52 protein-coding genes and 1 other annotated feature are annotated in these 57671 nt (G+C 40.4%); of the genes, 39 read left to right on the forward strand and 13 right to left on the reverse strand.

The features are described 5' to 3' along the window. Positions 1-621 precede the first annotated feature (621 nt). The 3 genes from M3183_RS13735 (at position 622) to M3183_RS13745 (ending at position 3068) form a co-directional block, all read left to right on the forward strand. Entirely contained in the window at positions 622-909 is a 288-nt protein-coding gene (locus tag M3183_RS13735; protein WP_251470614.1) for a hypothetical protein, read from the forward strand. Between the two features lie 194 nt (positions 910-1103). Beyond that, positions 1104-2453: a TrkH family potassium uptake protein gene (locus M3183_RS13740; protein WP_251470721.1), complete on the forward strand. Its 1350-nt coding sequence runs from the start codon at positions 1104-1106 to the stop codon at positions 2451-2453. Between the two features lie 51 nt (positions 2454-2504). Continuing rightward, entirely contained in the window at positions 2505-3068 is a 564-nt protein-coding gene (locus tag M3183_RS13745; protein WP_251470615.1) for a GNAT family N-acetyltransferase, read from the forward strand. 37 nt (positions 3069-3105) lie between these two features. On the opposite strand, the gene M3183_RS13750 is transcribed toward M3183_RS13745, so the two are convergent. Beyond that, positions 3106-4068 (reverse strand): D-2-hydroxyacid dehydrogenase, encoded by a 963-nt coding sequence (locus M3183_RS13750; protein ID WP_251470617.1) that lies wholly within the window; start codon positions 4066-4068, stop codon positions 3106-3108. A 207-nt stretch (positions 4069-4275) separates the two neighbouring features. Here M3183_RS13750 and M3183_RS13755 point away from each other — a divergent pair, with 207 nt between their 5' ends. The 8 genes from M3183_RS13755 to M3183_RS13790 all read left to right on the forward strand — a co-directional run bounded on the left by M3183_RS13755 (position 4276) and on the right by M3183_RS13790 (position 16017). Continuing rightward, positions 4276-5430 (forward strand): MFS transporter, encoded by a 1155-nt coding sequence (locus M3183_RS13755; protein WP_285879817.1) that lies wholly within the window; start codon positions 4276-4278, stop codon positions 5428-5430. Between the two features lie 153 nt (positions 5431-5583). After that, positions 5584-6729: an acyl-CoA dehydrogenase family protein gene (locus M3183_RS13760; protein WP_251470621.1), complete on the forward strand. Its 1146-nt coding sequence runs from the start codon at positions 5584-5586 to the stop codon at positions 6727-6729. Between the two features lie 100 nt (positions 6730-6829). Then, the gene (locus M3183_RS13765; RefSeq protein WP_251470622.1) at positions 6830-8398 is read left to right on the forward strand and encodes a fatty acid--CoA ligase; all 1569 of its coding nucleotides are present in this window, start codon (positions 6830-6832) and stop codon (positions 8396-8398) included. Between the two features lie 135 nt (positions 8399-8533). Continuing rightward, complete coding sequence (locus tag M3183_RS13770) at positions 8534-8734, forward strand: hypothetical protein (protein ID WP_251470623.1); 201 nt, start codon at positions 8534-8536, stop codon at positions 8732-8734. A 1162-nt stretch (positions 8735-9896) separates the two neighbouring features. Continuing rightward, the gene (gene recQ, locus M3183_RS13775) at positions 9897-12011 is read left to right on the forward strand and encodes a DNA helicase RecQ (RefSeq protein ID WP_251470624.1); all 2115 of its coding nucleotides are present in this window, start codon (positions 9897-9899) and stop codon (positions 12009-12011) included. Between the two features lie 186 nt (positions 12012-12197). After that, positions 12198-13613, forward strand: a complete 1416-nt coding sequence (locus tag M3183_RS13780) for a glycoside hydrolase family 18 protein (protein ID WP_251470625.1) — start codon at positions 12198-12200, stop codon at positions 13611-13613. Between the two features lie 261 nt (positions 13614-13874). Beyond that, a complete protein-coding gene (yfkAB, locus tag M3183_RS13785; RefSeq protein WP_251470626.1) occupies positions 13875-14996 on the forward strand; it encodes a radical SAM/CxCxxxxC motif protein YfkAB in 1122 nt (373 codons plus the stop codon). A 103-nt stretch (positions 14997-15099) separates the two neighbouring features. After that, positions 15100-16017, forward strand: a complete 918-nt coding sequence (locus M3183_RS13790) for a ketopantoate reductase family protein (protein ID WP_251470627.1) — start codon at positions 15100-15102, stop codon at positions 16015-16017. A 284-nt stretch (positions 16018-16301) separates the two neighbouring features. On the opposite strand, the gene M3183_RS13795 is transcribed toward M3183_RS13790, so the two are convergent. Next, the gene (locus tag M3183_RS13795) at positions 16302-17480 is read right to left on the reverse strand and encodes an MFS transporter (RefSeq protein ID WP_251470723.1); all 1179 of its coding nucleotides are present in this window, start codon (positions 17478-17480) and stop codon (positions 16302-16304) included. A 243-nt stretch (positions 17481-17723) separates the two neighbouring features. Between M3183_RS13795 and M3183_RS13800 the strand changes: the two genes are divergently transcribed. From M3183_RS13800 to M3183_RS13825, 6 genes are all read left to right on the forward strand, one after another. Continuing rightward, positions 17724-18485, forward strand: coding sequence for a threonine/serine exporter family protein (locus M3183_RS13800; protein ID WP_251470628.1), 762 nt, complete (start codon positions 17724-17726; stop codon positions 18483-18485). Between the two features lie 16 nt (positions 18486-18501). After that, positions 18502-18951: a threonine/serine exporter family protein gene (locus tag M3183_RS13805; protein ID WP_251470629.1), complete on the forward strand. Its 450-nt coding sequence runs from the start codon at positions 18502-18504 to the stop codon at positions 18949-18951. Positions 18952-19063: 112 nt separating this feature from the next. Continuing rightward, a complete protein-coding gene (locus M3183_RS13810) occupies positions 19064-19810 on the forward strand; it encodes a C39 family peptidase (protein WP_251470630.1) in 747 nt (248 codons plus the stop codon). A 624-nt stretch (positions 19811-20434) separates the two neighbouring features. Then, positions 20435-21673 carry an ATP-binding protein gene (locus M3183_RS13815; protein ID WP_251470631.1) on the forward strand — a complete coding sequence of 413 codons (1239 nt, stop codon included), beginning with the start codon at positions 20435-20437 and terminating at the stop codon, positions 21671-21673. Between the two features lie 125 nt (positions 21674-21798). Then, positions 21799-22971, forward strand: a complete 1173-nt coding sequence (locus tag M3183_RS13820) for an HD-GYP domain-containing protein (RefSeq protein ID WP_251470632.1) — start codon at positions 21799-21801, stop codon at positions 22969-22971. Between the two features lie 178 nt (positions 22972-23149). Continuing rightward, the gene (locus tag M3183_RS13825) at positions 23150-24328 is read left to right on the forward strand and encodes a zinc metalloprotease (protein ID WP_251470633.1); all 1179 of its coding nucleotides are present in this window, start codon (positions 23150-23152) and stop codon (positions 24326-24328) included. A gap of 41 nt (positions 24329-24369) precedes the next feature. Here M3183_RS13825 and M3183_RS13830 read toward each other — a convergent pair whose 3' ends face one another. Then, complete coding sequence (locus tag M3183_RS13830) at positions 24370-26019, reverse strand: glutamine--tRNA ligase/YqeY domain fusion protein (RefSeq protein ID WP_251470634.1); 1650 nt, start codon at positions 26017-26019, stop codon at positions 24370-24372. A gap of 175 nt (positions 26020-26194) precedes the next feature. Here M3183_RS13830 and M3183_RS13835 point away from each other — a divergent pair, with 175 nt between their 5' ends. Next, entirely contained in the window at positions 26195-27181 is a 987-nt protein-coding gene (locus M3183_RS13835) for a Gfo/Idh/MocA family protein (protein ID WP_251470635.1), read from the forward strand. Between the two features lie 115 nt (positions 27182-27296). Further along, positions 27297-27515, forward strand: coding sequence for a hypothetical protein (locus tag M3183_RS13840; protein ID WP_251470636.1), 219 nt, complete (start codon positions 27297-27299; stop codon positions 27513-27515). 62 nt (positions 27516-27577) lie between these two features. Here M3183_RS13840 and brnQ read toward each other — a convergent pair whose 3' ends face one another. Continuing rightward, a complete protein-coding gene (gene brnQ, locus M3183_RS13845) occupies positions 27578-28921 on the reverse strand; it encodes a branched-chain amino acid transport system II carrier protein (protein WP_251470637.1) in 1344 nt (447 codons plus the stop codon). Positions 28922-28978: 57 nt separating this feature from the next. Then, positions 28979-29402, reverse strand: a binding site (T-box leader). Between the two features lie 147 nt (positions 29403-29549). Between brnQ and kynB the strand changes: the two genes are divergently transcribed. Together kynB and M3183_RS13855 are read left to right on the forward strand one after the other, a co-directional pair. Then, positions 29550-30170 carry an arylformamidase gene (gene kynB / locus M3183_RS13850; protein ID WP_251470638.1) on the forward strand — a complete coding sequence of 207 codons (621 nt, stop codon included), beginning with the start codon at positions 29550-29552 and terminating at the stop codon, positions 30168-30170. Between the two features lie 86 nt (positions 30171-30256). Continuing rightward, positions 30257-30514: an amino acid decarboxylase gene (locus tag M3183_RS13855; RefSeq protein WP_251470639.1), complete on the forward strand. Its 258-nt coding sequence runs from the start codon at positions 30257-30259 to the stop codon at positions 30512-30514. Positions 30515-30532: 18 nt separating this feature from the next. Here M3183_RS13855 and M3183_RS13860 read toward each other — a convergent pair whose 3' ends face one another. Continuing rightward, positions 30533-31234, reverse strand: a complete 702-nt coding sequence (locus M3183_RS13860) for a Crp/Fnr family transcriptional regulator (protein WP_251470641.1) — start codon at positions 31232-31234, stop codon at positions 30533-30535. 149 nt (positions 31235-31383) lie between these two features. On the opposite strand from M3183_RS13860, the gene M3183_RS13865 reads away from it, so the two are divergent. The 5 genes from M3183_RS13865 to M3183_RS27135 all read left to right on the forward strand — a co-directional run bounded on the left by M3183_RS13865 (position 31384) and on the right by M3183_RS27135 (position 35519). Further along, a complete protein-coding gene (locus M3183_RS13865) occupies positions 31384-31854 on the forward strand; it encodes a flavodoxin (protein WP_251470725.1) in 471 nt (156 codons plus the stop codon). Continuing rightward, positions 31851-32060 (forward strand): heavy-metal-associated domain-containing protein, encoded by a 210-nt coding sequence (locus M3183_RS13870; protein WP_251470642.1) that lies wholly within the window; start codon positions 31851-31853, stop codon positions 32058-32060. Before M3183_RS13865 ends, M3183_RS13870 begins: the two co-directional genes overlap by 4 nt. A 251-nt stretch (positions 32061-32311) precedes the next feature. Beyond that, positions 32312-33436 (forward strand): DEAD/DEAH box helicase, encoded by a 1125-nt coding sequence (locus M3183_RS13875; protein WP_251470644.1) that lies wholly within the window; start codon positions 32312-32314, stop codon positions 33434-33436. 440 nt (positions 33437-33876) lie between these two features. Beyond that, positions 33877-35328, forward strand: coding sequence for an amidase family protein (locus tag M3183_RS13880; RefSeq protein ID WP_251470645.1), 1452 nt, complete (start codon positions 33877-33879; stop codon positions 35326-35328). A 56-nt stretch (positions 35329-35384) separates the two neighbouring features. Further along, positions 35385-35519, forward strand: coding sequence for a hypothetical protein (locus M3183_RS27135; RefSeq protein ID WP_269085705.1), 135 nt, complete (start codon positions 35385-35387; stop codon positions 35517-35519). Between the two features lie 152 nt (positions 35520-35671). Here M3183_RS27135 and M3183_RS13885 read toward each other — a convergent pair whose 3' ends face one another. The 3 genes from M3183_RS13885 to M3183_RS13895 all read right to left on the reverse strand — a co-directional run bounded on the left by M3183_RS13885 (position 35672) and on the right by M3183_RS13895 (position 37953). Beyond that, on the reverse strand, positions 35672-37201 hold the full coding sequence (locus tag M3183_RS13885; protein WP_251470646.1) for an FAD-dependent oxidoreductase: 1530 nt from the start codon (positions 37199-37201) through the stop codon (positions 35672-35674). A 121-nt stretch (positions 37202-37322) separates the two neighbouring features. Continuing rightward, the gene (locus tag M3183_RS13890; RefSeq protein ID WP_251470647.1) at positions 37323-37472 is read right to left on the reverse strand and encodes an NDUFA4 family protein; all 150 of its coding nucleotides are present in this window, start codon (positions 37470-37472) and stop codon (positions 37323-37325) included. 103 nt (positions 37473-37575) lie between these two features. Then, positions 37576-37953, reverse strand: a complete 378-nt coding sequence (locus M3183_RS13895) for a DUF1360 domain-containing protein (RefSeq protein WP_251470648.1) — start codon at positions 37951-37953, stop codon at positions 37576-37578. Positions 37954-38066: 113 nt separating this feature from the next. Between M3183_RS13895 and safA the strand changes: the two genes are divergently transcribed. From safA to M3183_RS13950, 11 genes are all read left to right on the forward strand, one after another. Then, positions 38067-38681 (forward strand): SafA/ExsA family spore coat assembly protein, encoded by a 615-nt coding sequence (gene safA, locus M3183_RS13900; RefSeq protein ID WP_251470649.1) that lies wholly within the window; start codon positions 38067-38069, stop codon positions 38679-38681. 141 nt (positions 38682-38822) lie between these two features. Then, entirely contained in the window at positions 38823-39170 is a 348-nt protein-coding gene (locus tag M3183_RS13905; protein ID WP_251470651.1) for a lmo0954 family membrane protein, read from the forward strand. A 13-nt stretch (positions 39171-39183) separates the two neighbouring features. Further along, positions 39184-39423: a hypothetical protein gene (locus M3183_RS13910; RefSeq protein ID WP_251470653.1), complete on the forward strand. Its 240-nt coding sequence runs from the start codon at positions 39184-39186 to the stop codon at positions 39421-39423. Then, positions 39380-40018 carry a PspA/IM30 family protein gene (locus M3183_RS13915; protein WP_251470654.1) on the forward strand — a complete coding sequence of 213 codons (639 nt, stop codon included), beginning with the start codon at positions 39380-39382 and terminating at the stop codon, positions 40016-40018. Before M3183_RS13910 ends, M3183_RS13915 begins: the two co-directional genes overlap by 44 nt. Positions 40019-40102: 84 nt before the next feature. Then, the gene (gene liaF / locus M3183_RS13920) at positions 40103-40837 is read left to right on the forward strand and encodes a cell wall-active antibiotics response protein LiaF (RefSeq protein ID WP_251470655.1); all 735 of its coding nucleotides are present in this window, start codon (positions 40103-40105) and stop codon (positions 40835-40837) included. After that, on the forward strand, positions 40834-41889 hold the full coding sequence (locus M3183_RS13925) for a sensor histidine kinase (RefSeq protein ID WP_251470656.1): 1056 nt from the start codon (positions 40834-40836) through the stop codon (positions 41887-41889). The genes liaF and M3183_RS13925 overlap by 4 nt, the downstream gene beginning before the upstream one ends. Then, entirely contained in the window at positions 41882-42514 is a 633-nt protein-coding gene (locus M3183_RS13930) for a response regulator transcription factor (RefSeq protein WP_251470657.1), read from the forward strand. Before M3183_RS13925 ends, M3183_RS13930 begins: the two co-directional genes overlap by 8 nt. Positions 42515-42650: 136 nt before the next feature. Then, positions 42651-43556 carry an iron uptake system protein EfeO gene (efeO, locus tag M3183_RS13935; RefSeq protein WP_251470658.1) on the forward strand — a complete coding sequence of 302 codons (906 nt, stop codon included), beginning with the start codon at positions 42651-42653 and terminating at the stop codon, positions 43554-43556. After that, positions 43557-44846: an iron uptake transporter deferrochelatase/peroxidase subunit gene (gene efeB / locus M3183_RS13940; RefSeq protein WP_251470659.1), complete on the forward strand. Its 1290-nt coding sequence runs from the start codon at positions 43557-43559 to the stop codon at positions 44844-44846. A gap of 286 nt (positions 44847-45132) precedes the next feature. Continuing rightward, positions 45133-46887, forward strand: coding sequence for an FTR1 family protein (locus M3183_RS13945; RefSeq protein WP_251470660.1), 1755 nt, complete (start codon positions 45133-45135; stop codon positions 46885-46887). 132 nt (positions 46888-47019) lie between these two features. After that, positions 47020-48345, forward strand: a complete 1326-nt coding sequence (locus M3183_RS13950; RefSeq protein ID WP_251470662.1) for a polysaccharide biosynthesis protein — start codon at positions 47020-47022, stop codon at positions 48343-48345. Positions 48346-48520: 175 nt separating this feature from the next. Here M3183_RS13950 and M3183_RS13955 read toward each other — a convergent pair whose 3' ends face one another. From M3183_RS13955 to M3183_RS13970, 4 genes are all read right to left on the reverse strand, one after another. Then, entirely contained in the window at positions 48521-49129 is a 609-nt protein-coding gene (locus tag M3183_RS13955) for a Bax inhibitor-1/YccA family protein (RefSeq protein WP_251470726.1), read from the reverse strand. A gap of 81 nt (positions 49130-49210) precedes the next feature. Beyond that, positions 49211-49603 (reverse strand): large-conductance mechanosensitive channel protein MscL, encoded by a 393-nt coding sequence (mscL, locus tag M3183_RS13960; protein ID WP_251470664.1) that lies wholly within the window; start codon positions 49601-49603, stop codon positions 49211-49213. A 155-nt stretch (positions 49604-49758) separates the two neighbouring features. After that, positions 49759-50991, reverse strand: a complete 1233-nt coding sequence (locus M3183_RS13965; RefSeq protein WP_251470665.1) for an aminopeptidase — start codon at positions 50989-50991, stop codon at positions 49759-49761. 1992 nt (positions 50992-52983) lie between these two features. Next, the gene (locus M3183_RS13970; RefSeq protein ID WP_251470667.1) at positions 52984-55080 is read right to left on the reverse strand and encodes a DNA topoisomerase III; all 2097 of its coding nucleotides are present in this window, start codon (positions 55078-55080) and stop codon (positions 52984-52986) included. A gap of 293 nt (positions 55081-55373) precedes the next feature. On the opposite strand from M3183_RS13970, the gene hutH reads away from it, so the two are divergent. Beyond that, complete coding sequence (gene hutH, locus M3183_RS13975; protein ID WP_251470669.1) at positions 55374-56879, forward strand: histidine ammonia-lyase; 1506 nt, start codon at positions 55374-55376, stop codon at positions 56877-56879. Positions 56880-56893: 14 nt separating this feature from the next. Here the strand turns inward: hutH and M3183_RS13980 are convergent, their stop codons facing one another. Next, positions 56894-57097: a hypothetical protein gene (locus M3183_RS13980; protein ID WP_251470671.1), complete on the reverse strand. Its 204-nt coding sequence runs from the start codon at positions 57095-57097 to the stop codon at positions 56894-56896. Positions 57098-57238: 141 nt separating this feature from the next. On the opposite strand from M3183_RS13980, the gene M3183_RS13985 reads away from it, so the two are divergent. Next, positions 57239-57613, forward strand: coding sequence for a DnaJ family domain-containing protein (locus M3183_RS13985; RefSeq protein WP_251470672.1), 375 nt, complete (start codon positions 57239-57241; stop codon positions 57611-57613). The last annotated feature ends 58 nt before the right edge of the window (positions 57614-57671 follow it).

The following is a 57671-nucleotide window of genomic DNA, read 5'->3' on the forward strand; positions in this document are numbered from 1 at the left end:
AAAAGGTGCAAAGAGCGCGAATATCATGAAAAAGGGAATCCCCGCGCACTAAGGAAGGTTGATAAAGCGCGAATTACAGGAAAAAGCGAATTTCCGCGCACTAAGGAAGGTTGAAAGAGCGCGAATTACAGGAAAAAGGGAATCCGCGCGCACTAAAGAAGGTTCATAGAACGCGAATCTTAGGAAAAAAGGAATTTGCGCGCACTAAGGAAGGTTCATAGAACGCGAATCGTAGGAAAAAGGGAATCCGCGCGCACTAAAGAAGGTGCAAAGAGCGCGAATATCATGAAAAAGGGGAATCCGCGCGCACTAAGGAAGGTTGAAAGAGCGCGAATCTTAGGAAAAAGGGAATCCGCGCGCACTAAGGAAGGTTCATAGAACGCGAATCTTAGGAAAAAGGGAATCCTCACGCACTAAGGAAGGTTCGTAAAACACGAATAATAGGAAAAAGCGATAACGCTCTCGCTGAGGAAGATCCATAGTGCGTAAGCTAGAAAATTAAGAGTTCTATCGCGTACTTTAAAAGCATTTACTAAAGAAACTCAATTAATTGAATTAAATAACTATGCTTTTGAAAGCCAAACCCACGGTGTAAAATATTTAGAAAAAAGGAGGCAGCCAATGCAGATACTCTTTTGGCCATGCATGATCGCTTCACTGATTCTTGCCATTTTGGCTCTTAGTCTTAAAAGAGCAAAACTTCTCTTTATTTCCACCATCCTAAACCTGCCAATGTCTTTATACCTGGCAGCAACACCACGCTTCCACCTATGGGGTTTAATATTTCCGCTCTTGTATGCCGGAGCTGCTGTAACGCTAAAAAGAAAGAAGCTTGGTCTGGCAGCTTTGCTAATCGTTCCGAATTTTGTCCTTATATGCTGGCTGGGATATAGTGTGTTAAATCATTAATGGTAGAATTCAAAATTCAAAATAAAAATATTTAGTCCAAAACAGTATATTAATCTGTAGAGAAAGTGGAAAAGAGTTAAAGTGTATTAACAGAATTTTTTTGTTGGGTACTCTTCATAACTTGGCAGTCTGGAATTTATCGAAAAATAACTTTATAATGGTTTCATCATTTAAGATAAGGAGAAACCCCTTTGTTGAAAATTTTTAAGAAGAATAGCTTAAAGCCTCCTCAAATCATTGTTTTATTTTATTTGATTGCTGTTATAGTATCTACTCTTTTATTGAGCCTGCCTTTTGCTCTTAAACCTGGTGTACATTTAAAATTCATAGATATTTTGTTTATTGCAGTTAGTGGATTAAGCGTAACGGGCCTATCACCCGTTTCAATTGTAGATACATTTAGTACAACTGGTATCTTTATATTAATGTTTATCCTTCAATTTGGTGGAATAGGGATTATGACGCTTGGAACCTTCTTATGGCTTTTAATGAAGAAAAAGATTGGTCTAAAGGAAAGACAATTAATTGCGACAGACCAGAACCAATCCAATTTATCTGGACTTGTTAAGCTTATGAGGCAAATATTAATTATTATTCTCTTAATTGAATTGATAGGTGCATTAATCTTAGGAACTTATTTTTTAACTTATTTTTCAACGTGGGAAGAGGCTTATTTGCAAGGATTATTTGCCTCTGTAAGTGCTACAACCAATGCAGGGTTTGATATTACAGGAAACTCACTTATTCCGTTTGCTCATGATTACTTTGTACAAATAATCAATATTGTTTTATTAACACTTGGAGCAATAGGATTTCCGGTACTTATAGAATTAAAGGACTTTTTTCTGCATCGCAAAGACAATAAACAATCCCATCATTTTTCTTTATACACCAAATTAACAACTGTTACGTTTTTCCTTTTGATGTTTGGCGGAACGTTTCTTATTTTATTATTTGATTTTAATCATTACTTTGCTAATAAAAGCTGGCATGAATCCTTGTTTTATGCTTTTTTTCAGTCTTCATCCACGAGAAATGGCGGATTAGCTACAATGGATGTGAGTCATTTTTCAAGACCCACTTTACTGGTTTTATGCTTGTTAATGTTTATTGGTGCTTCGCCAAGCTCTGTTGGCGGAGGGGTAAGGACAACCACTTTTGCAGTAAACTGGTTAGTCATTTTCTCGTTTGCACGAGGCCGAAAAAATATTAAGGTTTTTGGACGTGAATTACATGAAGATGATATCAGGAAGTCATTTGTTGTTAGTTTCTTAGCCTTTTTTATTTGTTTTATAGCAGTAATCATCCTTTCTGAAACTGAACCATTTAATATGCTGGAAATTATGTTTGAGGTGAGCTCAGCTTTTGGGACCACAGGTTTATCTATGGGAATCACTCCGGATCTTAGTTTTACAGGAAAGATTATTATTATTATATTGATGTTTATTGGAAGAATCGGAATCCTTTCCTTTATTTTCATATTTAACCGCGGAAATAAGCAGGAAAGTTATCGATACCCAAGAGAACGTGTGATTATTGGATAATGTGTTTAGTTGAAGTGACTATTTATTAGTAACAACAAAAGGATGGTTCAAATGAAAATTGAACAAATCTATGGAAATCTGCCAGCCTTGGAGACAGAGCGTCTGCTTCTTCGAAAAATTTCACTGGCGGACGTTGATGACATGTTTGCCTATTGTTCAAATGAGGCAGTATCGAAATATGTTACCTGGGAGACACATCAGTCACTGAAAGACACGGAACAATTTATCAACTTTGTTCTGCAGCAGTATGGAAATAAGAGGGTTGCTCCGTGGGGGATAGAGTTCAAAGAGACTGGCAAGCTGATTGGGACCATCGATTTTGTCTGGTGGCATCCCCTGCATCAAAGTGCTGAAATCGGCTATTGTTTATCCCAGGATTACTGGGGAAAGGGAATCACCACAGAGGCAGCGAAAAAGGTCATTAAATTTGGCTTCGAGAAGATGGATTTAATGCGGATCCAGGCAAGATGTTTCACCGGAAATTTTGGTTCGCAAAGGGTGATGGAGAAGGCCGGAATGTCTTTTGAGGGGATAAACCGAAAGGCAATGCTGATCAAAGGAAAGCATCGGGATTTAAAAGTGTATTCAATCTTAAAAGAAGAATTTTTGAAATAAACAAAGGCCGCTCAGGAACACTGGAGCGGCCCAATTATTAATACCCTTTTGAATAGTCTACAAGGTTGATTGAAGGTGTTCCCCCTGCTAGATAATCCTTCAAATTTGGAATTAAAATATTTTCTACCACGCGCCTGTTGTAATGTTCGGTGGAACCAGCCGTATGCGGGGTAATAATAACGTTACCCATCTCCCATAAAGGACTATCTGGACTTAATGGCTCCGTTTCAAACACATCCAATCCTGCTCCGGCAATGATTCCTTCCTGTAGTGCTTGCACCAAATCTTTTTCCACCACAATTTCACCGCGGCCGATATTAATAAAAAAGGCGGTGGAATTCATTTGGTAAAATTGTTCAGCACCAAATAAATGATGTGTTTCTTTAGTGTGAGGAAGTGTTACCACAACATAATCACATAATGGCAGGACCTGATGCAGCTGACCTGCAGTATACATTTCATCCACAAATGCAGCCGTTTTACCCGAGTTTCTTACCCCGAGAACTTTCATCCCAAATGCCTTGGCAATTTTGGCAACTTCGCTCCCAATAGCCCCCACTCCGATGATCCCAATTGTTTTTTCGTGGATTTCAAGTTTCATATTACTGTGATGCCAGGTGTGTGCCTGCTGATTTTTTACATATGTATGAATTTTTCGGGTTAATCCAAGCATTAAAGCAAAAATTGTTTCAGAGATTGGATATGCATGGACCCCATTGGCGCTCGTTAGCATAATGTTCCTTGCAGCCAGTTTTTCGAGAGGCATGGAATCAACTCCGGCACTCCATGATTGCAGCCAATTAAGCTTCGATTCGGGTCCTAAGCAATATTTATCAAGTCCTTTTTTCCAGCCGGCGATGATTTCAGCATCTTTAGCCTGCTCCTGCCAAATTTCTTTTTCCTTTGAGGCAACCAGCTCCCAATCCGGGACTATCTCTTTTACCTGATCAAGCAGGACCTGCTCAAGGTTATGGGTAATGACTAATTTTCTTTTTTCCATAATGTGAGCCCTCCATCTTATATTTGTTAATTCCATAATACAGGAATTCGTCCTAAAAAAGACAATCCTTTCATATTAGTTTTCAGAATTTTCCTTTTTCTAACTGATGTGCTATTATTTGTATCAACTAAATAAAATAAGTGATAGCAGTTTATATGAAAAGGCGGGAGTTTTGTGAGAGATCGTTTGTGGACAAAATCATTTATTATGCTTATGGTTGGGAACCTTTTTGTGTTTATGTCTTTTCAGATGCTGCTTCCCATCTTGCCGCCTTATATTCAATCACTTGGGGCGTCCGGTATTGAAATTGGCTTGGTTACTGCACTGTTTTCAATTGGTGCTGTCCTTAGCAGGCCATTTATTGGCTTTATGCTGGAATATAGGAAAAGAAAAGCAATGGTGTTGATTGGGGCTGCGATGCTGCTGTTTATTACGGTACTCTATCCCATTTCGCAGATCATTGTCATCTTTCTGCTGTTCCGTTTTCTGCACGGTCTTGCTTGGGGATGGTCCACCACAGTAAATGGAACGGCAGCAGCGGATACCATTCCAAATTCACGGCTTGGTGAGGGGATGGGATATTACGGGCTTTCAGTAACTATTGGAATGGTCATTGCGCCGAGTCTAGGAATCTTTCTATTTAACATAACATCCTTCAACAATCTTATTTTTATATCCGCATTACTGGGGGGTGTTGCTGTAGTACTGCTTATGTTCGTGCATTATATCACCCCTGAAGCAGTACAGAAAACTAAAAGAGAAGAGCTTACATTTTCCTATTTTAGGTCATCATTTGATAAAGCAAGCTCGTTTCCAGCCTTCATTACCTTACTGGTCAGTCTCGGATACGGTGCAATTACAACATTTATTGTGATATTCGGACAAGAGCGGGGAATAAGTCAAATCTTTTTATTTTATATCCTCAATGCAATCATGTCGTCCGTCACCAGACCGTTTGCCGGAAAGTGGTTTGATGAAAAAGGCCCTAGAGGACTCGTGCTGTTCTGTTCTTTTATTACATTTGCCGGGATGTGGGTGCTTTCCTTTGCTCACTCCAATTTCTTAATTGCCATTGCCGGAGCCCTATTTGGTGTTGGATTCGGCTGTGCGATTCCAACTTTGCAATCCTGGGCATTACTAATTACTCCTGCGAACCGCCGCGGTGTCGTCAATGGAATGATTTTCTCCTCCATTGATTTAGGGATTGGGTTAAGTGGATTAATTTTCGGCTTTATTGCAGATTTCGTGGAAACAGCGACTCTGTTTAGACTAGCCAGCATATTTCTTGTTGCTGCCGTTGTCTGTGTGGGACTGACTGTGAAAAAGAAAAAGGTCTCTGCAGTAGAAAGAAGTATTTCATAATAAAATAGACGGGACAGAAAAAAGTTTTTTCATTCCCGTCTTTCTATAAAGTTAGTGAAGAGGATAGGGCAGGCAGATTTTCAAGCATGCTGATATTGCTTTTGTTTTTAAAGGAAAGTAAGCGCTATCAATTAAAAAGAAAGGATGATAGAAATGAAACATCCCTACTTACATGAGGATCATAAAATTTTTCGTCAAGCTTTAAGAAAGTTTTTGGAAAAAGAAGCCGATCCCTTTTATGAACAATGGGAAGAGGACAGGATGATTCCGCGTTCATTTTGGACAAAAATGGGTGAACAGGGGTTTCTTTGTCCTGATATTGACGAGAAATATGGCGGCAGCGGGGTGGATTGGGGGTTCTCCGTTGTCATCAATGAGGAGCTTGAACGAGTAGGCACCGGCTTAATTGGAATTAGTCTTCATAGTGATATCGTCATTCCTTACATCACCTCATATGGCACAGAGAAGCAAAAACAGCGCTGGCTCCCGAAGTGTGTGACAGGCGAAATCATAACGGCTATTGCCATGACAGAGCCGGGAACAGGCTCAGACCTTGCGAACATTAAAACAACCGCTAAACTTGATGGAGATCACTATATTGTGAATGGGCAGAAAACGTTCATCACCAATGGTATTCAATCAGATCTTGTGGTTGTGGCGGTAAAAACTAATCCAGATGCTGTGCCCAAGCATAAGGGGCTCAGCTTGCTGGTGATTGAAAGGGATACTCCCGGATTCTCAAGAGGAAGAAAATTAAACAAGATAGGTCTCCACTCACAGGATACGGCTGAATTAATCTTTGAAGAATGCCGCGTGCCAAAAGAAAACCTGCTGGGTGAGGAAGGAAAAGGCTTCATCTATTTAATGGAAAAATTGCAGCAGGAACGCCTTCTAGTTGCAATTGGGGCGCAGACTGCCGGGGAGGTCATGCTTGAAAAAACGATAGAATACGTCAAAAGCCGTGAAGCCTTTGGAAAAACGGTCAGCCAGTTTCAAAATACTCAATTTAAAATTGTTGAGATGGCCACTGATCTTGAGATGAGCCGTGCTTTCTTAGACCAATTAATTGCTGAGCATATCGAAGGACAAAACGTGGTAACCAAGGTATCTATGGCAAAATGGAAGCTGACTGACAATGCCAGAAAAATTGCCACAGAATGCATGCAACTTCATGGCGGTTACGGCTATATGGAAGAATACGAGATTGCCAGACGATTCCGTGACATACAGGTTGGCGGCATCTATGCCGGTACCAATGAAATTATGAAAACGATTATTGCTAAAAATTTAGGGCTGTAGGAAGAAAATCCTTTTAGATAGACAGGCAATTTTTTTAGAGAAAATTTTCTATCACTAAAGGAGCTAAAAAAAGGAAAACCAAAAAATCGGAGGCGATGGCATGACAACTACAATCGGAAAAATCTTTGAATTAACGGTAAAAAAGTATCCAAATAAAGAAGCGATTTATGATGTCCGAAAAAATCTCCGCTATACGTTCAGAGAATGGAGCGAACAGGTGAACCGCCTTGCGAATGCACTCTTAACGGAAGGAGTTAAAAAAGGGGACCGGGTTTCCACATTTATGTTTAACACAGAAGAGTTAGGTACTGCTTTTTTTGCCTGCGCAGCACTTGGCGCTGTGTTTAATCCGATTAATTTCCGTCTCACTGCTGAGGAAACAGCGTTTATTTTATCCGATGCTGCCCCAAAGGTTGTGCTTTTTGAAAAAGCATTAGAGCCTGTCATCTCTGCAATCGCCAGCCGTTTTCCAAATATCTCATTTTGGTTTATTGATGAGGACACACCTGAGTATGCTGACAGCTACAAGGATAAGGTCGTTTCTGCGTCTGCGGAAGAAATTCATGCCGAAGTGAATGAAAATGATATCTATGCTTTTATTTATACAAGCGGAACAACAGGCAGGCCCAAAGGTGTCATGCACAGCCACCGTAATATGGTGGATCAAAGTTTACTCTGTAATGCTGCACAAAAGCTTGAGAAAGAAGACGTTGGCCTGGTTACTGCACCCATGTTCCATTGTGCTGAGCTGCATTGTGCCTTCCTTCCAAGAGTGAATGTAGGGGCAAAAAATGTGATACTGCACCAGTTTAATCCAAAAGCCATCCTGTCATTGATTGAAGAAGAAAAAATAACGAAGCTTTTTGCGGCACCTACCATGTGGAATATGCTTTTACAAGAGGACTTATCTGAATATGACTTATCCAGTTTAAAACTGGGGTTATACGGAGCGGCCCCAATGGCCCCCTCTCTTGTAAATGCCCTGCACGATCGTTTAGGTATTTCTTTAGTTCAAGCCTATGGAATGACGGAAATGGGACCTGCTATTACGTTCCTGTCTGAAGGAGATCAGCTTAGAAAAGCAGGATCAGCCGGCCAGGCTGCCTTAAATCATGATATTCGGATTGTCCGTACCCGGGAAGATGGCCCGTCTGATCCTGATGATATTGTTCCAACAGGGGAAACAGGAGAGATTATTGTCCAAGGACCTTGTATGATGCTAGGTTATTATAATCGTGAGGAGGCAACAGAAGATGCCATGTATAAAGGCTGGTATCATTCTGGAGATATCGGCTATATGGATGAAGAAGGCTACCTCTTTGTGAATGACCGGGTCGATGATATGATCATCAGCGGCGGTGAAAACATCTATCCGCGGGAGGTGGAGGATTTGCTGCATAGCCATCCAAGCGTTCTCGATGCAGCGGTTGTGGGTCAGCCGGATGACCGCTGGGGAGAAACTGTTACCGCATTTATTGTTAAAAAAGAATCAAAGAATGTGACAGAACAGGAGTTAGATGTATTTTGCAAAAATAGTGACAGTCTGGCCAACTATAAGCGTCCGCGAAAATATATTTTCTGTGACGCATTGCCGCGAAATGCCAGCGGTAAAATCCAAAAATTTATATTAAGAAAACAGCTTGAGGAGCTTTTTTCACAAGATTTATAAGGAAATTTTTTTGATAGTTCGTCTTATATTAAGGCGGACTTTTTCTATATACGTTTATTATGGGGTTCTGCATATCTTGGTAAAATGATAAACTAAATGAATGGTGGTAACTTTTGTAAAAAAGGAGAATTTTGAATGATGAATAATGGGAGTATCTTTGGTTTATTTGCGATTGTGCCGATATTGCTTTATTTGATTATTTTGGTCTTTGCTATCTATTTTGTGGTTAGGACGATTCGATTCATGAGTGAAAAAACAAAATTGGATCAGGAACGGAATCAAAAGCTGGATGCGTTGATAAATGCGATACAAGAGAATAATAGGAAAAATAATTAGAAAAAAGGCCTAAATCACACTTGATGATTTAGTGCCTTTTTTTCTTGTTGATTTTGCCTGGGGAAGTGCCCTTAGGAAGGTTAGTGGTAAAAATAAGCGGTTGATTCTTCCCGAGAAGAGGTCAAATCAAGAGCCAGCGGTAAAAATAAGCGGTTGATTCTTCCCGGGAGAGGTCAAATCAAGAGCCAGCGGTAAAAATAAGCGGTTGAATCTTCCCGGGAGAGTCCGAATCAAGAGCCAGCGGTAAAAATAAGCGGTTGAATCTTCCCGGGAGAGTCCAAAACAAGAGCCAGCGGTAAAAATAAGTGGTTGAATCTTCCCGGGAGAGTCCGAAGCAAGAGCCAGCGGTAAAAATAATTGGTTGAATCTTCCCGGGAGAGTCCGAATCAAGAGCCAGCGGTAAAAATAATTGGTTGATTCTTCCCGGGAGAGTCCGAATCAAGAGCCAGCGGTAAAAATAAGCGGTTGAATCTTCCCGGGAGAGTCCGAATCAAGAGCCAACGGTAAAAATAAGTGGTTGAATCTTCCCGAGATGAGGTCAAATCAAGAGCCAGCGGTAAAAATAAGCGGTTGATTCTTCCCGGGAGAGTCCGAATCAAGAGCCAGCGAGTAAAATAAGCGGTTGAATCTTCCCGGGAGAGTCCGAATCAAGAGCCAGCGAGTAAAATAAGCGGTTGAATCTTCCCGGGAGAGTCCGAATCAAGAATCATCGGTAAAAAAAAGCGGTTGAATCTTCCCGGGAAGAGTCCGAATCAAGAGCCAGCGGGTAAAATAAGCGGTTGAATCTTCCCGGGAAGAGTCCGAATCAAGAGTCAGCGGTAAAAAAAGCGGTTGATTCTTCCCGAGAAGAGTCCGAATCAGGAGCCAGCGGTAAAAAAAAGCGGTTGAATCTTCCCGAGAAGAGTCCGAAACAAGGTTAGCGGTTAAAATGAGTAGATAATTTAGCCCGGGAATTTGCCAATACGCGATTAGCGGGTAATATGAATTCCTACTTTTTTCGAGCTAGAAATTAGTAATAATAAAATGGCTGATAATATCATTAATGTGTGACAACTCATTTATGAAAATCAATTCAGTCCACAGAAACATATTTTCTTCCCCTAAAAATAAGCGGTATAATAGAATGGGTAAACCTACTGATAGAATGAAAGGAGAAACTATTTTGTTTGAAAAAGCGCAGCCCCTATTACAATCCTATTTTGGTTACAACTCCTTTAGAAAGGGCCAGGAGCAGGCCATCCGCTCAGTACTAGACGGTAACAATACCATTTGTGTTATGCCGACCGGCGGAGGAAAATCGATTTGCTATCAAATCCCTGCTTTAATCCTGCCTGGTACCACAATTGTTATTTCCCCGCTGATTTCCTTAATGAAGGACCAAGTTGATACCCTTGTTCAGGCAGGCATCCCTGCAGCCTATATTAATAGTTCACTCAGCTATAATGAGTCATATGACCGGATTCAAGCAGCAAAGCTGGGCCAATACAAATTGTTGTACATAGCGCCGGAACGGCTTGAATCACAAGAATTTCTGGAAGACTTAAAACAAATGGAAATCTCATTCATTGCTGTTGATGAGGCACACTGTATTTCACAATGGGGTCATGATTTTCGCCCAAGCTACAGGCAGATTCAGCGTATGATTCAAATTTTACCGCAAACGCCAAATATCCTGGCTCTTACAGCAACTGCAACACCAAAAGTGCGTGAAGATATATGCACTTTGCTCAATATAGATGAAAGAAACACAATCATAACAGGCTTTGAACGGGAAAACCTTTCGTTTTCTGTTATTAAAGGACAAGATCGCCATAAGTTCCTGTTGGACTATTTGAAAAAGAACGATAAGGAATCAGGCATTATCTATGCAGCAACAAGGAAAAATGTGGATCAGCTTTATGAAAGATTACGAAGAGAAAATATAAATGCAGCTCATTATCATGCAGGAATGGGGGAGAAAGAACGGAGCCATGAGCAGGAACGTTTTCTTACTGATGAGGCAACTGTTATGGTGGCCACTTCTGCCTTCGGAATGGGTATCGATAAATCTAATATAAGATACTGTATCCACTGGCAGCTGCCAAAAAACATGGAAAGCTACTATCAGGAAGCAGGCCGTGCCGGACGTGACGGGCTGAAGAGTGAGTGTATTGTTCTTTATTCGCCGCAGGATGTTCAAATTCAGAGATTCTTAATTGACCAATCCAGTGACCGCAGCCGAATGACTCAGGAGCTGGAGAAACTGCAGCAAATGGTTGACTACTGCCATACGGAAAGCTGCCTGCAAGAATTTATCCTGCATTATTTTGGTGAAACAGAGACGGATTCATGCGGAAGATGTGGTAACTGCACTGATTCCCGAAATCAAATCGATGTGACGAAGGAAGCCCAAATGGTTATGTCATGTGTCATTCGAATGGGCCAAAGGTTCGGAAAAACCTTGACTGCCCAAGTGTTAACCGGATCGAAAAATAAAAAAGTGACGGAGCTCGGATTTGATAGTCTATCAACCTATGGAATTATGAAGGAAAGAGCGGCAAAGGATGTCAGTGATTTTATAGAATTTTTAATTTCACAGGATTTGATTGGAATAGAGCAGGGAACATTTCCTACCCTATATGTATCGCCCAAAGGTAAGGATATATTGCTTGGTAACACAAAGGTATTACGCAGACAGACTGTGCAAGTAAAAGAAGTTTCAAAGAGCGATCCATTATTTGAAGCATTAAGAGAGGTCCGGAAGCAAATTGCAGCACAGGAAAATGTACCGCCTTTCGTCATTTTCTCTGATGCTGCGCTAAAGGATATGTGTGCGAAATTACCAAAATCTAATGAGGAATTTTTACAAGTGAGCGGTGTGGGAGAACATAAACTGCAGAAATATGGCCTCGAGTTTATCCAGGCTATTCGTTCTTTCATCGAAGACAATTCAGATTATCAAACTCAATTGGATGTTGAACCAAAAGCACCAAAAAAACCAGCAAAAGCAATAGGCGATTCCCATCTTGAAACATTCACATTACATCAGACTGGATTAACGATTCCGGAAATTGCAGAAAAACGAAATCTGGCCATAAGCACAGTTGAAAATCATCTGCTTCAATGTGTCAGGGAGGGATTGGAAATTGACTTTTCCCTTCTAATCCCGGACAGCTATCTTCCTATGTTAGAACAGGCTGTTGAAAATGCAGGACGGGAACGGTTAAAACCAATTAAGGAACTGCTTCCAGAAGAGGTCAGTTATTTCATGATCAAAGCCTTCCTCAGCAGAAAATAATAGGCATTAACACAAAAACCACTTCATGAATAAGGTAAAGTAGATGACATTCCATGGACACTTTATCCAATATGGCAATTAGCCCTGCTTCAAGCATAGGGGAACTTGCTGCAAAACGGGGCTAACAATCAGTGGGGATGGAAATAAACCACTGATTTAAGTTTCACTTTAACTGAGGTGGTATTTGTGAATATTCATGTTGTAAAAAGCGGGGATACTCTTTGGAGGATCTCACAAATGTACGGTGTGACTATCAATCAAATTATTGCAGTTAATGGCTTAGCTGATCCGAATCGGCTGGTCCTTGGGGAAGCATTGTTCATTCCCGCGCCTTATCAGCAATATGTAGTCCAAAAAGGCGATACACTTTGGACGATTGCACAGCTTTTAGGGGTATCTATTCAAGAAATTGTTGATGCGAATCAGCTTTCTGATCCTTCAAAAATTTATGTTGGCCAGGTGCTGACGATCCCAGTCTTGTACCATACTGTTCAAGCAGGTGAGAGCTTATGGACCATTGCCAGCCGTTATGGAACAACCGTACAGGTAATTGCTCAGGCAAATCATATCCAAAATGCCGGTGTCATACGTGTCGGGCAAAGGCTGAGGATTCCGGAGGCTCCAAAGCCGGAAATTGAAGTAAATGCCTACGTCACAGAAATAGAGCAGGCTGGCGCTGATATTGTTGCTCCGTTGACATCCTATTTTACTTATATTAGTCCTTTCAGCCATAGTGTTGGCGAAGATGGGAGTCTCGCTCCATTAAAAGATGAAGACATTATTAGAACGGCACGGGAAAGAAATACTGCGCCGCTTTTAGTGGTTACAAACTTTGTTGGGAGTCAGTTTAGTGCAGAACGGGCAGCCTTAATTTTAGGGACCCCTGAAATTCAAGATAAGCTTATTAACAATATCCTTACGCAGCTAAAAGAAAAAGGATATGTTGGGGTTAATATTGATTTCGAATATATCAATCCGGGTGACAGGGAAAATTATAATAACTTTTTACGAAAAGTGGTTTCCCGTCTGCATCCTCAAGGTTACTCCGTCTCTACTGCATTAGCGCCAAAAATTTCCGCTGGACAGAAAGGACAGTTATATGAGGCACATGATTATGCTGCGCACGGTCAAATTGTCGACTTTGTTGTGATTATGACATATGAGTGGGGCTGGATTGGCGGCAGACCTTGGGCAGTTGCTCCAATTAATGAAGTGAAAAAAGTGCTTGATTATGCAGTCACTGAAATCCCACGCAATAAAATTGTCATGGGTGCACCCTTATACGGCTATGATTGGAAAATTCCTTGGGTAAAAGGAACGTTCGCCAGGATTATTAGTCCAAAAGAGGCGGTGAACATTGCTGCAAAATACGGAGCTGCTATCAACTATGACGAAACCTATCAGTCTCCCTTTTTCCATTATACAGATGAAAAAGGCCAGCAGCATGAAGTCTGGTTTGAAGATGCTAGAAGCATGCAGGTAAAATATGATACGGTTAAGTCCTATAGACTACGCGGTATCAGCTATTGGGTGCTAGGAAATGCATTCCCGCAGAATTGGCCTGTTCAGGCGGCAAACTTCACAGTGAAAAAATATTCATGATGATTGATATCGTTTTAGTGTACGGCTGTAATTTTCAGAAAATTCATAGCGGTTGTCGATATGCCGCTGTTTCTGTTATATTTCCCCGGTAATTTTGTCGAGAATAGTGGTAGAAGAACAAGGTCAGCTTCGTTTGAATGCAGCCTTGTTTTTTTGATTGAATATTTCCAAATAAGCATACATAAGCATTTGTATATCATACGAACTTTAAATCAGCTATAATAGAAAGGTTTTAAAAAAACAGATTTAAAGGAGATTACAATGAAAACATTGAGAAAGATTTCCCCCAAATATGATCCGTGGGAGGCGTATTTGGATGTTGAAGAATATGGGAGGATGAGACTGAGCAATATTGAATTTACTACCACAACTCTTTGTAATATGCGATGTGAACATTGTGCCGTAGGCTATACACTTCAAACTAAGGATCCAAATGCGCTTCCGCTTGAGCTCCTGTTAAGAAGACTGGATGAAATCCCCGCCCTGCGCTCCTTAAGCATCACCGGTGGAGAACCGATACTTTCAATGTCGTCCGTCAAAAATTATGTTGTACCGATTTTAAAGTATGCCCATGAACGGGGCGTCAGGACACAGCTTAACTCCAATTTAACTCTTGATCTAAGCCGTTATGAATTAATCACTCCATATTTAGATGTATTACATATCTCGCACAATTGGGGAACTGTTGATGATTTTGTCCAGGGCGGTTTTGCCAGAATGGAGAAGAAACCTGAATACTCCCAGCGAGCAAAATATTTTGAAAGAATGATAGAGAATAGCCGTGAATTAAGTAAAGCAGGGGTGCTAGTGTCAGCGGAAACTATGTTGAATAAACGGACATTACCGCATTTGGAAAAGATTCACCGGCAGATTGTAGATGAAATGCTTTGTCAAAGACATGAGATACATCCAATGTACCCAAGTGACTTTGCCAGCAATCTAGAAGTATTAACATTGGATGAAGTTAGAAAAGCAATTCATCATTTGCTGGATGTTAGGGATGAAAACATATGGATGTTGTTTGGAACACTGCCATTTTATCCATGCAGCAGCAATCAAGAGGATTTAGCGATATTGGAACGGATTTATAATAGTAAAAATGTAACGGTTAGAAATGATCCTGATGGCCGTTCACGGCTGAATGTAAATATTTTTAGCGGGGAAATTATTGTAACTGACTTTGGCGATACACCTCCTCTGGGAAATATTCAAAATACGAATCTTTTAGATGCGTATGAAAAATGGCAGTCATCCAAAATAGCCAAGGAATTAAGCTGCCACTGTCAAGCTGTATCCTGCCTGGGACCAAATATTTTAGTGAAAAATAGTTACTATCAGGATGTTGATTTTTCAACACGGCAGACAAAACTTATAAAGGGATGATAAGCAGGATGGACTCCTGCTTTTTTATCTTTCAATCTATTCTGCTTGAAAGATTTACCTTATACTAGAAATATAATGTTTTTATACATAGGAGGGAACAGGCATGAGAATTCTAGTTGTAGGAGCAGGTGCAGTAGGTGGATATTTTGGCGGGCGATTGATGGAAAAGGGTGAAGATGTTACCTTTTTAGTAAGGGAACGCAGGAAAAAACAATTAGAAGAAACGGGTCTGAAAATTGAAAGCGCTCACGGGAATATAGAGCTTTCTCCAAAGTTAATATTGTCTGGAGAGAAAACAGAGGCTTTTGATCTCATTCTTTTGTCAACGAAGGCCTACCATCTCGAAGAGGCAATTGAAAGCTTCCGGGAGTATGCAGGTGAAAGAACAGCGATATTACCTTTGTTAAATGGGATATCCCATTATGAAAAATTAATAGCAAAATTTGGTAAGAAACGAGTTGTCGGAGGCCTCTGCTTTATTGAAACGACACTTGATGCAGAAGGGGAAATTATCCAAACAAGCCCTAGACATGATTTGGTATTTGGAGAGCTGACCGGCGAACGGACAGAACGAATTGTGAAAATTGAGGAGGCCTTTGCCGGAACAAATGTGGGTTACCAGTTAAGTGACGATATTAAGAAGGCTTTATGGAATAAATATTTATTCATTTCCACGATGTCGGGAATCACTACTTTGATGAGAGCTCCAATTGGGCCAATCCGTGAAGAACCAAGCGGACGTGCTGTGATTGAGAAGCTGTTACAGGAAATTGTCACCGTTATGAAGCTGGCAGGAGCACCGTTTCCTGATGATATAGTAGAACAGCAACTGAATCAAATTGATTCACTCGAATATTCAATGAAATCTTCTATGCAAAGGGATATGGAAAAATTGTCCCAGGTTGAAGCTGATCATTTACATGGATATCTATTGGGGATTGCACAAAAGGAACAGATTCCAGTGCCTGCACTTGAAGCAGTTTATGCGAATTTAAAAATTTATGAGCAAACATTGAAATAAGAAAAGCCCCAAAGTTGGATTTTCTAAGTCCAACTTTGGGGCTTCATATCATTTTGATAGGGCTTTTTCTTTATGGAGACAATTTTTATTCAAAAGACAGGTCTGTTCTCATAAGGGTTCATGAGGACAACACAGCCGGGAAACGAGGCTCTCCAGTTCTCATAAAGGGTTCATGAGAACAACACAGCCCAAAAATGAGGCGCCCCAGTTCTCATAAAAGCCTTATAAGGACAACACGCCAGGAAACGAGACTCCCCCAGTTCTCATAAAAAGTCAAACGAACATTACGCCGAATGCTGTTTCACCAGTTTTGGATCCCTATGCATTGCCACGAGCAGGATGACACCACTGATAATTAGTAATGCACTTGTGCTGATAAATACGGCAGAGAAACCCAGGTAGCCGGAAATGAAGCCACCGAGCATTGGGCCGATAATGTTGCCGAGAAACCTTAAGCTAGTATTATAACCAAGAACCTCACCCTGCATTGCAATTGGGGCTTCCTGACGGATATAAGCAATCCTCACTGGAATAATTCCGCCCATGGCTACTCCGAGAACAAATCGGATTACTACTAACTGCCAATAACTCGTAACTGCAGCCCCAGGCAGATAAATAATTCCCGCGGAAAAGAGGAGAATCACCAGGATTTTAACATAGCCATACTTATCAGCAATTTTCCCCCAATTTCGTGACATCAGCAAATTTCCTATTCCGGCTACGGAAAATGCCATACCGGAAAAGAAAGCAATATTTGTTGTCCCATGCAGTTCACTAACAAAAAGCGAAAGAATCGGCTGAATGCTAAAATGGGCAATCTGAACAAGGGCTGATATTAACAGAACCGTTAAAAGAACGGGATTTCTCATGATATGCAAGAGTACTTCTTTGCTGGAGTAATGGTTTTTTGCACCCGAGCGGGTATCAATGCGGAATTCTTTTGTCGTCATCACCAGCAGGGCTGATATGAAAATGGCGATTGATGTCCATTTAAATGTAGTTGAATATCCAAGGGTGTCGGCTAGAACACCGCCAAGCATAGGTCCAAATAAAGAACCGGTGATACTCCCTGTTTGAAGGGTGCCAAGAACACGACCGGCGATTTCCTTCGGCGTCTGTGTTGAAATAAATGCTTGAGACATGGAAATAAAGCCTGAGAAGAAACCCATGAAAAAACGAAGAAGGAATAACTGCCAAACAGATTGGGCGAATCCAATAAGAAAAATGGAAACAGCCATTCCTATCCCCGAAATGATTAAAATCTTTTTCCTGCCATAAAGGTCACCGATTTTTCCCCAAATGGGTGAGAACATAAAAGCAGAAACAAAAGTTACAGCAAAAGTCAGACCGGCCCAATGCTGTACATATTTAGTAGAAAAATGTCCAAATGTTTCAATATATAAAGAGATGAACGGAAGAACCATAGTCATGCTGCCGGAAACAAAGAAGTTCGCAAACCACATGACCCATAAATTATGTTTCGCCTTTCCCTGTTGATTCACAGTAATAAACACTTCTTTCTATTGTTTGCTTCGATTTACTAAATATTATATTACCTAAATTTCCAATAAATTCAATCCCGCTGTTTGTCCATTTTTGGTTTATAGTGAATCTTTCCTATCCTTCCTTAAAACTGTCAGGAATATTGCTTTAGAAACTTATTTTGATTTAAACTAAATAAATAATTTAGTTAATGTGGTGAGAAGATGGGGAATCAGGTAGAACAAACAAAAGAAATTATGGAACTTTGTTTACTGGCCGGCAGAATCATGCTTCAAAGCGGCGGTGAAACGTACCGGGTGGAAGACACTATGACACGAATGGCAGCCGCCCTTGGAATTGATAATACAAACAGCTATGTTACTCCAACAGGAATCATTTTTTCTGCAGAAGGCACAGGACCTGCCAGAACGAAGCTGGTCAGAATATCTGAAAGGTCAACTGATTTAAAAAAAGTCGCTTTGGTCAATAGCGTCTCAAGGGGTATAAGCAGCGGAGAAATCAATCTAAGGCAGGCATTTGAACAATTAAACGAAATCAATTCAATGAATTTAACCTTCCCATTCAAGGTACAAGTGGCTGCTGCATCAATTGCAAGCAGTTGTTTCATGATTATGTTTAACGGAAGCTGGAATGACTTTATCCCGGCAATGATTTCAGGTGGTGTTGGTTACTTAAGCTTTATTTACTTTCACCGGTTTGTACCGATTAAATTTTTCTCGGAATTCCTGGCTTCCTTTGTGATAGGGCTGCTTTCATTTTTATTTGTCAAGAACGGCATTGGCCACCAGTTAGATAAAATAATAATAGGTTCAGTTATGCCGCTGGTTCCAGGTCTGCTTGTAACAAATGCCATCAGGGACCTAATGGCAGGGCATTTAGTCGCCGGATTGTCAAAGGGGGCAGAGGCCTTTCTTACGTCCTTTGCCATAGGGGCCGGAATCGCCTTTGTTGTATCGTATTTGTGAGGGTGAGGGAACAATTGTGGATGTAATCATTCAAGTAATAACAAGTTTTATTGCAACGGGTGCCTTTGGTATTCTTTTTAATGCTCCGAAGGAAACGTTAATCAAGTGCGGTTTGACTGGGGCGGGAGGCTGGCTGATTTATTATGTTCTGAACGGTTATTCGGAAGATGCCGTTCTTGCCACATTAGCTGCGACTATTTTTATCGCAGTATTAAGCCACCAATTAGCAAAGTTTTATAAAACACCGGTCATTATTTTCAGTGTAGCCGGAATTATTCCGTTGGTACCAGGTGGAATGGCTTATGATGCGATGCGGAACTTTGTTGAAAATGATTATAATACGGCAATTGGCCTTGCTGCAAAAGTGTTTATGCTGGCAGGGACCATTGCCTTTGGACTTGTTTTTTCAGAAGTCATAAATCATATCATAAGAAAAATAAATAACAGAAGAGTAAAACATCTTTAGTCATCGGATTTGCTTAATGGCAACTTTTCCCCTTTCTTCCCTTCATTTCTTTTGGTATGGTAGTATGGAACTAATGAAGACTTACCATTATTCTGACAAGGAATGAATTTTTATGAAAAAATGGCTAATCATCGTTATGATTCTAGTAATATCAATTTTTGGTGCCAAAACGATTAGTACAGTAAGGGCAAGTCAATCGGAGCATGTCGCTGCAGCTGAAGCAGCACCGCTAAAAACCCGTCAGCTGGCACTTCAAAAGGATGGTCCGATATTGCCGAAAAGTAAGCTTTTGGATGTTCCATTAATCAACCAGATGGCTCAGCCGAAACTGTATAATGGCTGTGAAGTCACCAGTCTGGCAATGATTTTGAATTATCATGGTATCAACGTGACGAAAAATGAATTGGCTGAGAATATCAAAACGGTTCCTTTAACCTATGCTAATGGCAAAAAGGGGAATCCAAATGTCGGTTTTGTCGGAAATATGGCTAAAGGTCCAGGGCTAGGAGTGTATAATGGTCCCATATTCGACTTAGCCCAAAAATATGCAGGTAATAAAGTAGTTAATTTGACCAACAGTCCATTCACAGATTTACTAAAAAAGGTCAGCCAGGGACTGCCGGTTTGGATTATCACGACATCCAGCTTTGCCCCCGTATCAGTGTTTGAAGCATGGAATACTCCACAAGGAAAAATTAAAATCACTTTTAGCGAACACAGTGTGGCTATTACCGGATATGATGAGAACCATATTTATGTAAATGATCCATATGGCGTAAAAAATCGAAAATTAAGCCGGGAAAGTTTTATTAAAGCATGGAAGCAAATGGGCAGTCAGGCGGTTGTAATTGAAAAATAAATTGGTTAAATTGACGAAGGCAGAGGAAATTTCCCCTGCCTTCGAATTTTGCTTTATCTATTTGTTATAGTTATCTATTCGTAACTTGAATTCTGTAAGTTTTTTTCTAATAAAAAACAACCAATTTGCCGCGGTATATTTTTCCACTGTAGGTTTTATAACCTAAACGACGTAAGCCCTGCCTCTCTTACATCCTCACGGCTCCTAGGCCGCTCCAGTGTGAATAAGTCTTTCCGATAAAACATTTGTGAAAAGCCAGAAACGATTTTTATATGTCGTCTAAGTGATTCAAGTTACCACTAAAGTAAAGCACAAAAAATAATTATAATGCAAGTTATATTAAATGTCAATAAATCATTAGAGAGCTCCTTTGGAAAAATTGGTTCAGGCAAAATAGAGTCAGCAGGGTTTAATGGCTTTGCATGGATGAAAGTTAAATGACCGGTACAAAGAAATCCTTATCCCACTGGGAAAGACATTAAAAAGTGATAGCTGCTTTTTTCCCAATTGAAAATTTGTCGAAAAACATCGTATTTCTATAGAAAGATGGTAAAATAGTAGGAGAACAATTTATGAACAAAATTACAATCTTTCAAAAATTGTGGTATTTAAGGAGCAAGATGTATGGATGAACGTCGCCGATTTCCGAATTTAATTTACGAAGAGAAGAAGGCGATCAAGCTTTTTTTATGGTTATTTTATATCTTTTTTTTCTCTTATAATGTGTTGTGGTACCTAATTATACCGAAATATACCAATTTTGGGGACCAGGACTATTTAAAACAAGGTCTAGGGGATTGGCTTTACATAGCCGTTATTGTACTCTTGCCCATATCTTATTTCTTTAAAAAAAAGGGCAGTCCCTATATTATTAAATATTTTGTTTTTTTGGGCTATATTTTCATCGATATTATTGATAATCTTTTGAGATATTTAGGCACGGATACACCGTTTGCATCTGGAAATATAGTTGAATTGTTATTTGTGTTTTTCGCCCCGATATTTGTCAATAAAAGATACTTTTGGACGGTATCCTTTGGGATCATTGGGAAATACCTTTTTCTGGGTATCGTATTGCAAGATACAGATGTTATTATGCCCATTGCCGTTACGATTATTTTAATTGCGATTTCGTTTATTTTGTTATCTCGGTTTAATTCTTATATTGAATCATTAAAGAATGTTTATGAAGAGCTAAGGATAAAAGAAAAGCAGGCTGTCATTGGTCAAATGGCCGCAGCAATCGGTCATGAAATCAAGAACCCATTGGCATCATTAAAAGGGTTTGCCCAGCTGCAGTATGAGAAGTTTCCTGATAAGAGTAATTATTATCCAATTATCATTCAAGAAATTGATCGAATTGATTTTATTGTCAATGATTTGATGTATATTGGGAAACCAAAAGCATTCCAGATTGAAAAAGTAAATATCAAACAGATTATCAATTATACGATATCACTTATGGAACAGCAGGCTGAAGCGCAGGGGATAGAGATTACATCAAGTTTTGCTAAAAATCTTCCCTTAATTGAATGTGACGATAAACATCTAAAACAAGTATTTATCAATTTGCTTAAAAATGCCATTGAAGCAATGACGGAAGGCGGAGTAATTAAAATAACGGCTGTACCTAATGAAGAAGAAAAAGTGGTTGTATCAATTAAAGACGAAGGCTGTGGAATCAAAGAGGAAGATATTTCAAATCTGCTGGTTCCTTTTTATACAACGAAAAAGGGCGGGACAGGTTTAGGCCTTGTGGTTACAAATCAAATTATTAAGGATCATCATGGTGATTTAAAATTAGAAAGCACCTTTGGCAAAGGGACAGAGGTAACTGTTACTCTACCAATAGAGTGGAAATAAAATCCTTATTGTAAAGTATTTCAAGTGATTTCCTAATAGGATATAATGTAGAGTGATAGCGAATAGTGATAGATTTTGTAAAACTAAAATGTATAACAGATAGTTGGTATAGCTTGGAGGTTTCTATGATACTGCATGAAGAGAAGCGAACCCTTAAATGGTTTCTTGTATTTTTCTATATAATTTTACTGGGCTATGATTTCTTTTATTATTTTTTTATTCCTGCTTTTGTAACACATAAAAAAATGGGCCTGCCAAGTAACATTTGGTTTATCAATTATGTTGTGCTAGCGATTTTAATTCCTGTCATATATTATTTTTTCAAGTCTAATCGATTTTCCGGAATTAAATATATTTTGTTTACCAGCTATTTGATAACCGCCTTTATTGTGGATATTATCAGTTACTTTGGCAAGGGGGATTCCTATTTAAGCGGGAATATGGTAGAAGTATTTTTAATCCTGACTTTGCCAATTTTCTTAAGCACTAGATATTTTTGGCTGGTTAGTCTGGGAATTACAGTTAAATATTTGTTGGTTGGAATTATTCTAGATACTTCCTATGTTATTATGCCTTTTATATTAGTAGCTGTTTTATCCATTATGTCGTTCTTTCTGTTAGTTCGGTTTCAAGGTTATGTTCATGCGATTCAATCTTCCTATGATAACCAGCTGGAGGGGATTGTAAAAGGAGTAATTGCCACATTGGAACTAAAAGACCCTTACACAAGGGGGCATAGTGAACGTGTCGCTAAATATGCTTTGTTATTAGCTCAAGAATTAGGTGATTTTTCAAAAGAAGAATTAAAATCTTTTTATTATGCCTGTTTGCTGCATGATATAGGGAAAGTCCATATTCCTGATTCCATCTTGATGAAACCGGGAAGGCTTTCAACAGAAGAATATGAAATTATTAAAACCCATCCTGTAGTGGGGGCTGAGGCAGTTAAGGATGTTGAAGGAATAAAGGATTGCATCAGTGTGATCCGCTACCATCATGAAAGATGGGATGGTAAAGGTTATCCAGAGCAATTAAAAGGAGAAGAAACTCCTATACTTGCCAGGGTAACTGCAATTGCTGATGCATTTGATGCTATGACCTCATCTAGGTCATATCGTCCAGCACTACCCGTTGAGACCGCCTATCAGCGCATTATTGAAGGAACTGGTTCGCAATTCGATCCGATGCTGGTTGAAGAATTTAAAAAGGTATTCCCTGCATGGGTCAATTTCCATAAATCATATCCATGGACAAAACAATTTAATTCTGAAAGGAAGTGGGCTTATGAAAATTCGTAAACTAAAAAAGGTGAAAACAACTTGCTGGTGGTGTGGTTATTGGATTAAGCCATGATGAGTAGGATGCGGGCTTTAGAGCCGGCATCTTTCTTTGTTAAGGAGAGTTTGCGATTGTGTAAAAACGCAAACAATATGCAAGGCTGCGCATTCCAAAGATATTTAAGGAACGGTGGAAAAAATGAATCTCACACTTTACTCCAGTCTTTCATTGGTTCCAACTGAGATACAATTCGATAAAAAAAGTTACATCGTTGAAGACAAAGTCTCAGGTGAGTTTTATGAAATGCCTGAAGTTTGTATAGCTGCCATTAAATTAATAAACAGCGGCTTAACTTTAGGAAAGATTGAGGATCAGCTTAAAGACATCTATCCTAATGAAGAGGTTAATCTGCTTGATTTTGCCGAACAACTTTTAGAGATGGAGCTAGTGGCAGAAGTAAACGGTGTAAAGGTTGACAAGAAGAAAAAGGAACAGGAAAATCAAGGGTATCTATCAATTTCTCCGCAGTTAGGGAAATTCTTTTTTAATAAAATAGCTTATTTTGTTTATGCTGCTTTATTTTTTTTGAACGTCATCTTTTTTATTGTCTATCCGGCATTGTTCCCAAAGTATAAAGATTTATTTATTTTTCACTATATGTTTCTAAATATACCAGCATGGATGGTTATATCTTTTATTCTGGTATTGATTCATGAATTTGGCCATGTCCTGGCTATGAGAGCCTTTAACCTTCCTGCAAGAATAGAGATGGGTCACCGTCTGTTCTTTGTGGTGTTGGAAACTGATATGACTTCAGTTTGGAAATTACCGTCCAAGGACCGGAATATTTTATACTTAGCAGGGCTTTGTTTTGACACAGTTATTCTATCTTTGGCTTTAATAGCCCAACAGCTGTTGAATGGTTACTCAGAGTTTTTTTTGCGTATTATGTCTATTATTGTCTTAGATACTTTCATCCGCATGGTATACCAATGCTGTATTTATATGAAAACCGATTTATATTACGTATTTGAAAATATATCTGGCTGCTATAACCTTATGGAAAGTGCGCAGCAGCAAATAAGAAAACATATACCGTTTTTGAAACCAGCAGCGAAAGAAGAAGTGGTTTACGATGAAGAAAGAGGAACCGTATTGACCTATTCCATTTTCTATTTCTTTGGAGCCGGTGTAACCATTTTGTTGTTTTTTACATATTATCTTCCGCAATTAGTATATGCCTGTAGAAAAGTATTGCCAGGTTTCTCACAAGGAACAGCCTCTGCTCCCTTTTGGGATGCTGTCATCTTCACATTGCAATTTTTACTGGTTTTGTCGCTTCTGTTTTTTTCTTGGAAAAAGAAATATTCTCATTAAAAAAGTGCCCGGCATAAAACGTGCCGGACACTTTTTTTTGCTTATAATTTGAATGAACTTTTTAAAGAAACAATTTGGTTAAATACTAGTTTATCAATCGTTGTATGTTTTGGATCCACATTGAAATAGCCATGTCTGAAGAATTGAAATTTCTCATGTGGACGGCTCTCCTTCATGTTTTGCTCAACAAAGCCTTGGAACACTTGGATTGAATTTGGATTGATATGGTCAAGGAATGTCCCTTCCTCATCCTCGTTCGTTTTGTCTAAAATTAATGGCTCATAAATCCGGAATTCTGCAGGAACAGCAAGGGTTGCTTCAACCCAATGGAGAGTCCCTTTTACTTTTCTTCCCGTAAAGCCAGAGCCGCTTTTGGTTTCTGGATCATAGGTGCAGTGCAGTTCGACGACCTTGCCATCTGCATCCTTGACGACTTCTTCACATTTAATAAAGTAAGCATGCTTTAAGCGGACTTCATTACCAGGGAAAAGCCGGAAATATTTTTTCGGCGGATTCTCCATAAAATCTTCTTGTTCAATATAGATTTCACGGGAGAAAGGAATCTTGCGGATGCCCATTTCCGGGTTTTCCGGATTGTTCTCAGCATCAAGCAGCTCAATCTGTCCTTCTGGGTAATTGGTAATAACCACCTTAAGCGGATTAATAATCCCCATGGTCCTTGGTGCTTTTAATTTCAAATCTTCACGGACAAAATGCTCCAACATTTCAAAATCAACAGTGGCATTGTTTTTTGAAACTGCTGTTTCATGGATAAAATTTCGAATGGACTCAGGTGTAAAGCCTCTTCGGCGCATCCCTGAAATCGTTGGCATCCGGGGGTCATCCCAACCATCAACATATCCTTCGTCAACCAGCTGTTTAAGTTTCCGTTTACTTGTTACCGTATTTGTTAAGTTCAACCGGCCAAATTCAATTTGCTGAGGCTGTTCTTTCATCTCACATTGCTCAACGACCCAATTATAAAATGGACGCTGGTCTTCAAATTCAATCGTACAAATCGAATGGGTTACGCCTTCAATTGCATCTTCAAGCGGGTGAGCAAAAGTGTACATCGGATAAATGCACCATTTATCACCAGTATTGTGATGGCTGACATGGGCGATACGGTAAATTACTGGGTCACGTAAATTAATATTTGGCGATGCCATATCAATCTTAGCCCGCAGTACTTTTTCTCCATTGCCAAATTCACCGTCACGCATCCGTTCAAATAAATCAAGGTTTTCTTCAATCGACCGGTCCCGGTAAGGACTGTTTTTGCCGGGTTCTGTAAGTGTACCGCGGTATTCACGAATCTCATCCGCATTTAAATCATCGACATAAGCTAGTCCTTTTTTTATTAAAAGTACGGCCCGATTGAACATTTCATCAAAATAATCGGATGCGAAAAATAAATTGTCCCATTCATAGCCCAGCCATTTTACATCTTCCTTGATGGAATTAACAAATTCGATGTCTTCTTTTGCCGGGTTTGTATCATCAAAACGGAGGTTTGTTTTTCCGTTAAACTCGTCAGCCAAGCCAAAATTAAGTATGATTGATTTAGCATGTCCGATATGCAGGTATCCATTTGGTTCAGGAGGGAAACGAGTCATAATACTTTGGTGTTTACCAGATTCTAAATCCTTTTTCATAATATCTTTTATAAAATTAGAGTTTTGATTTTCCACTCTTTTCAACCTCTTTCATCTTATCTATTATCTATAAATACCATAAATAATGATATTTTTCCATTCTTGCCTGTATTTCAATGCAAAAACAGTCAAAAAATTGCCGTTTTATTGGAAAAATGACCTTAAAAAGAATAAAATGGTACTTTAAATAATGCTTGAAAGGAGCAGCAATATGCTTAACTTTGCAACAGTGGGGACTGGCTGGATTACGGAATCTTTTATACAGGCAGCACAGGAAAGTAAGGATCTAAGGCTTGCAGGAGTGTACTCCCGGTCAGACGAAAAGGCGAAAAAACTTGCAGAAACGTACCATGCGCAACATTATTATACAAATATAGAGGAGCTGGCCTGCAATCCTGAAATTGATGTGGTCTATATTGCTTCACCCAACTCCGTTCATTTTAGCCAAACTTTAGTCTTTTTGAAAAATAAGAAACATGTAATTTGTGAAAAGCCAATTTTTTCAAATATGACTGAATGGGAAGAGGCGTACCGGACGGCGGAGGAGAATGGGGTTTATTTATTGGAAGCAATCCGCAATATACATACCCCTAATTTTAAGATTTTAAAGGATCATCTTCATATGGCAGGAAAGGTAAGAAGCACGATGCTGTCATATATCCAATATTCTTCCCGCTATGATTTATTTTTAAAAGGGGAAGAACCGAATGTTTTTTCAACACGATATTCAGGCGGGGCTTTGGTGGATTTAGGTGTTTATCCATTATTTTTAGCAGTCGCGCTGTTTGGCGAGCCGGAAAAGGCTGCTTATCATCCTGTTTTATTAAGAAACGGTGTTGATGGCAGCGGTACGCTGGTGCTCTCGTATGATGGATTTGTCTGTACGATTCTTTGTTCAAAAGTATCCCATTCAATGTTGCCATGTGAGATTCATGGGGAGAAAGGGACATTTGTTTTAGAAGATGCGGCTCCAATTTCGGAAATCACCTTTTATGACAGCCATACAAAGGAAGCTCAAGTGCTTAGTGTAGAGCAGGAGGCTAAAGATATGGTTTATGAATGCAAAGACTTTGCGAGAATTATTGAGACAAAGGATACTGATGAATATAAATCGTTGAAAAACTTAAGTAAGGCCGTGTTGCGGATTACTGAAGAAGTGCGGCGGGAAAACGGCATTGTGTTTGGTGTAGAAGAATAAGTAGAGCCAGTGGATCTAACTTAAAATGATTCACTGGCCGTTTTTATATTTGGACTTTGTTCTATTCCTTCTTGGGGAGTAAAGGGTGTATAACGGCCAAAAGAGGAGTGTTTTATTGCCTGCCGGAGTAGAAAAAAGGACGATCCGGAAAAAAGGAACGTTTTCTATTACCCGCTGGAGTGGAAAAAAAGGACGATCCGGAAAAAAGGAACGTATTCTATTGCCCGCTGCAGAAGAAAAAAGGAAGATCCGGAAAAAAGGAACGTGTTCTTTACCTGCTGGAGTGGAAAAAAGAGTGATCCGGAAAAAAGGAACGTTTTCTATTACCCGTTAGAGTCACTATTCTAAAATAAATAGAGCCAGTGGATTTCAGCATATCCACTGGCTTTCCTATTATTATGATACTTTTTTTAACTCAGACTTCTCACTGCTTGCAACAGATTGGCGGCCTAGTTTTTCTAAAACGAATCCTGCCACCCCGCCGACAACAGCTGGTACGATCCAGCCAAGACCAACTGAAGCGAATGGAAGATGGCTTGCGAATGACTCAAACATATTCCATTTTAAACCAAACATTTTTAATCCATCATAGATACTAAAGATTCCAGTTAACAGCATTGCACCGGCATAAACCATTTTGGCTCCGCCGAAGAAGCGGTGGAAGAAAGGGAGTGTGACAAGTACGATTGTTAATGGGTAAGCCATAACCAGGAACGGTACGGAAATGGCGATAATTTGATTTAAGCCCAGGTTTGCAATTGAGAAACTAACTAACGTGACAAGTGTTACTACTGTTCGATAGCCCAGCTTTGGAAACATCTTCGAGAAATATTGACCACAGGCGATGGTTAAACCGACACAAGTGGTAAAGCATGCTAATGTAAAGATAAAACCTAAAAGAATTTTCCCGCCGGTTCCTAAAAGAATGACGGCTGCAGATGATAAGATCGCTGTTCCATTATCAAATGTACCATAGCCGGCCATTCGTGCACCGACAAATCCAATTCCAGCATACACAAGTGCAAGTGCAGTTCCAGCTACTAAAGCGGCTTTAACCGTATAAGAGGTTAATTGTTTTGGATCTGTAACTCCTTTTTGGCGGATGGTTGTTAAAATAACAATTCCAAATGCAAGGGCGGCTAATGCATCCATTGTCTGATATCCATCAATAAAGCCTTTAAATAAAGATGCTGATTGGTAAGTTTCATTTGGAGCCTGTAATGGTTTATCCAATTTGAAAAATCCGGTTACACAAAGGACAACAATAGATAATAATAAAGTTGGGGTAATGATGCGCCCCATATAGTCGACCACTTTGGATGGATTTAAGCTTAATAGAAAAACAAGTAAAAAGAATACGGCTGTAAAACCAAGTAATAGCATAGAATCGCTCGTATGAACATTTCCTAAGAATGGTTTAAAGCCCATCTCAAACGCGACATTGGCATTACGAGGAATCCCAAAGAATGGTCCAATTGATAAATAAACCAATACAGTGAAAACAGCGCCAAACCATGGATGGACCCTATTTCCAAGGGCATTTCCTCCATCCTTAACAAGTGCGATAGCTGAAATAACCAATAACGGCAGCCCGACTCCCGTTAAAATAAATCCAATAATCGCCGGCCAAAAGGAAGTTCCTGCACCCATTCCGAGGAACGGCGGGAAAATCAAGTTGCCTGCTCCAAAAAACATTGAAAATAGCATTAACCCAACAAAAAACGTATCTCTCTTCTTCATCTTTTCCCTCTCCTTTTCTTTGGCTTTTTTTGAAAATACAAAAAGCCCGCCCCTAAAATTAGGGACGAGCTAGCTCGCGTTACCACCCTACTTCTGCAAATGAAAAAAATCTTTGCAGCTCTCGATCAACGTACTATCATACGCGTCCAATTGTAACGGCAGGCAATCCGGCAAGGCTTACTTTGAGTTGTGGAAAAGTTAAATGAACTTCGACACAACTATCTAGTTTCAACACCTAGCGATTAGTGTCCTTCGGTCTTCTCCCTGCGATAAGTCAACATCGATTGCTGTCGCTCTTCATGTTTCCTTTTTCTCAGTCGCAGTCCTTCAGGCCCAATGTCTTAAACCAGGTGCTTCCGCTTTTAATTCACCCTTGCATCTCAGAGATGATTTTCACCTGTTTTTTGACACCGGCTTTCACCATCCGCCGGCTCTCTGGGGTCAAAGGAGAACAAGTTACTCTTCTCGTCATCGATTTTGATTTTTAAAAAAAGTCAGAAATGATTTTGATATAGTTATTATATTATATTTTAATAGTTTTGCAAGAAGTTTTTAAAAAAAATTTTTTGAATCATTATAATGATGTGAAATAATAATAAAAGGAAAAATATTTAGGAGTGAAGAAATTATGCCGATTTATGATATATCAAGAAAACTTCGGAACAACATGCCTGTTTGGCCGGGAGATACCCCTTTTCAATATACAGTTTCAAGTACGGAAGAGGGGGGAACCACTGTAAACGTTGGCAGTATGGTGTTAAGTACTCATTCAGGTACACATGTCGATGCTCCGTTTCATTTTGATCATAATGGAAAAAGAATTATTGATTTAGATTTAGACCATTATGCCGGCCTGGCAAAAGTGGTGGATATGACAGGAAGGGAACAAATCGGTATAGAAGAAGTTCAAGACATGGAGCTTGAAGGTGTTAAACGAATTCTATTTAAAACACTTGCATGGACAAACCCAGATAAATTCCCTGACAAAATCCCTCACATCGAGCCGGAGTTAGCATCATTTTTAGCAGGGAAGGGAGTAAGACTGATTGGGGTCGATGTCCCTTCTGTTGACCCGCTTGATAGTATCAACCTGCCTGCCCATCAACTTCTTCATGAAAAAGGAATCCATATCCTGGAGTCGTTACAGTTAGATGAGATAGAGCCGGGAGACTACGAATTAATCGCGCTCCCGCTGCCGCTTGCAGAAGGAGATGGAAGTCCAGTTCGGGCAATTTTAAGAAGACCATGACCTCAATCTCAACTTGATGTAAATCAATTTTTTAAAAAAATGGCCATGCTATACTAAAACCAATCTTATGAAAAGGGGATTGAAAAATGAGCGGTATCTTTCAGTTAGATGGTCAAAAGATGATAATCGATGTGCGTGCACGGGTGGCGAAGGGGGAACACCCACGCGGTGAAATTTTGAATGCGATAAAGACGGCACCGGTAGGAACAATTTTTGAAATTCACCTGCCGCACAGGGGAGAGCCGCTTATTGCCAATCTGCAATCATTTGGAATGAACGTTATTGTCAATGAAATCGAACCAATGCACTTCCGCCTCATGGCTGTAAAATTAGATGAATTTTAAAATAAAAGCTGGATGGACTTACTCCAATCCAGCTAGTTCTTTTAATTTTTCCAATTCTAGTATTTGAATGTTCCGCCTGCCGTCCATATGAATTAGCCCCTGCGACATAAACGTTAACAGTTTTCGGCTGACAGATTCTGGTGTTGTCCCAATAAACCCTGCTAAATCTTTTTTCGTAATCGGCAGAGTAAAAGTGCTATTTCCAGCATGCATTTTATCGTGAAATAGGATAAGTGCTCTCGCTAACCGCTGTTCTACCTCCATTAAACTTAACAGACTTACTGATTCATCTGCTTCATACAACCGGTCATTTACCGCAAGCAAAAAGCGGTAAGACAAATCGGCATTGCTTTCCATTACTTTCAAGAAATCCTTTTTCTCAAGATAACAAATCACTGTATTTCCAGCGGCTTCGGCATTGACATAATGCTTGTCATTTTTTAATAAAGAAAATAACCCGAAGAAATCACCGGGGAAAAGTATACGAACGATTTGTTCTTTCCCTTCTGCTGACATTTTTGTCAGTTTAATCAGTCCTTCATTAACAACAAATAATGTTTCGGAGAGTTCTCCTTCGTGAAAAATAAATTCCCCTTTTAAAAATTTTCGGCTTCTGGTCACCTGCTGCAGTGCCTGCAGGTCTTTCTCGTTCAACCCTTTAAAAACAGGGACAGTAATTAGGCATGAAGACTCATGTGAGCAGCCATGTCCACAACTCATTTAAATCACTCCCTGAACAAACGTCTATACCTTATATTATCTCTTATGGAATGGGAATGTAGTGATTTATATCAAACCTTGATGTATATCAAGGTTAATGAGAATGATTTTCATTATACTAAAGAAAAAACAAGAGGTGATCGTACATGATGGATGCTGCTTGTTTAATTGTTTATGCCAGCATGTCCGGGAATACAGAGGAAATAGCCGAATATATTGGAGATGGAATCCGAGAAGCCGGTGCATCTGTTGAGATAAAAGACGTACTGATGGCAGATCCTGCAGAATTAGAACAATATGATGGGATTTTGTTAGGGGCCTATACTTGGGACGATGGTAATCTTCCTGATGAGTTTCTAGATTTTTACGAGGAAATGGATAGCTTAAAACTTACAGATAAACCAGCAGCGGTATTTGGTTCTTGCGATTCTTTTTACGAAAACCGCGGCGGTGCTGTAGATATTTTAATAGAAAAATTAACAATGCTTGGCGCCCAAGTCGTCTTTAATGGGTTAAAAATTGATTTATCGCCCACAGATGAAGAGAAAGAAGAATGTATTCAATACGGAAAATCATTTGTGGAAAAGTTAACTACCAAGAGAAAGGGGCTGTCAGCATGAGTGTTATGGAAGTATCCGTAGGTCATATTGCTTGTACGAGCTGCATGAAAAAGATTAAACGGGGCATCAAAAAATTTAATGGAGTTTATCAAGTGAAAATATTAAATGGAAAAGGAAAGTTCCAAATTCTCTTTAATGAAGAAATGGTTAAACAGGATTCCATTCACTCAAGGATATACCAAATAGCCCAACGAACATTTGATTAAAAAAGCCCAATTCAGGGCTTTTTTAATATTTTGTTTTTCTTTTTTAAGAACAAGCTTTTTTTTATATAATATAGTAATTATTTTTAAAAGAGGTCTTGCATATGAAATAGATGCAAAACTGATTAGGGAAAATGGAATTGTTATCGTTTATCATAAGTTTGAATGATTTATTTTACGAAAACCTACGAAAACTAGACACAAAACGGTGATTACGTTAGTATCAATTTTAGGAAAATGAAAAGGAGCAAAACATGTTAAACAATTTAAAGCCTTTTTTACAGGAAGTATGGAATAAGTCTGGATTCCAGTCTATGACGGCTATTCAGGATAGAGCGATTCCAGCTATTTTGGAAGGAAAAGATCTCATTGCTGAATCACCGACCGGGACTGGGAAGACGCTCGCTTATCTCCTTCCGATATTGCATAAAATAGAGGCTGACAAGTCTCTTCAAGCTATTGTTTTAGCCTCCTCACAGGAACTTGTCATGCAGATTTTTCAAGAATTTCAAAAATGGTCTGAAGGAAGCGGCATCAGAGGGACATCCATTATCGGAGGGGCGAACCCAAAACGCCAGCTGGAAAAATTAAAAAAGCGTCCGCAGATTATTTTTGCCACACCAGGCCGTCTGTTGGAGCTGATTAAACAGAAGAAAGTAAAAATGCATGAAGTAAAGCTTATTGTGCTGGATGAAGGCGATCAGCTGCTTATTCCAGAGCATATCGATTATGTCCAAAACATTATCAAATCAACAATGAATGACAGACAGGTCGTATTATTTTCAGCCACCCTCAAGCATGCTGTTGAGAACTTGGCCAAGGAAATGATGAAAGAGCCTGAAGTTTTAAGGGTGACCAAAACTGAGTCCGGGAAAGTGGAGCATATTTATTTTCACTGTGAACGCCGGGACAAGATCAAACTTTTAGAGAAAATTGCCCGTTTAGATGATGCGAAATCGCTGGCCTTTATCAATGATATTGGTGAGCTAGAAGTGTTCAAGGAAAAATTGAAGTATAAGGAGCTTTCTGTCGGGATTCTACACAGCGACATGAAAAAATTAGACCGTCAGGCAGCACTAAAGGCATTTCGGGATGGAAAATTAAAAATGCTGGTGGCAACGGATGTGGCTGCAAGGGGTCTCGATATTCAAGGTGTCACCCATGTTGTTCATATTGATTTTCCTAAGAATTTGTCGCAATATGTGCACCGCGCCGGAAGAACTGGAAGAATGGGCGCAGACGGCACCGTTATTTCCCTTGTCACTGACCGTGAAGAACGGGAATTAAAACGATTCTGCCGGGAATTAAATATCCCGCTTCATAAACGGATTTTTTACAAGGGACAAATTGCAACAGAGGAACAAAAGGTTCAGCGGTAAAACAGGAGGCTGTGGAGAAATCCATGGCTTCCTGTTTGGTTCTGCAGATATATTGAGCAAAGTACAGATAAAATACTCTAACTCGCAGATATATTGAGCAAAGCCGCAGATAAAATGCTTTAACTCGCAGATATATTGAGTAAAGCCGCAGATAAAATGCTTTAACTCGCAGATATATTGAGCAAAGCCGCAGATAAGATGCTTTAACTCGCAGATATATTGAGCAAAGCCGCAGATAAAATACTTTAGCCCGCAGATATATTGAGCAAAGCCGCAGATAAAATACTCTAACTCGCAGATATATTGAGCAAAGCCGCAGATAAAATACTCTAACTCGCAGATATATTAAGCAATGCCGCAGATATCTGACATTAAACTTTAAAAATTAGAGGATATTTGCTCCTTTTCTTGAATAAGTAAGGGGAAATGGAGGGAAGAGGATGCAACATCTTGAATGGCTTGAGGAAATGACGATTGGTCAGCTCCAGGAAAAATTAGAAAACGGTGAAATTACCTCTAAAGAATTAACTTTCCAATATTTACGAAGAATTGCGGCATATGATCAGAAAATAAATGCAATCCTTGAAATAAACCCTGATGCATTACAGATTGCGGAAGCCCTGGATGTAGAGCGAAAAATGAATGGACCTCGCAGCCGGCTTCATGGAATTCCGATTTTAATCAAAGATAATATTGATACCCATGATAAAATGCATACAAGTGCCGGATCGCTCGCCTTAAAGGATTCCATTGCACCAAGGGATTCCTTTGTTGTCAGGCAATTACGCAAAGCCGGGGCAGTACTATTAGGGAAAACGAATATGACCGAGTGGGCCAATTTTATGGCTGTCGGGATGAAAAACGGCTACAGCTCCAGAGGCGGCCAGGTGATGAACCCGTACGGTCCGGGAAAATTTGATGTTGGCGGCTCAAGTGCCGGCTCTGGTGCGGCTGTTGCGGCTAATTTAGCTGCGGCAGCTGTTGGAACGGAAACATCGGGGTCCATCTTAAATCCAGCCTGCAGAAACTCGATTGTCGGTATTAAACCGACAGTAGGCCTTATAAGCCGTAATGGCATTATTCCAATTGCCCATTCACAGGATACGGCTGGACCAATGGCGAGGACGGTAGAGGATGCTGTAATAGTGTTAAATGCCTTGAACGGAGTGGATAAAGAGGACCCAATCACCCAAACAAGCCCATTTTATGAGGTTGATTTTTCAAAGTATCTGCGTGCCGACGGCTTAAAAGGAAAACGGGTAGGCATTGCATATGAGGGTTTTCTGGAATTTCTAAGCAAAGATAGGCAGCAAATTGTTCGAAATGCAATCGAAATGTTAAAAACAACGGGAGCGGAAATAATCGAGAATATTAAGGTTCCCAGTGCCAAGCAGCCATGGTCATATGATGTGTTAACATATGAATTTAAGCCGGATTTAAATGCATATCTCAGCAAGCTGGACCCGTCTGTTCCTGTTAGAACGCTGGCTGATGTGATTGAGTTTAATAAGCAGAATGAGAGTGAAATGCTCAAATACGGGCAAGCGGTATTATTGGAGTCGGAATCAACGAGCGGTTCATTAAAGGAAGCCGCCTATATAGAGGCTTTAGCTTTCGACCAATATTATTCTAAAGAACAAGGCATCGATTTTGCGTTGAAAAAATATAATCTCGATGTCATTGTATTTCCCGCTGATGAAGGGTCGGTTATTAGTGCAAAAGCAGGTTATCCTTCAATTGCGGTTCCGGCGGGCTATACTGCGGATACTGGTCTGCCGGTTGGTATTACCTTTGCTGGAACAGCCTTTAGTGAACCACAATTAATTGAGGCCGCCTATGCCTTTGAACATGTGACAAGATTCCGCAGAAGGCCGCCTCTTGAGCAAGAATAAGTCCTCCTGTTTTCACTCATACTATCAATGAATTTCTTAAAAAGGAGTTGACAAGCATGGGTAAAACGAAGCTGGGAAATGCTAATGCACAGCGTAATAATAATCGTAAAAAGGCAATGAAAACAAGCTCTGAACTCGTTGAATTTGAAACCGGAGAAGACATGAAACGCAATCGCCCGCGTGATAAATAGATTGGAAAACGCCTCCTGCCGGTAACGCTGGAGGCGTATATTTTTTGTAAAGCTATTTGCTGGACCCAAAAGGGTTGTTATCCAATGGAATTGTGTTGCTATTTCTGAGCGTAGGTTAATATCCCAAAAATGAATGTAGATACCCCACTTACTTACTTCTTTTCCAACAAATCAAGCCCGCTTAATGCCGGGCCTTCAATTACCTCGCCATTAACAGCATATCTTGAGCCGTGGCATGGGCAGTCCCATGTTTTTTCACCGGCATTCCACTCACATTCACATCCCATATGTTTGCAAGTGGTATCCACTACAAACAGCTTGCCGTTTTCATCCTTATAGGCACCTGCTCTTTTACCGTTAAACATCACGACAGAGCCTTCACCCTCCTGCAGGTCATCCGCATGTTTTTCTGTATATTCCAGCTTTCCTTTAATAAAGTGCTTGGCAATATCCCCGACCGTTGTAAAAGTACTTTTTACATCAGGATCGGCATGAAATCTGGTGGGTTCATAAAGCTCCTTATAAGGATTTTCCCGATGTAAGACATAATCTCTTAAAACATGCCCGGCAAGTATACCAGTTGTCATGCCCCACTTCTTATAACCAGTGGCGACTAAAACTCGTTCTCTATCCTCCGTAATAGGACCGATATAAGGAACTTTGTCAAGGGTCACTAAATCCTGTGCAGACCATCGGTACAGGATTTCCTTTGCATTAAAAGTCGTTTTGGCAAAATCTGCAACGGCCTCATAATGCTGCATAGTGTTAATGCCCTGACCCGTTTTGTGGCTTTCGCCGCCGATGATCCACAATGTTTCTCCATCCAAAGGTGTAGACCTTATCGAACGGGAAGGGGTATCAGCACTTATATACATGCCCCCCGGATATTCTTGGTCTGTTTTAATGGCAATGGCATACGACCTGTCTGCATACATCCTTGCGAAAAAGAGACCAATTTTATCATAAAAGGGGAAGTGGGTGGCCATAATCAGATGTTTGCACGTTACTTTATGACCGCCTTTCACATAGACTTTTGGTTCCGTTTTGTCGTCTTCAATATCTGTCGCGGTTGTCTTCTCATATACCAGGCAGCCTGCAGTGACAGCCTCGTTTAATAAAGATTTTAAAAATTTAAGCGGATGGTATTGGGCCTGATTTTTCATCAAAAGGGCACCGGTAACTTGAATTTTAAACGGAATTGTATCTTTTAAGGCACCGTCAATGCCAAGTTTCTGATAGGCATCCCATTCGGTTTGAAGTTTATTTTTATATTTTTCCGTCGTTGCATAGATATAGGCGTCCTGCTTGCTGAAATCACATTCAATACCTTTTTCGTTTACTTCTTTCTCTACAAATTGAATCGCACTCATGTGGGATTCATAGTAAAGCCTGGCTTTATCTTCACCAAAATGATTGATTAGCTCATCATAGATAAGATTGTGCTGTGCCGTTAATTTAGCGGTGGTGTGTCCTGTGGTTCCGTCAAGAACCTTATCCGCTTCAATCAACGCAACCTTTAAGCCTTCTTTTGAAAGTAAATAAGCAGCAGTAATTCCGGTTATACCGGCGCCTACAACTGCAACATCTACAGAAATATCCTCCTTTAGCTGATCAAAGTCAGGTAATTCAATATCGCGCCAATAGGGTTTGGGGAATTGAGGTAGTTTTTCGGATGCACTCATACATGACCCTCCAATTCAAAATAATCATGCTTAATTTTTCCTAATGTGAAAAAATCATGTAATGTGGGAAGGGATTATTTTTTATAAAAAAAAGAACCTTGTTAGGCAAGGTTCTGTAGGTTCAAGATTTTTTGGGTTCATTTGATCCAATTTTGTCAATGCGTTCGGCATCTTCAGAATTAAGTGCCTGACGCAGATAATAAAAAATCACCCCACCGGCAATTCCTAAACAAACAACTAAACCAATCAACGTGATCCACCACAAAGCCATCTCTATCTGACCTCCCTTTTTTAATAATTTTACCATGAAAATATTGTTTACCTAAACATATATGCAAAACTTAAGCCTTTTTGCCAGAGAAAATGTAGATACCTTATTCCTTATTCTTTAATTCGGAATAATAATCCACTTTTTTAATATTAACACCAACAAAAGTTTCAATAATAGACTGACCGCCGGCAATGGAAAAAATTAAGATAAACACAAAGGCGGCATTCGGGAAAAGCAAATATCCAACCCCAAGAAAAATTGCGCTCCAAACACCGGCACACCAATAGCATTTTAAAAGATAACCAAACATGGATTTTGGGATTTCCTTTGTTTCAATTTCTCCATTTTCCTTTTTCTTTTGTACCTTTTTCATAAATGGTTTTCGGATAAATTCAGTGATTTTATCGAAAACAATTAAATGCGTTAACCGATAGCTTGCTAAAATTAACATGATATAGGTTATCCAAGAAATGTCTCTCATTTTAGTCCTCCCAAAATCCTCAAACTGCCATATTTGCTTATAAAAAATATATTCCTGCTCACTGAATATTTTTGGCCTGAAATCAAAATTATATATTCGGAGGAGGCGAAAAAATGAAAAAATCTTTTTGGTTAGGTTTATTGTTTGTACTCTCTCTTTTCTGTATTCCAAGTGTTTCTTTTGCCCAGCAAATTTATACTGTTCAGCCGGGAGATTCGCTTTGGAAAATTGCAGTCAAGTATCAAGTTGGCCTTTCAGAACTGATTAGTGCTAACCCGCAATTTAAAAACCCAAGCCTGATCTATCCTGGACAAAAGGTAACGATTCCTGATTTTAGCAGTACCAAATCTATTGAATCACAAGTGATTCAATTAACCAATCAGGAGAGGGCAAAGTATGGTTTGAAGCCATTAACAGCGAATTGGGAGCTGTCTCGTGTCGCCCGCTATAAAGCGATGGATATGCGGGATAAAAATTACTTCAGCCACACAAGCCCAACTTATGGAAGCCCATTTGAAATGATTAAGAATTTTGGTATCGCGTACCGTTCAGCTGCCGAAAATATTGCTGCTGGACAAACCACTCCAGCCGCAGTCGTAAAAGCATGGATGAATAGTCAGGGTCACCGTGCAAATATTTTAAGCACGTCTACCAATCAAATCGGTGTTGGATACGCAAAAGGCGGCTCCTACGGATATTATTGGGTGCAAATGTTTATTGCTAGATAAGATGAAGGGTCAGCCGACATATGAGGCTGACCCTTTCTACGTCTTAGGTCCTATATCAAAATCAAGCTCTGGCGCAATTATGGAAATCAAGCAAACGAGGTAAGATGGTATCAAGATCAAGAAAGGAAGTGGAAATCGAAAATGAAAAAGTTTGGGTTACTGTTAGCAGGAGGCATAGCAACAGTCATTTTATTATCAACAATCGGTCCGATGGTGGGGTTAGTGGTCAGCTTAGCGCTCCTTTATTTCATTGTGAAGCAATTTATCAAAGCTGAATCCACCGGTGCCAAAATCGGCTTGGCAATTGTTGGAGTCATTATTTTGGCTGCATCCATTCACAATGTTCCAGCCATTATAGGAGTGGCTGCAGCATATGTCCTTTACCTCGTGTATAAAAAATGGAACGAGCAAAAAAAGACCAAAATCAAAGAAGCATCTGACCCATTTGTGAATTTTGAAAAACAATGGGATGAATTGAAGCGTTATTAAGGATCTTTAACCCTTGATAAAAGTTTTAGAGGGTTTTCTACAAAACTTGGCCCTGTTGCTGCAAAATCCAAGACCTTATCTTCAAAATTTGGAACAAAGATACAACGGAAGGGTGCTATTGGTAAAAAAACAGCATCTTTATCTACAAAAAGACGCTGTTAACAAAAAAATTGGCACCCTGCATTTTAAAAATAAAGGAGAGAATGAGTATGTCAAACTTATTTACAAGAATCAAAAACGTTGTGATGGCTGATTTGCATGAGGCATTAGATCAAAAGGAAAACAAAAATCCTATTGCATTATTAAATCAGTACCTTCGTGAATCTGAGCAGGAAACGGAAAAGGTAAGAAAATTAGTAGAACGTCAATATAAATTGAAAGAGGAATTTACAAGGGAATATCATCAAGCAAGCCAGCTTGCAGAGAAAAGAAAGTATCAGGCAGAAGTCGCTTCTAAAGCAGGGGAAACAGAACTCCAGCAATTTGCTGCAAGAGAGCATGAGCAATATATCGAGAGAGCGGATCGATTAAAGGCATCACTTGAACAGGTTAACGCACAGCTTTCAGAGTTGGAAAGTAAATACGAAGAAATGAAACATAAGTTAAAGGATATGCAGCTGCGCCGATTGGAATTAATGGGACGTGAAAATGTAACCCGCGCCAACCAGCGGATGAATCAGGTATTAGAACCCGATGCCTATTCAAACAAATCGTACTCTAGGTTTAAAGATATTGAAAACTATCTCGACCGCTTGGAACATCAAGTAAACAGCTCCTACTACAAAAGTACCATTGATGCCAGAATTGCCGAGTTAGAAAAAAATATGGAAGAAACCAAGTCCATTTAATGGGCAATGTGGTATCCTAAAAAGGCGTGGAGTTTCTGCGCCTTTTGCCCATAAAGACATCATCATAAAAGGGAGGGTAAGCCGATGTTTAGAAACTATAAAAATGATTATGTTGGATGGCTGGTCATCTTCGGAGTGGTCATTTTATTATTAGAGATTTTATTTTTTAACCATGGGCTTATTTTCTCTCTCTTTGTTTCGGGCGGAATGATTTATTTGGGCCGGAAAAGGCGGGGCAGAATGCTTGGAAAACTGCTGTTCTATGCCGGGATTTTCTTTTTTGCCATCAGTGTGTTCAATATGATGACGTTCAAGTTTTTACTGCTGGCGGTCTTACTGCATTTTTTCATCCAATATTTAAATGCGAAAAAACGGCCAAATAGTATCAAACCGGAACTGATAGAGCCGGACCAAACCGTTCAACAGGAAACACTTATTCATTCGAAGCTATTATTTGAAAATATATTTATTGGCCAGCAAAAAACGCCTCAGGGTGTTTATGAGTGGAATGATGTAAACATACAGACTGGGATTGGCGATACGGTGATTGACCTTAGCTATACGATGCTGCCAAAAGGGGAGACGGTTATTTTTATCCGGAACTTAATTGGCAATATTCAAATTCTAGTCCCATATGACCTTGAGGTATCGGTTCAGCATTCGTCTGTCATTGGGAAGACGAGTGTTTTTGAAAATGAAAACGAAAAGATGTTTAATCAGGTGTTTCAAGTAAAAACGGCGGGCTATGATGGGGCAGAACAAAAGGTGAAAATTTTCACCTCACTCATCGTCGGTAATATTGAGGTGAGCCGGATATGAGTACGACAGGTCGTCAAATCGTCTGGGGTGTTGCCTTTGCCTTTTTGCTGGCAGTTTTTATCAGCAGCGTTTTCCTGTTTATTTTTCCAATCACCAGCTGGTCAGAACTGTGGACTAGACATTTCATGGATATTCCAATTGTCATATTTATTCCTGCCTTTAGTATTGCCATGGGCATCCTTGTCGGTGCTGCAACTGGAATTTACTGGAGGAATCGGCTTCGGCTGATTGAACACTCGCTTCATCTATTGGAAGAGGGAAGTCATCATGATATAAAAATGGAGGCATTTACCTCCTTGAATGAAATGAAGATTATTGCAGAACGGATGGAGAAAATTGGAAAGCAAATTACGCAGCAGGCCAAGCTGTCACAGAGGCTTGCGACAGAAAAAGTAGAGGATCAGGAAGCGAGAATCCAGGAAATTATCGAACAGGAGCGGAACCGGCTTGCTCGTGAATTGCATGACTCGGTCAGCCAGCAATTATTCGCGGCCTCGATGTTAATGTCAGCAATCAATGAAACAAAGCAGCATGAAGAAGAAAACGATGAAACGAAGCAATTAAAAATGGTCGAAGAAATGATCCACCAATCACAGCTTGAAATGCGGGCACTGCTTCTTCACTTAAGACCTGTTGCTTTGAAAAATAAATCGCTCCAGGAAGGCATTGAGGAGCTGTTAGTAGAATTATCACAAAAGGTGGAAATGGATATAAAATGGAAGGTGGAAGAATTTCCCCTTGATAAAGGAGTGGAGGATCACTTATTCCGAATTCTCCAGGAATCGGTTTCGAATACACTTAGGCATGCGAAAGCGGCAAAACTCGATGTGCTGTTAATAAAAAGGGATGATTTAGTAATTATGCGGGTAGTGGATGATGGTGTCGGTTTTGAAATGGAAGAAGGAAAAGCCGGATCATATGGAATGCAAAATATGAATGAGCGTGCCCTGGAAATAGGCGGGACCCTTAAGGTAATCAGTGTAAAAAATAAGGGGACTCGTCTGGAAGTAAAGGTCCCGCTTGTGAAAAATGGAGAGGAAGCAAATGATTAGAGTAGTATTTGTCGATGATCATGAAATGGTAAGGATCGGGGTCTCCTCTTATCTTTCTGCACAGCCGGATATCGAAGTGGTCGGCGAGGCGGAGAACGGAAAAAAGGGAGTGGAGCTCGCGCTGAAACTCCGTCCAGATATTATTTTAATGGATTTGGTTATGAAGGAAATGGACGGGATTGAGGCGACAAGGCAGATCATTGAACAATGGCCGGAAGCAAAAATTATCATTGTAACAAGCTTTTTGGATGATGAAAAAGTATACCCAGCACTTGAAGCGGGAGCAGCCAGTTATATGCTGAAAACGTCTAAAGCAAGTGAAATTGCCAAAGCAGTCCGTGAAACTTATAAAGGACAGTCTGTTTTAGAGCCGGAAGTCACTGGGAAAATGATGATGAAAATGCGAAAAAAGTCAGAGCATCTGCCACACGAGGATCTTACAAGCCGTGAGATGGAAATCCTTCTCCTGATGACCGAGGGAAAAACCAACCAAGACATTGCCGATGAATTATTCATCGCACTGAAAACCGTCAAAACCCATGTCAGCAATATCTTAAGCAAACTAAACGTCCAGGACCGCACGCAAGCAGTTATATATGCTTTTAAACATTCTTTAACAAAGTAATTTAAAAAGGTGTCAGGCACATTTTTTTATAGTGTCTGACACTTTTTTTATAAAACTAATTGAAAATGCTTATCAATTAATGTTATTATCATAAATGAAAATGATTATCATTGTCGATGTGGGGGTATTTATACATATGCAAAAATTATTAAAGGTATCTGGGATTTTATTGATGACAAGTGGTTTGTTATTTGGCTGTTCCAATTCGGATAAAGGCGCAGCTCCAGCTAAAAATAAAGAAACAAACGAAACGGCTAATCCAGCAAAAGATTCATTTGAAGAGGTTACAAACGAAACGGCTAATCCAGCAAAAGATTCATTTGAAGAGGTTACAAAGGAATATCGTCAGTATGCAATTGGCGAAATTGAAGAGTTTGTGAACGCGACTGATGCGTTTACAGCTGCGGTCAAAAACGGTGATATCGAAAAAGCCAAAGAACTTTACGCTCCAGCACGAATGCATTATGAACGGGCAGAGCCGATTGCTGAAGTATTTGGTGATTTGGATCCAAAAATTGATGCACGTGAAGGGGATGTTTCCCAAGCAGAATGGACCGGTTATCATCGAATTGAAAAAGGATTATGGGAAGATAAAACGACAAAAGGCTATGAACAATATGCTGACCAGCTGATGAAGGATGTCAATCTTTTAAGGGCTAAGGTAGACACGGTTGAAGTGACTCCGGACTTACTCATTACAGGGGCCGTTGATCTTTTAAATGAAGTGTCAACCTCAAAAGTAACAGGGGAAGAGGACCGTTATTCTCATACAGATCTATATGACTTTGCGGCCAATGTACAGGGTGCGGAAAAGATTTATCAACTGTTAAATCCAACATTAACAGAGAAAGATGAAGAATTGTCAAAGGAAATTAAAACTAGATTCCACAATGTTTATAGTTTGCTAGATAAGCATAAAGAGGGCAGCGGCTATAAAGTGTATACAGATTTATCAAAAGAAGAGGTAAAAGAATTAAGCCAGGCTATCGATGCACTTGCCGAACCGCTTTCTCAAATAGGAATTGTAACGGAGGCGTCTTAAATGACAACCGATAACAGCTTAGAAAAGACTTCTTTAGGAACAAGAAAAATTTCGCGCCGTGATGTATTAAAAACAGCAGGTATCGGAGGAATAGGGGCCCTGATTGGTGCATCCGGCGTCGGCGGATTATTGTCCATGACGGAAAATAAAGCATCCGGTTCCGGCAAGGAAGACATGGTTCCTTTCTATGGAAAACACCAGGCGGGTATTGTAACAAAGCCTCAGGACCATGTATATTTTGCAGCTTTAGATGTGACAGCATCCGAAAAAACAACGTTGATCAAGCTCTTTAAGGAATGGACGGAGGCAGCTGCTTTCATGACAACAGGCAAGCCTATTGGAGAACTTACAAGTAATGAATTTTTGCCTCCAAAAGACACAGGGGAAGCTGCAGGATTATCAGCATCCAATCTTACAATTACCTTTGGAGCTGGACCAAGTCTTTTTGTGAAAAATGGTGAGGACCGCTTTGGTCTAAAACATAAGCAGCCACAAGAATTGGTTGACCTTCCAAAATTTCCGCTTGATGCATTGGAAAAGGAATGGACGGGAGGCGACCTTTGTATCCAAGCCTGTGCAGACGATCCCCAGGTTGCCTTCCATGCGGTAAGAAACCTCATCCGGATTGCGAGAGGGAAAGCGATTTTACGCTGGGCACAGCCGGGCTTTCAACGGACAAAGCAGGCTGATGCCAAAGAAGGGACGCCAAGAAACTTGTTCGGATTTAAGGACGGTACAGTAAACCCTGATGTTAAAGATGAACAGCAGCTGAACAAACAGGTTTGGGTTCAGCCAGGGGACGGTCCAAACTGGCTTACCGGAGGCAGCTACCTGGTAGTAAGAAGAATTCAAATGTTTATTGAAGTTTGGGATCGAACTAATTTAAGAGAACAAGAGAATACGTTTGGCAGATACAGAGACAGCGGGGCGCCCCTTGGACAAAAAGGGGAGTTTGATCAATTGGATTTGAAAAATAAGAAAGAGAATGGCGACTACTTTATTCCGGTTGATTCACATGTCCGTCTATCACATGGGGACGGCACCCAGAAAATATTACGCCGGGCTTATTCCTATTCAAATGGGATGGACCTGAAAACGGGAAGTTTTGATGCCGGATTATTATTCTTATGTTTTCAACGGACGCCGAGTAAGCAGTTTATCCCTATCCAGCAGCGCTTAGCAAAAATGGATAAGCTGAATGAATATACATCACACCGCGGCAGCGCCATTTTTGCCTGCTTTCCCGGAACCAAACAGGGCGGATATATAGGAGAAACACTTTTTAAATAGCATCCCCAGTTGAGTGCTTCTGCCCTTTAGAGAATTACGGGCGCTTGTGCTTTTCCAGTAATATATGAATTAATAAGTTTCGAATTTGAGAATTGTCCAGCGCAAGCAGCCTGGCCCCTCGAGGTCCAATAACCTTCATCCAAAAGGTCAAAAAACGAACTATTGGGCATGAAGAACATATGCTTGTCGGGGCTGTAGACAAAGGAAGCTGCTAAGAATAATCATCGCTGGAACAAGCTGTGTTATTCCGAAGGCGCTTGTGCTTTTCTTATAAGGAGAGAGAAAGATGCACCAAATGATGAAAATAGGAAAGCTGTTTATTTTGTTGATTGCGTTATTATTTCTTTTTCAGTCATCCCATTTTACGGCCGATGCTGCCGAAAACCATGATGAATTATTTGTTTTGATTGGCGACAGCTTAATGAAAGCAAAGGACGGGGATGTTGAAACAGTTGCTAAGAATATGGAGCAGTTTGCTCATGCTTGGACATCAGTTAAAAAGGATGGTCCGGAGGCAAAAAGTGTTGACCAGGAACTGGCTAAGGTCCAAAATTTACTAGCTGAAAAGCAGGCAGACAGCCAGGCAATATCCAAAGGCTTATCAGCACTCTCCAGCGCAGTCGTTCTATATGATGAAGCACAAAATCCTGTAAATAAGGAAAAAGCGAAAGAGAAAGTAAACCAGCTCCTCCCACTGATTGAAAATTTAAAGAAATCCCTTGCAGAGGGGGACACATCGGCATTAAAGGGACGGTATCAAGCGATTATGAATCAATGGACTGCATCAGAAAAAGTGGTCCATGATGAAAGTATTGCTGCTTATGGGAATATCGAAAAATATTCGGCACTCATCCGAATTGCGATTACACAAGAGCCAGCTGATTTGGAAAAAGCTGAGATTAACGCCGATAAACTGAAAGAGGAAGTGGAGCATTTTCTTGCTGGAAAAACAGCAAAGGGTGTCGGCGGAGAATATTCTTTGACAGATGTCACAGATTTACTGAGCAGTTCTGAAAACGCAATTTCTGAAAAGGATTATCAAAAAGCAAGTACGGATTTAAATGAAATACTAAACATCTGGCCTATGGTCGAAGGGGACGTACAAACGAGAGACAGCAAGCTGTATAGTGATGTCGAAACAAAAATTCCTGCTGCCATCAGTATGTTAAACTCTAAAACAGTGGATCAGGAAAAAGCAGTGGCCATTACCAAAGATCTTCATTCAAGATTATTACCTTTGACGAGCAAAACAGATTACAGTTTATGGGATGCAGCCCTTATTTTACTAAGAGAAGGGCTCGAAGCCATCTTAATTGTCGGCACTTTGATTGCCTTCTTAAAGAAAATGGGTCAGGCAAACAAGCAAAAATGGATTTGGACAGGAGTGGCTGCCGGTATTCTGGCAAGCGCAGGACTAGCTGTCATTATCAATATTATTTTTTCAAATATTGTTGCAGCCTCCAGCAGGGAATATATCGAAGGCATAACTGGGATTGTGGCAGTAGTGATGATGCTGACAGTGGGGGCATGGCTCCATAATAAATCAAGCATTGGAAACTGGAATAGGTATATCAACCAGCAAATGCAGCAGGCAATTGCTAAGGGAAGTCTGATTTCCTTTGCTTTTATCAGCTTTCTATCTGTATTTCGTGAAGGTGCGGAGACCATTATTTTTTACACAGGGATTACCCCGTATATCAGCCTGCAGCAGCTGATTTTAGGTATTGTCCTCGCAATTGCCATTCTTGCTGTCATCGGCTTTATGATTATTCACTATAGTGTCAAAATCCCAATCAGATTCTTTTTTAAAGCTGCAACGATTCTGATTTATCTTTTAGCCTTTAAAATCCTGGGGGTCAGCGTCCATGCCCTGCAGATTTCAAATGTACTATCTATGAGCACATCTCAGCATCTGCCATATGCAGACTGGATTGGATTGTACCCGACATGGGAAACATTGTTAACCCAATTGCTGTTGATTGTAATCATTTTGGTGCTGACATGGGTTGTTAAAAAACGAACGGCGGCAAAAAACGTGTAACAGGGCTTTGTTGAAGCCCTGTTTTTTTACGTCTTAGGAAGTGAAAAATTCTCCTACTATTCCATAGACTTGTCTCATAAATTATAAAGTAAATCTTTAACAAGTGAGACTACAGCAAAGGGAGAGTCTAAATTGGGCATTTATTATCGAGGTATCTTATTTTTAGTCATAACTGCGTTCTTAGGAGAAGGAATTGAAATATTGATTAATATGATTTTAGCACGGGAGCTGGGGTCACATGGGTTAGGATTATATATGTCTATACTGCCGACAATCTTTTTAATCGTCCTCATATCCAGTTTCGAGCTGCCGGTATCCATCTCCAAGTTCATCGCGGAACGAGAAGAGCGTTATCACCGGAACATCCTATATCACGCCATCACGATTACGATTATTTTCACTAGTCTCTTATTTGTAGTAGGAACGATGCTGCTGCCATTTATTCCAGTGTTTAATTCCTATCATCCCTATGTCCGCTGGCTAGTCATCATCTTGATTCCTGTTATTTCCTTCACCTCGGTTGCCAGGGGCTATTTTATGGGCAGGCAGGAGATGGGGAAAATTGCAATTTCCAACTTTTTGCGAAAAATTGTTCAGCTTGCCGTGCTATTTGGCTTATTTCGTTTTTTTGACTTTAATTCGGAATCATCTCTGTTAATTGCAATTAGTACACTCATTGGCAGCGAGATTGTCGTTTTTCTATATTTGGTTTTCATGTTTATCATCCAGTTCCAACAGATAAGAAAGCAGCCTTTTTCCAATTTAAACCGCAAAACCGTTCGGAAAAATTTAATGGCAGTATCCATTCCAACAACGGGCATGCGGTTGTTTTCCGCTTTTACCAATGCGCTGCAGCCTTTCCTAATAAAAGCTGCACTGGTGTATTCAGGAATCTCCAGCATACAGGCGACAGAACAGTTCGGTATGCTGATGGGTGTGGCAATGTCAATTGGCTTTTTTCCGGGATTTATTGCCCATTCCTTGTTGATTGTTCTTATACCAGGTGTTTCGAAAACACATTCAGACCGGGACTTTTTTAGTCTGCAAAAAATGCTGCAGCAGGTCATGTTTCTGACCCTTGGGTATGGAATTGCTGCCGTAGCCATCTTCTACTTTTTCGCACCTGAATTAACGTCACTATTTTTCAAATCAGATATGCCTGCCATCTATTTACAATTGCTTTGGCCGTTTTTCCTGTTCCATTACTTTGTCATGCCGCTGCAGGGGTTTATGATTGGCTTGGATTTAATTAAAGAGGCATTCATTCATATCATCTGGGCAACTGTGATTTCGTTCGGCTTGATTCTTTGGCTTGGATCGATGCCTGAATGGCGGATGAACGGGATTATCATTGGGATGAATACGGGGTCTGTCTTACTAGCATTAATGCATTATTTAACAGTTTGTAAAAAAATTGGTGTTTCCTTCTTCATGAGGGGGGTTTTACAAAAAGAATAACTAAGAAAAGTGCAAGCGCCTTCGGAATGTACTGCTTTTTCCTGCGATGATTACTCCAAGCAGCTTATTCAAAGAGGAAAACGGGCTAGGAGCTGAAGCTGGACAATTCTAGAGGTCGAAACAGATAAATTCTTATAGTAGAACAAAAGGAGCTTGGTAACCAAGCTCCTTTTGTTTAGTCTCTGCTTCCCAGAATCCCGAAGATACGCAGGATACTGATGAACAGGTTGACGAAATCAAGATAAAGGCTTAATGCCATTAATGGTACGTCTTCAGCCCTTACTCCGTAATGCTTCATTCGGCTGATGTCAAAGAGTACGTAGCCGCTGAATACCATCACCCCGATAAAGGAGAACGCAAGCATTCCGGTTGAGCTTAGCGGGAAGAAGATATTAAAAATCGAAATCGCGACAAGGGCCAAGAGAGCTGCAAAAAGGAAACCGCCTAAGAAAGAGAAATTCCTTTTGGACTTCGCAGCATAAATGGCAATACCCGTAAACATCACCGTTGTGGTAGCAAATGCATTAATGACAACATTCGCACCGGCTGTTGTTGCATAGTAGGCGACAATCGGATACAAGGTTACCCCTGAAATAAAGGTAAAGATATATAAGAACGAATACGATATCGCCTTTTTTCGTCTAAAAAACACGGCAGCGATAATCATGACTAATTCTAAAATCGACAGTGGCAGAAACAAGCTGGGCGGAACATAGACTCCGGCCATTGTACCAACAAAAGCAATAGCTAGGGAGAGGGCGAATGTCCGTAATACGGAAGGCATAAATTCAGACGATGTTTGCGTATTATACAATTTTCTTCACCTCATCAATATTGTCTTACATTAAGTTATACGAAGAATGGGTCAAGATGTTTCATTTTTTCGCAAAATATTTTTATCTTCTTTTAAAAGGTCACGGATTTCCGTTAAAAGTTCTTCTGTACGATCCACTTTTACTTCTTCGATAACCTCTTCCTTCTTTTTAAACCGGTTTAAGAATTTTACAAAAAGAAAAATAGAGAAGGCGATGATAAAGAAATCCACTACGGTTTGAATAAACTGGCCGTATTTTAGCTTTCCTAACGTAAGGTCGGTAAAGTCAACATGACCTAAGCCTAATATTAAGCCAATCAATGGCATAATAATATCGGCAACGAGTGAGGAAACGATTTTTCCAAAGGCACCGCCGATGATTACCCCGACAGCAAGGTCAATGACATTCCCTTTCATCGCAAATTGTTTAAATTCATTCCACATGTATCTACTTCCTCCTAATTTAAATACCTAAATATTTATTATCCTATAAACATGGGCATTGCGCAACCAAAGGGCGGTATCTGTTAATTTTTGTGGTGAATTTTGGGGACCTCCATGAAAAAAAAGAGCAGGCAGGCCTGCTCTTTTTTAATAAATTAAAATGCCCAGTTTCCGTTCCTGAAAATCGGCTCATTTTTTCCATCAGCTGTAATGCCGTCAATGTCCATTTCAGCGGAACCGATCATGAAGTCCACATGTGTGATACTTTCATTGAGACCATTTTCCTTTAGTTCGTTTGAGGACATCTTTTTGCCGCCTTCAATACAGAAAGCGTAGGCACTGCCAATGGCAAGATGGTTTGAGGCATTTTCATCAAACAAGGTGTTAAAGAAAAGAATGTTTGATTGTGAAATTGGCGAGTTATATGGGACAAGAGCAATCTCTCCAAGATAGCGTGAACCTTCATCGGTTTCCACTATATGTTTGAGCACTTCTTCGCCTTCCTGTGCTTTCACTGAGACGATTTTTCCATTTTCAAATGTAATTGAAAATCGGTCGATAATGTTGCCGCCATAGCTAAGCGGTTTTGTGCTGGCAACTGTTCCGTTAACTCCCGTTTTTAGCGGGACAGTAAATACTTCCTCTGTCGGCATATTAGCCATAAATTCTATACCATTTTCATTTGTGCTGCCGGCGCCGACCCATAGATGGTTTTTAGGAAGCTCGATAGTTAAATCAGTGCCAGGTGCTGTATAATGCAGTTTCGAATAACGTTTTTCATTTAGATAGTTAACCTTTTCATGCAGGGTTTCGTCATGTTTTTTCCATGCCTCAATTGGGCTTACAGTATCCACACGAACTGCTTTAAAAATGGCATCCCAAAGAAGGGAAACCTGCTGGTCTTGTGGTGCGTCAGGAAAAACCTTTGCTGCCCATGCAGGAGAGGCTGCAGCCACAACTGTCCAGCTGATTTTATCCGACTGAACCGCTTGACGGAATTTAGACAGCGCTTTACCAGCAACTTTATTAAAATTGGCAATTCGCTCTGGATTTACCCCTTTTAATAAATCAGGACTGGAAGAGACCACAGACATGAACGCGGCGCCTTTTTTAACAAGGTCTTCCTGTTCTTTTGCACGCCACTCTGGATATTCATGAAAAGCTTCATCAGGGGCCATTTCATATTTTGTTTTTGAAACTGCATCATCGCTCCAATTGACAATAATGTTTAACGCTCCCGCTTCGTATGCCTTTTTAACGGCAAGGCGGACAAATTCAGCAGAATCAATAGCAGCATTAATGACCAATATCTGTCCCTTTTGGACATTCACGCCAACCCTGACAGCAAGCTCCGCGTATTTTTCTAAGCTCTTTTGAAAATTACTCATATGTATTTTCTCCTTTTTCAGAATCTTTTTTAATATTGTAACGGTTTTTTCTGGAAAAAGAAACTTTAAGGAAAAAGGCATAAAAAAACAGTAAAGATTGCTCTCTACTGAAGTTTGCTTCCATATACTTTTAAATTAAAATAAACACCTGTAGAAAATAATACGAGAAATGTGATCATGCCTGCAATTGAAGTTGGAGCCATGAATTGCGATAGTTCCATGAATTCCACCGCCCAAAATATTAATTATTTCCATACTAATTATAATACGTAAAGACTTAATTGTGAACATTTTGGTACAACTTATTGACAAGATTTCGAACTTTTTTATTGTGGTGGGGATTTAGGAATTTTTTAATAGGAGGGGGGAAATGGAAAAGTTGTTAGAGGGACCCGTGAAGGTGAAAATCATTTTTACACGTTCAAGAGGGGTTTATAGTACGCGTTATCAGGGAAAGGGACGGCATCCTGCGCTCTAAGAAAGGTTCATAGAGCGGGGAAGAAGGGAAAATCTAGAGAAACGCGCACTAAGAGGGAATCAAAGAGCGCGATAAAAGGGGAAAACTTAAATCCTGCGCTCTAAGCAAGGTTCATAGAGCGGGGAAGGAGGGGAAATCTAGAGAAACGCGCTCTAAGAGGGAATCAAAGAGCGCGATAAAAGGGGAAACCTAGAATCCTGCGCACTAAGAGAGGTTCATAGAGCGGGGAAGAAGGGAAAATATAGAGAAACGCGCACTAAGAGGGAATCAAAGAGCGCGATAAAAGGGAAAACCTAGAATCCTGCGCACTAAGAGAGGTTCATAGAGCGGGGAAGGAGGGGAAATCTAGAGAAACGCGCTCTAAGAGGGAATCAAAGAGCGCGATAAAAGGGAAAACCTAGAATCCTGCGCACTAAGAGAGGTTCATAGAGCGGGGAAGGAGGGAAAATCTAGAGAATCGTGCTCTAAGAGGGAATCAAAGAGCGCGATAAAAGGGAAAAACTTAAATCCTGCGCTCTAAGAAAGGTTCATAGAGCGGGGAAGGAGGGAAAATCTAGAGAAATGCGCTCTAAGAGGGAATCAAAGAGCGCGATAAAAGGGAAAACCTAGAATCTTGCGCACTAAGAGAGGTTCATAGAGCGGGGAAGAAGGGAAAATATAGAGAAACGCGCTCTAAGAGGGAATCAAAGAGCGCGATAAAAGGGGAAACCTAGAATCCTGCGCTCTAAGAGAAGTTTATAGAGCGGGGAAGAAGGGAAAATATAGAGAAACGCGCTCTAAGAGGGAATTAAAGAGCGCGTTAAAAGGAGAAAACTAGAATCCTTCGCTCTAAGAGAGGTTCATAGAGAGAAGAGAAAGAATAATAAACACCATCCCGCGTTTTAAGAACAACCATTAGCGTATGGATGGAAGAAATACCGGTAAATACAGATAAAGGAGATCAATGATTGCATTAGAAGAAAAAACATGTGAGATGCAAATGGGGTCAAAGTGCATTTTAAATGGAAAAGAGGCAGTGAGGCGTAAATTCCTACGATTCTCCATATCTAAATGCGACATAGAATCTGGTCCGTACAGAAATGAGACCTTTTTTATATGAAAGTGCACTGGAGGCCCAATCGCGTGCAGAAAGCCCGGTTTTTTCACCATCAAAGTGCACTAGAGCCCTGATCCAGTGCAGAAAGCCCGTGCCATTCCCCATTTAAGTGCACTGTAACGCCCGACGAGTGCGGAAAGCCAGGGTTATCCGCAGCCAAAGTGCACTGAAACCCCAAGCGAGTGCAGAAAGTCAGGTTCATCCCCGCGCAAGTGCACTGGAGCGCCAGTCGAATGCAGAAAGCCCGGTTCATCCCCCGCCAAAGTGCACTAGAACCCCAGTCCAGTGCAAATAACCTATGTCATCCCGCATCCATCCGCACTCCGGCCCCCTGCAACCTTTCACACCCATTCCTATAAAAAAAACTCTATTAATAAAAAAAGATAGGCACAAAACGCACCTATCTTCTAATGCAAGCTTAATCCTTATCTTCCTTCAAAGCCTGTTTCAGCAGATCGCCGAGGCTTGTGCCGAAGTCATCTTTTTGGGTATATTTCTGTACTAATTTCCGTTCTTCCCGCTTGTTAACTGCTTTTTTCCGTTCCTCTGCCTTTTCAACGATGTTACAGCGGCGGCATTGGAAATAGTGGCCTGCTTTGCCCTCGTGGAATTCCATTTTTTTATGGCATTGCGGACAGCGGCGGTTTGACAGTTTCGGATCTTTGCGGCGGCGATAAGAGCAGTCCAAATTCGAACAAACCAGAATTTTACCATCCTTAGTGTTCCGCTCTTTTAAGAACGAACCGCATTCCGGACATTTTGAGCCGGTTAAATTATGTGCCCGGTAGGACTTGTCACTTTTTTTAATTTCTGAAACCAGCTGCTCGGTCTGGCGGCGGATTTTTTGTAAAAAGACTTTAGGGTCTGCTTTCCCTTTGGAGATTCCCTCCAGTTCCTGTTCCCACTTAGCAGTCAATTTCGGGGATTTTAATTCGTCATTTACCAGTTCAATCAGCTGGGTGCCTTTTTTAGTCGGGTGGAAGCGGCCATTTTTCCGTTCAACCACTTCAGATTCAACCAGTTTTTCAATAATTTCCGCTCTGGTTGCTGGAGTGCCGAGACCGTATTTTTCCATTTGGGATAGCACATCAGCTTCAGAGTAACGGTGCGGCGGCTCCGTCCATTTCTGATTCATTATTCCCTCTTTAACGGTATATTCCCGGCCTTGTGATAATTTTTGCAGACCGGAAGAAACTTCATCGGACGAATCTTCTTTCCCAAGCACCTTTTTAAAACCTAAATTAATCACATTTGTCTCTTTGGCTGAAAAGTTTTCTCCCTCTACCTTAAACGAGGCATGAATTGTTTCATATTCATAAGCTGGTAAAAATAATGCAAGAAATTGTCTCGCAATTAAATCATAGATTTTCTTTTCATCTGAATCAAGGTCACTTAAGTTTAAGCGCTGTTCTGTCGGAATAATCGCGTGGTGATCGGTTACTTTTTCGTTATTAAAGACGCGGCGGGCCAATACCTTTCCGTTATTTGCTAAAAGCGGACGTACCTCTTCTTTATATCCGGAGGCCATGCCCTGGAGACGGTCCTTCATGGTACTCATCATATCCGTTGTTAAGTAACGGGAATCGGTCCTTGGGTAAGTTACTAATTTGTACTGCTCATACAGCCGCTGCAGGACGTTTAATGTTTTTTTTGCAGAGAATCCGAAGCGCTTATTGGCATCTCTTTGTAATTCCGTTAAATCATAGGGCAGAGGCTGGGACTCTGATTTTTTCTTGCGGTCAATTCTTTCGAGAAGCGCTTTTTTACCATTGATTTTCGATACAATGCCTTCCGCAGCCGTTTGATCAAACAATCGTTTTTCACCATTATGTTCCCAGTCAGCTGTCAGTGGTCCAATTTCCGCACGAATCGTCCAGTATTCTTTCGGCACAAATTTTTGAATCTGCTGCTCGCGCTCTAAGACCATGGAAAGTGTTGGGGTTTGCACGCGGCCGGCTGATAAGGGATCTTTATATTTGGTTGTTAATGCCCGGGTGACATTGAGTCCGATTAACCAGTCTGCTTCGGCGCGGCAGACGGCAGAATGATAGAGATTATCAAATTGCTTGCCAGGTTTTAATTGCTTGAATCCATCTTTAATTGCCTTGTCGGTCTGTGATGAAATCCACAGCCGTTTTATTGGTCTCTTCCAGTGGAGTTTATCAAGAATCCAGCGGGCAACAAGCTCGCCTTCGCGTCCGGCATCGGTTGCAATGATACATTCGTTGACATCTTTTCGCTTCGCCAATCCTTCAATGGCCCGAAACTGATGATTGGTTTGTTTGATTACCTTTAATCCCATTTTCTGCGGAATAATAGGCAGATCTTCTAAATTCCATGTTTTATATTTTGTATCATAGTGCTCCGGCATTTTGAGTTCAATAAGGTGGCCGAGTGCCCATGTAACAATATAGTGACTTCCTTCAATATAACTTTTATGTGTTTGCGTGCAGCCAAGAACGCGGGCTAGTTCACGTGCAACACTTGGTTTTTCAGCAAGTACAAGAGATTTCATAATTACTCCTTTCACAGGTCTCATTTCAAACCTTTCTATAGTATAGCTTAAAAAAGTGCCTTTTTGTAATAACGAGCCCTTTTCCTTTCGATTCTGAAAACTCTATTGACACCTTAGCTTTTCCACACATACAATCATAAATAACAGAATGAAAATGAGGGATGAGAATGATACATCCAATTGAAAATGCAATTTTTCCAAATGACCCATATAGAGGCTGGATTCAAATCTAATGAGATTCCGAATCCAGCCTCTTTCTTTATTTTACTACAGTGGTAGAGGAGTGGGATTGAATGGTTATGTTAACAGGGCATAGCCTGACACTAAAAGATCTAAAAGAAGTATTATTCCGGGGGCAGAAGGTTCATGCATCCGAGGAAAGTATGAAGGCCGCTGCCAAAAGCCGTGAAGCCGTGGAAAAAATAGTTGCTGAGGGACGAAATGTTTATGGAATTACTACAGGGTTTGGGAAATTTAGTGATGTTTTAATAGATAAGGGAGATGTACAGGAACTGCAGTTGAATTTAATCCGCTCGCATGCCTGCGGAGTGGGGGAACCGTTTCCTAAGACTGTTGCAAAAGCAATGATGCTGCTCCGGGCCAATGCACTTTTAAAAGGCTATTCAGGAATCCGGCCAAAGGTTATTGAGATGCTGCTTAGACTGGTAAATCTAGATATTATCCCAGTGATTCCGCAGCAAGGATCACTTGGTGCAAGCGGAGATCTGGCTCCGTTATCACATCTCGCATTAGTGTTAATTGGGGAAGGAGAGGTTTTTTATAAGGGTAATCGGATGGAAGCTCTCAAAGTATTAAAGCAGGAGGGGCTTCGGCCAATCACATTAGAGGCAAAAGAAGGGCTAGCTCTGATTAACGGCACTCAGGCGATGACGGCGATGGGGGTGGTCGGCTATTTAGAGGCAGAGCAGCTGGCTTTTGAAAGTGAACTGATTGCATCGATGACGATAGAAGGGCTGCGCGGCATTATTGATGCTTTTGCAGAAAAAATCCAGATTGCAAGAGGTTTCAAACAGCAGATTGATACGGCAGCTAGAATACGCAGTTATCTTTGTGATAGTTTATTAACGACAAAGCAAGGGGAGCAAAGGGTTCAGGATGCTTATTCACTTCGCTGCATTCCACAGGTTCATGGGGCCTCTTGGCAGGTTCTTGATTATGTCAAAGAAAAACTGGAGATTGAAATCAATGCGGCAACAGATAATCCCTTAATTTTTGATGAAGGAAAAATGGTTATATCGGGTGGAAACTTTCATGGACAGCCCATTGCGTTTGCAATGGACTTCATGAAACTGGCTGTGGCTGAACTTGCCAATATTTCAGAAAGACGGATTGAAAGACTTGTAAATCCGCAGCTGAATGATTTGCCGCCATTTTTAAGTCCAGAGCCTGGTTTACAGTCCGGGGCGATGATTATGCAATATGCGGCCGCATCATTGGTATCCGAAAATAAAACGCTGGCACATCCAGCAAGTGTTGATTCCATTCCATCCTCGGCCAATCAGGAAGATCATGTGAGCATGGGCACTATTGCCGCAAGACATGCCTATCAGATTATCCAAAATACGAGGGCGGTACTGGCAATTGAATTGATTTGTGCGATGCAGGCAGTGGAATACCGGGGCATTGATAAAATGGCCTCTCTGACAAAAACATTTTTTAAAAAAGGGCGCGAACAGGTTTCCTCGATTCAAAAAGACCGGGTTTTTTCAAATGATATTAAAAATTTAGCTGAATGGCTGAAAAATATCGAGTTCTGCCACATCATAAAAAAGGCGTGAATCCTCACGCCTTATTAGTCATTTTGTTTTGGAAGCACTCGCGCCGTATCGCCTCGAGTTTCCTCTTCTTCGGTTCTGTTTTTAAAAGCTTCCCTGGTTACTAAAAATTCCTCGTCACCTAATTCTTCTTTTGAAGTTTTTGCGGCAGCGAAACTGCTATTTGGCAAGTTTCCTGGATGTCTTTTATTTTTATGGTTAAAATGTTCTCCACGACCCATTTTCCACACTCCTTTCGGTTTCATCAGTAGCATTCCCGAAAGCAGTGAAATCATTACCAAAAAATTTTGATAGTTACACTACCTGCCACTGTGCCCATTTTGTTATAATTGTCATAATGGTTCAATAGGAGGGCTTGAGACATGGATATGTTTCAGATAATCTCAGAAGAACGAATTAAAAAGGCATACGAAAACGGAGAGTTTGATCATCTGCCTGGCTATGGTAGACCATTAAAACTGGAGGATTTATCAGGCATACCGGAAGAATTGCGTATGGCTTATAAATTATTGAAAAATGCAGGTTATTCCCAGGAAGAAGGCCAAATACGTCAAGAATTAATGACGATTGAAGATTTGATAAAGAAATGTGACGATAGCGAAGAACGCGCAGGTCTGCAGAAAAGGCTGAACGAAAAACTTCTTCGCTTTAATCAGATGATGTCAAAACGAGGAAAAACAACAAACTCGTCCCTGTTTAAAAATTACGAGGTGAAGATACAAACGAAGCTGAAATAGAAAAAAAGCTGTGCGAAACGAGTGTTTTAAAAAAGTTGATTTCACTCTTCGCCAGCTT

Source organism: Neobacillus mesonae (genome assembly GCF_023715155.1).
GTDB classification, from domain to species: Bacteria; Bacillota; Bacilli; order Bacillales; family Cytobacillaceae; genus Neobacillus; species Neobacillus mesonae_A.

Excerpts from the sequence above, each read along its gene's own strand:
- M3183_RS13735 (WP_251470614.1), top strand. The coding sequence starts at position 622 with ATGCAGATACTCTTTTGGCCATGCATGATCGCTTCACTGATTCTTGCC.
- M3183_RS13745 (WP_251470615.1), top strand. The coding sequence starts at position 2,505 with ATGAAAATTGAACAAATCTATGGAAATCTGCCAGCCTTGGAGACAGAG.
- M3183_RS13750 (WP_251470617.1), bottom strand. The coding sequence starts at position 4,068 with ATGGAAAAAAGAAAATTAGTCATTACCCATAACCTTGAGCAGGTCCTG.
- M3183_RS13755 (WP_285879817.1), top strand. The coding sequence starts at position 4,276 with ATGCTTATGGTTGGGAACCTTTTTGTGTTTATGTCTTTTCAGATGCTG.
- M3183_RS13760 (WP_251470621.1), top strand. The coding sequence starts at position 5,584 with ATGAAACATCCCTACTTACATGAGGATCATAAAATTTTTCGTCAAGCT.
- M3183_RS13765 (WP_251470622.1), top strand. The coding sequence starts at position 6,830 with ATGACAACTACAATCGGAAAAATCTTTGAATTAACGGTAAAAAAGTAT.
- M3183_RS13770 (WP_251470623.1), top strand. The coding sequence starts at position 8,534 with ATGATGAATAATGGGAGTATCTTTGGTTTATTTGCGATTGTGCCGATA.
- yfkAB (WP_251470626.1), top strand. The coding sequence starts at position 13,875 with ATGAAAACATTGAGAAAGATTTCCCCCAAATATGATCCGTGGGAGGCG.
- M3183_RS13790 (WP_251470627.1), top strand. The coding sequence starts at position 15,100 with ATGAGAATTCTAGTTGTAGGAGCAGGTGCAGTAGGTGGATATTTTGGC.
- M3183_RS13795 (WP_251470723.1), bottom strand. The coding sequence starts at position 17,480 with ATGTGGTTTGCGAACTTCTTTGTTTCCGGCAGCATGACTATGGTTCTT.
- M3183_RS13800 (WP_251470628.1), top strand. The coding sequence starts at position 17,724 with ATGGGGAATCAGGTAGAACAAACAAAAGAAATTATGGAACTTTGTTTA.
- M3183_RS13810 (WP_251470630.1), top strand. The coding sequence starts at position 19,064 with ATGAAAAAATGGCTAATCATCGTTATGATTCTAGTAATATCAATTTTT.
- M3183_RS13815 (WP_251470631.1), top strand. The coding sequence starts at position 20,435 with ATGGATGAACGTCGCCGATTTCCGAATTTAATTTACGAAGAGAAGAAG.
- M3183_RS13820 (WP_251470632.1), top strand. The coding sequence starts at position 21,799 with ATGATACTGCATGAAGAGAAGCGAACCCTTAAATGGTTTCTTGTATTT.
- M3183_RS13825 (WP_251470633.1), top strand. The coding sequence starts at position 23,150 with ATGAATCTCACACTTTACTCCAGTCTTTCATTGGTTCCAACTGAGATA.
- M3183_RS13835 (WP_251470635.1), top strand. The coding sequence starts at position 26,195 with ATGCTTAACTTTGCAACAGTGGGGACTGGCTGGATTACGGAATCTTTT.
- brnQ (WP_251470637.1), bottom strand. The coding sequence starts at position 28,921 with ATGAAGAAGAGAGATACGTTTTTTGTTGGGTTAATGCTATTTTCAATG.
- kynB (WP_251470638.1), top strand. The coding sequence starts at position 29,550 with ATGCCGATTTATGATATATCAAGAAAACTTCGGAACAACATGCCTGTT.
- M3183_RS13855 (WP_251470639.1), top strand. The coding sequence starts at position 30,257 with ATGAGCGGTATCTTTCAGTTAGATGGTCAAAAGATGATAATCGATGTG.
- M3183_RS13860 (WP_251470641.1), bottom strand. The coding sequence starts at position 31,234 with ATGAGTTGTGGACATGGCTGCTCACATGAGTCTTCATGCCTAATTACT.
- M3183_RS13865 (WP_251470725.1), top strand. The coding sequence starts at position 31,384 with ATGGATGCTGCTTGTTTAATTGTTTATGCCAGCATGTCCGGGAATACA.
- M3183_RS13870 (WP_251470642.1), top strand. The coding sequence starts at position 31,851 with ATGAGTGTTATGGAAGTATCCGTAGGTCATATTGCTTGTACGAGCTGC.
- M3183_RS13875 (WP_251470644.1), top strand. The coding sequence starts at position 32,312 with ATGTTAAACAATTTAAAGCCTTTTTTACAGGAAGTATGGAATAAGTCT.
- M3183_RS13880 (WP_251470645.1), top strand. The coding sequence starts at position 33,877 with ATGCAACATCTTGAATGGCTTGAGGAAATGACGATTGGTCAGCTCCAG.
- M3183_RS27135 (WP_269085705.1), top strand. The coding sequence starts at position 35,385 with ATGGGTAAAACGAAGCTGGGAAATGCTAATGCACAGCGTAATAATAAT.
- M3183_RS13885 (WP_251470646.1), bottom strand. The coding sequence starts at position 37,201 with ATGAGTGCATCCGAAAAACTACCTCAATTCCCCAAACCCTATTGGCGC.
- M3183_RS13890 (WP_251470647.1), bottom strand. The coding sequence starts at position 37,472 with ATGGCTTTGTGGTGGATCACGTTGATTGGTTTAGTTGTTTGTTTAGGA.
- M3183_RS13895 (WP_251470648.1), bottom strand. The coding sequence starts at position 37,953 with ATGAGAGACATTTCTTGGATAACCTATATCATGTTAATTTTAGCAAGC.
- safA (WP_251470649.1), top strand. The coding sequence starts at position 38,067 with ATGAAAAAATCTTTTTGGTTAGGTTTATTGTTTGTACTCTCTCTTTTC.
- M3183_RS13905 (WP_251470651.1), top strand. The coding sequence starts at position 38,823 with ATGAAAAAGTTTGGGTTACTGTTAGCAGGAGGCATAGCAACAGTCATT.
- M3183_RS13915 (WP_251470654.1), top strand. The coding sequence starts at position 39,380 with ATGTCAAACTTATTTACAAGAATCAAAAACGTTGTGATGGCTGATTTG.
- liaF (WP_251470655.1), top strand. The coding sequence starts at position 40,103 with ATGTTTAGAAACTATAAAAATGATTATGTTGGATGGCTGGTCATCTTC.
- M3183_RS13925 (WP_251470656.1), top strand. The coding sequence starts at position 40,834 with ATGAGTACGACAGGTCGTCAAATCGTCTGGGGTGTTGCCTTTGCCTTT.
- M3183_RS13930 (WP_251470657.1), top strand. The coding sequence starts at position 41,882 with ATGATTAGAGTAGTATTTGTCGATGATCATGAAATGGTAAGGATCGGG.
- efeO (WP_251470658.1), top strand. The coding sequence starts at position 42,651 with ATGCAAAAATTATTAAAGGTATCTGGGATTTTATTGATGACAAGTGGT.
- efeB (WP_251470659.1), top strand. The coding sequence starts at position 43,557 with ATGACAACCGATAACAGCTTAGAAAAGACTTCTTTAGGAACAAGAAAA.
- M3183_RS13945 (WP_251470660.1), top strand. The coding sequence starts at position 45,133 with ATGCACCAAATGATGAAAATAGGAAAGCTGTTTATTTTGTTGATTGCG.
- M3183_RS13955 (WP_251470726.1), bottom strand. The coding sequence starts at position 49,129 with ATGCCTTCCGTATTACGGACATTCGCCCTCTCCCTAGCTATTGCTTTT.
- mscL (WP_251470664.1), bottom strand. The coding sequence starts at position 49,603 with ATGTGGAATGAATTTAAACAATTTGCGATGAAAGGGAATGTCATTGAC.
- M3183_RS13965 (WP_251470665.1), bottom strand. The coding sequence starts at position 50,991 with ATGAGTAATTTTCAAAAGAGCTTAGAAAAATACGCGGAGCTTGCTGTC.
- M3183_RS13970 (WP_251470667.1), bottom strand. The coding sequence starts at position 55,080 with ATGAAATCTCTTGTACTTGCTGAAAAACCAAGTGTTGCACGTGAACTA.
- hutH (WP_251470669.1), top strand. The coding sequence starts at position 55,374 with ATGGTTATGTTAACAGGGCATAGCCTGACACTAAAAGATCTAAAAGAA.
- M3183_RS13980 (WP_251470671.1), bottom strand. The coding sequence starts at position 57,097 with ATGGGTCGTGGAGAACATTTTAACCATAAAAATAAAAGACATCCAGGA.
- M3183_RS13985 (WP_251470672.1), top strand. The coding sequence starts at position 57,239 with ATGGATATGTTTCAGATAATCTCAGAAGAACGAATTAAAAAGGCATAC.